Origin of the sequence: Psychrobacter sp. C 20.9, from assembly GCF_001921765.1 — a bacterium.
Classification (GTDB): domain Bacteria; phylum Pseudomonadota; class Gammaproteobacteria; order Pseudomonadales; family Moraxellaceae; genus Psychrobacter; species Psychrobacter piscatorii_B.
Map to the genome: position 1 here is coordinate 1 of NZ_MRYC01000024.1, position 43726 is coordinate 43726.

The following is a 43726-nucleotide window of genomic DNA, read 5'->3' on the forward strand; positions in this document are numbered from 1 at the left end:
CTCTAATTTCATTCGGATTAGGTTTTCCTCCGAAGGGCAGTCCATCTTCGATATTTTAAAAGTTGTTTTATTCATAGTTACATTTATATCCGGGTGGTGGTTCAAAAAGTAGGCTGAAAAAAAACAGGCTGAGAAATTGATAAATAACCCCAGTTCGGGATAAGGGCTCAAAAAAAAGATAAAAAAAGAAGTCCGAAGTTGCTAAAGTGAGTTTACCAAGACAAACTTCACAACAAGGACTTCTTACATGGACAACCTAACCGAACTATACTGCCATATTGACGACTTTTATCAGCAATTCAAACCTGAGTTTGACGCTCATTTAATCGCAACGGGACACCAAAGGTTAAGAGCATGCCAGATAAGTGTAGCAGAGATTATGACTGTCTTGGTACTGTTTCATCAACTGCGGTATCGACAGTTTAAGGCGTTTTACTACCATCACATGCTTGGCATGATGAAACGGGCGTTTCCAAATCTGCCGAGCTACTCGCGATTTATAGAGCTTGTGCCGCGCAGTATCATGCCACTGTGCAGCTACTTGCAAAGCATGATGGGCGACTGTACGGGTATCAGCTATATTGATTCAACCAAGATAGCAGTTTGTCATAACAAGCGTATCTACCGTCACAAAGTCTTTGAGAGTATGGCGCAAAGAGGTAAAGGTAGTATGGGCTGGTTTTACGGCTTTAAGCTGCATGCCATTATCAATCATAAGGGCGAGCTTGTATCTGTTAAAGTCACTGCGGGTAATACGGATGACAGAGTGCCTGTTAAGGATATGGCAACGCCTGTGTTTGGCAAGGTGTTTGGGGATAGAGGCTATATCAGTAAAGCCCTAAACGAGTGGCTCACAAAACACAGTGATACCACGTTGATAACCAAACTTCGGCGTAATATGAAACCCCAATTACTTGAGCCTATGGATGAGGTACTACTCAATCATCGCTCTTTGGTTGAAACGGTGTTTGGGGAGCTTAAAAACTTGTGCCAAATCGAACACTCACGCCATCGTAGTGTCACGGGGTTTATCACAAACTTGCTGTCAGGTTTAATTGCTTATTGCTGGTTTCCCTATAAACCCACCATCAAAAATATGCCTCAGCAGGGACAGGTAGCAACATTGTAAATAGTGTCAATGAGTTACAATGTGGCTTATCCCGAACTGGGGTTAAGTAGTTAAATGAATAGTAATAAATAACGTTAAACCAAGGATTTAGCGTCTATATTAAAAAGGCTATTTAGTAAGATTGAAAAAGACAACGTCCTATTATCAAAGGACGTTGGCTTTTTAATGGGTAGAAATGATGTGGAATTTATCTACATTTAAACGATTAATTTAGCGCGGTTAAGGTTTGCTCAAACGCTGCGCGCCCGATTTCACCCACTTGCTGATTGACCAATTGCCCGTCTTGATAATACAGCAATGCTGGCGGACCAAATAGTTTATAACGCGCTAAGATTGCTTTTGAATCAGCCGTAGTCTCCGTGATATCAAGTCTGACCAATTGCCAATCTTGCATTTGCGCAGGGCGATTATGAAATAAGTTTTTCTCCATAGTCCGGCATGCAATACACCATTCGGCGGTGACATCGACCAGCACTTTAGGATTGGCGGCGACAATGGCATCTAACTCAGCCAGCGTCGTGACCGTCTTATCGGTTGCATTACTGGTGGCTGGTTGACCAGCAGTTGTCTGCAGCACCGGAACCGCAGTTAGGGAGGCAAGCGGATGCAAGCTGTCGTCATTGCCCAATGCGGCGCCGACGATTAAACACGTCGCCCAAATACCAGCGATTAAGCCTAGCGCTTGGGTCAGCATCCGACCTTTGCCTAGCCAGCTCCACGCCCACATCGCCACGACCATAAACCACAGCGCCCAAACCATCAGCATCACAGGCGAGATAAAGACGCGTTCAATTAATAACAATGCCACGGCAAAAAGCAACAAAGCAAAGCCCTGCTTGACCCAGTTCATCCACTCACCCGCTTTTGGCATGATTTTACCTTGGGTCGCGCCGATTAAAATAAGCGGCGCTGATAAACCAAAACCGAGCATAAATAAAGCCGCAAAGCCAAGTAATGGACTTCCAATCGTTGATACAGCAAGCAGCGCCCCAAATAAGGGTGCCGAAACACAAGGCGATACCACGAGCGCCGATAAGAATCCCGCAATTAAACTGCCGCCCGTACTACCAAGCTTGCTATCCCCCGCTTGGCTTAGACCCTGCATTTTACTACTGATAAATCTCGGCAGACGAATGCTAAATACGCCCAACATATAAAGGGCTAATAAGACAAAAACGATGGCAAACCCAATTAAAATAATCGGATTTTGTAGCCAACCGATAATGCCTAACGATTCGCCAAATACCGCAATGACCGCGCCTAAAATACCATAAGCGATGGCAACACCAATAGCGTAGCTGGTCGTTAAAATAACACCGCGTTTTACCGTTGGATTGTCTTCACGCGCGACGATATTGGCAACAATCGGTAGCATCGGTAACACGCATGGCGTCAATGCCAAGACCAACCCTGCCAAGAACAATAACACCAATGCCAACCACGGATGCGAAGCTAAGCCAAAAGGGTCGCTATCAATCGTGTTATCACCAACAACGGTATTGTTTGTTGCAGCAGCATTATTTATGACAGCGTCATTGTTCGCTGCTTCACTTGTGACATTATCGCCTACCACTTCTTCATCGGCTCCAGAGATGGTATTGATTGCACCAAGCTCTGCATCTAACGCTTCGTCATCTAACAATGCATAATCAATCACCTCGTCATCTGGCGTAGTTTGCTCTGTAGCAAGACTATTGGTAACTGTCCCATCTGTAGAGGCTTGCGCAGTTTCTACATTGCTGTTATTGCTCGCAGAAACTGTAGCAGTACTACTTGAACTATTGGCTGCCGATTGTGAAGCAGCAGCGATATTGACTGTGGTTTTTATTTTCTCCGGTGGATAGCATAGACCCGCTTTGGCACAGCCTTGCCAACCTATTGTCACGGCGGCATTATTTATCGCCTTGCCATTACTACTACTCAAAATGGTAGTAGCAACCATATTGGCTTGGTCAAAGACCAATACTTGACCAAAGGTCGGATCATCTATGGAGATAGGCTTTTGGCTAAAGCTAAAAGGTGCAGCGCTCACGCCAGCAGGCAACGTTAGCTTAATTTGGTCTTTATAAACATAGTGCTCAGGCGTAATGTCAAAGTTAATGGCTAAGCGCGTGCCATTATTGACAGGTTTACTACTGCTACTGACCTGAAACGCTTCATCAACAGGCAAAAATTTCGGTTGGGTCGCGCTTTTATCACTGCTAAATAAATCGCCCAATCCTGCCGCTTGCGATGCCACTGGCACGGCCGTCAGCCCAGTCGCTGCTAGCCCTGTCAATAATGAACCCGCGCTGAAAGCGAACGCCAACAGATAAGATTTTTTCGACGATTTATTTTGCGTTAATGACGGAGACTTTTCTGCGCTCTTAAGGGACATGAAGGGCTACCTATTATTTCCAATATTCGAATTGACCAATTCACTGTCTGTATGGACTTGTCTATTTACAACCCCAGTTCGGGATAAGCCACATTGTAACTCATTGACACTATTTACAATGTTGCTACCTGTCCCTGCTGAGGCATATTTTTGATGGTGGGTTTATAGGGAAACCAGCAATAAGCAATTAAACCTGACAGCAAGTTTGTGATAAACCCCGTGACACTACGATGGCGTGAGTGTTCGATTTGGCACAAGTTTTTAAGCTCCCCAAACACCGTTTCAACCAAAGAGCGATGATTGAGTAGTACCTCATCCATAGGCTCAAGTAAGGGGCTGTCCTAGATAAGTAAAATTATTTAGGATAGCACTATGAGAAAGAGTAAACTAAGTTGGTATAAACAAAACAGACTCATCGAGCTATTTGTTGCCGGTTCTACCGCGAGAACAGCAGCAAGCCTAGTCGGTGTTAATAAAACCACAGCCAGTTATTACTTTCATAGACTAAGACTGCTTATTTACGAGAATAGCCAAGACCCTGGTCTATTTGAAGGCGAAATCGAAGTAGACGAATCATACTTTGGTGGCACTCGTAAAGGCAAGCGAGGGCGAGGTGCTGGTAGCAAAGTGCCCGTGTTTGGTCTACTAAAGCGTAATGGCAAGGTCTACGCTTGTATTATACCCAATGCTAAAGCAGATACTTTGATCCCCATCATAAGAGAAAAAGTGAAGCCTGATAGCATTGTTTATACTGACTCATTTAAAAGCTATAACGCATTAGATGTCAGTGAGTTTACTCATTATCGTATCAACCACTCCAAAACCTTTGTTAATGACAAGAATCACATTAATGGTATAGAGAACTTTTGGAACCAAGCTAAACGGCATCTACGTAAGTTTAACGGAGTTCCAAAAGAACATTTTCACCTCTATTTAAAGGAATGTGAGTGGCGTTTTAATCACAGTGACCCAAAGTCGCAATTACTACAATTAAAACAATGGGTTAAACAGGGTTTGAACTAGTTATCTAGGACAGCCCCAAAAATTATTACCGTAAGTTTCATAATACCAGAGCGGTAAGTGGAGCCGTTTATGAAAGTGGCGCGATTAATAATCGTATACCAAAAACATATACGTTTAACATTGTTCATTGTATAAACATAGATAAAGGAAACAACTATGACTGAATCTACCGACAGATTAGATAGTACTAAATTGAATAGCGTTGAATCGGCTAGTACTAATATTGCTGACAAGAAGGTACCTATAGCTGTGAGTAGTACTCATCAATCGATTGACTCTAAAACCATAAATCATACGCCTAAAGCTATGTACGTGACTTCAGGCAACTCAATAACACCTAAAGATAAGTTGGACAAAATGCCAAAAATGGTTGCCAATGGCAGTCGCGCTTTTATCTGGTATTTGTTGGCGATAATGGTATTAATACTTGATCAATGGACTAAGTGGTTGGCCCAAACCACATTAGCGTTCAATGACCCCGTACCGGTCATTGAACCATTTCTCAACTGGACACTCGCTTATAACTATGGGGCAGCATTTAGCTTTTTAGCCAACGCTGGCGGTTGGCAGAAATGGTTTTTCTCAGGCTTAGCTTTTGTAATGGCTATCTTTTTAACGGTTTATTTAATCAAAGCGCCACGTGCAGCCAAGCTATTATCTATGGGGTTGGCCTTAATGCTTGGTGGTGCGATTGGCAACTTAATCGATCGTTTAAGAATTGGTAAAGTGGTTGACTTTATCCATGTGCATTATGCTGATGTCTGGAATTATCCTCTTTTCAATGTTGCAGATATAGGTGTCTGTGTCGGTGTCGCATTGATTATAATTGACATGATATTTTTAGAAAGTAAGCGTAATAAATAAGCACATTGATGCCGATTATCACAAACAAAATGAACTAGCGTCGTATTCACTCTATACGGAAAAATACTTTTTATACTTGAGTATGTTTATAAAATGTGAACTGGAAGGTAATGTATGACTGGTATAGGTACTCACTCATTTTAGGTCTTAAAACTCAATACTTAAAAGCTCTGCGTAGAGCCATTATTATAGAGAAATTGAATAATCCATAAATTCTTTATTGATAATAACAAAAGGAAAATACAGTGTCACAGACTCAGCCAACTATTGAAAAAATTCACAGCCTTAGAAAAAAAACAAGAGACAGCGTTAAAAAGTCTTACCCTTATATAGTCGATACACTCTAAAAATGTCATAGCACTACTGGGATGAATTTTGCGCAGCCTCCTATCGTGCGCTCAAAGAAATTTGAAGCGGACTATAATAATTACCATCGTTTGTCAGGCGAGGGTAAGCGGGATACAGACACATTCAGAAATGAAATGAAGAATTTTATTACTATGTATCCTGAAGATTTTGAGAAAAAACCGCTAGAAAATTATTTGAAATAACAGCTATTAATGGCACTCCATTAACATTTCTGTAAGTACATTACCGTTAAATGATTACCCTGCGCAGCAAGATAGCTCTTTAACGTCTTTGCTAAAGGTTTGAGCGCATAACTTCAATCCTTCAACCATCGTCAAATACGGAAATAGTTGACCTGCCAATTCTTCGACTGTCATTTTATTATGAATAGCAAGAGCCGCACTTTGAATCAGTTCTCCGCCTTCATGGGCTAAAATTTGTGCGCCTATCAGTTTTCCCGTGGATTCTTCAGCTACCAACTTGATAAAACCATCCGTTTCAAAATTTGCTAAAGCTCTTGGTACGTTTTCCATATCAAGTACACGACTTATCGTATTTATTCCTACCGCTGAAGCTTGTACTTCGGTTAGACCTACCGTAGCAACTTGTGGGTCGGTGAATATAACAGCAGGCATGGTAGATAAGTCGAGTTGCGCATTTCCACCTGTCATATTAATTCCAGCCCTACTTCCGGCAGCAGCAGCAACATAAACAAATTGTGGCATATTGGAGCAATCTCCAGCGGCATAAATGTTAGCTGTTGATGTTTCCATCATACTATTAACAACAATGGCACCACTTTTATCTGTTTCAACACCAACATTTTCTAAACCAAGCTTTCCAGTATTTGCATGGCGACCCGTAGAGATAAGCAATTTTTCAGCGATTAATGTTCCTTCGTTAGTTTCCAATGAAAAACCATTGCTATCATAAGAAACATGACTTGCTTGCGTATTATTAAGTACCCTAATACCTTCTTTTTCAAAGCACTCTGCCAGTTTTTCACCTAATAACGGATCTTCAGCATATAAAAGGGTATGTCTGGCTAGAATTGTCACACGGCTACCTAAACGGGCATAAGCTTGCGCAATTTCCAGAGCAACAACGGAGGAGCCGATGACAACTAGACTACTCGGTAACTCTTCTGCAAATAAGGCTTCTGTTGATGTCCAATAAGGTGTATCAACTAAACCCTTAATTGGCGGAATGCTTGGTGTAGAGCCTGTTGCAATTAAAATGCGATCTGCAACCAGCTCTTCTTCACTACCATCAGACTTGTGAACTAGCAAGGTATTTTGATTTTTAAAACGTGCATAACCTTTAAGTAAAGATAGCGCGGGATTACTCTCTAAAATACGTTGATATTTAGCATCGCGTAGTTCTTCGACGCGAGCGTTTTGCTGATGTGCTAATAAGGAGCGGCTAAGTTGTGGCTGAATATTTTCTAAACCATCAAACGGGTTAGTACGTTGCTGATGCGCTAATTGCGCAGCACGGATCAATATTTTTGAAGGAACACAGCCGACATTTACACAGCAACCTCCGATTACATCGGCTCCTTCAATGATAGTAACTCTTGCTCCGCCTTCTGCTGCTTTAATCGCACTGGCAAAGGCCCCTGAACCACTACCAATAATGGCTACATGTAATTGTTCTGGCTGGATGTCATTTGGCGAGCAACAACTATTCGTTGACATATTTTATTCCTCTTAAAAAGTTAAGCGGTACAAGTTTCATCATCACAGCGTTTATTCGCAGGAGAAACCATGTCCCAAATTGATACAGCAACCATTAGTCCTAGCCCCGTATAAGTAACGTATGAACTCCACCCGTACTGGAACCAAGGGTATAAAGAGAGTAAAACCAAAATGGGGCCAATTGAACCGATAAAACTACGGTGCCATTGACGATGGCTAAACCAGCCTAAGATATTCATTGCCAGCGCTAATACTGCAAACAGTGGTAACAACGTATTGATAAATACCCCTTCCCACTGACTAAGAAATCCCATCCCAATTGCCGCACCAAGACTAGCTATCGCGGGAAAACACATGGCGCATCCCATTGCCGAAACAAGTGCACCTATAGAGCCTGCTTTATCTCCGATACGCGTAACTAGTTCTAAGGGGCTAAATATTACTTATTTTCACTTTTTAAATTTGAAGGGTAGCCAGCGTTGGTAGTCGCTGCAATTAATGCATTGATGTTGGTTTTAGTGTCATCAAAAGAAACAACAGCTAGCTTAGGCTTGTAGGTAACTTTCGCATTTTCAACGCCATCAACATTTTCTAATGACTTTTTAACTGTGATTGGACATGTCGCACAGTTCATCGTTGGCACTTCCAGTGTAACTGTTTTTACTTCAGCAAAAGCACCAAAACTAGAAAGTGAAAGCAGTGCGGTTAATAATAATTTTTTCATAATTAGCTCCAAATTTTAAAATGTTATAAATTTCTTGATCTGTATATTAAGCAAACAAAAGTATCCAATAATTACTGGTCACTAAAATTGTCGCAACTATAGCGCTCAGCCAGAAAATGACTTTTCGTTGTTGCTGTTTCTTAGGAATTGCACAGGCCGTTCCCGGCTCACACTCTTCTACAGGACGGTAAATTTTCCAACCTGAGTAACCAAACAACAACACTACAAATGCGATAAATAATGGCCTATAGGGTTCAAATGCAGTTAAATTACCAATCCATGAGCCACTTACCCCAAGTAATAACAGGAGCAAAGGACCTACACAGCATACGCCTGCGCCTAATGCTGCTATGATGCCTCCTATCATTGGAAGGTTTGATTCTTTTTGATTCATATAGATACCTCATTAGATAATGCAAGTGTATTGCATGTACCTAAGTACGGAGTCAAGGGTGATTTATAAAAAATTTATCTTTGATAATCTGCTACGACAGATACGGGGAATAAGCTAACTTGAATTAAGGCGCAGAAGTAAAATTGGATATGCTGTTTTAGTGGGAAATGGTAGTTAAGTGAATCATTTACTTCGGTTGCAACGAATCAATTATTGGGCAGTGGCTATCGTCATCATTATTTTGGCATTGTCCTAAATGTTCTTCCAAAGCGTGTTCTAACAACAACAAGTCAGCCATCTTTTTTTGTACTGCGATCAGTTTTTTATTAGCTAATTCTTGTACTTTACTACATGGACTATCGTTTAACGCAAGTAACCCTTCAATCTCATTTAGCGTAAAACCTAATTCTTGAGAACGCTTGATAAAATGTATTCTATTTACCGTTTCTTTCGGGTAATGTCTATAGCCCTGCATAGGCTTTGGTGGTTGTTTAATTAAGCCTTTGCGTTCATAAAAGCGAATTGTTTCGACATTTACACTCAGTTCTTTAGCCAACATACTTATGGTTCGTTTAGACACGTTATCAATTACCTTACTGACTTTTTGTTTACTTACTTTATATCTAATTAAAGTGACCATCAATGAATACCAGTTTAAACATCGCTAATTGATTTTGTTTTTTCTTCTATTAAATAAGTAAAGTTACCGTTGTTACAACAATATTAAACCACAACAATGTATGGTTTATCCTTTTTCATTATCAAAGTCCAAATTAGTGTTATTACATGCAGTTCTACATGAGTATACCCCAAGGGAACCAGCTATTTCACCACTCAAACGTATTAACAGACCACTTAAAACAGACTGCTATAATGGAACCATTTATATGTGCTAAAAATGAGCTTATAGCATTTGCTCAAAGCATGGGCATAAAGTCGCTGCATTCGATATATAAAATAAATCAGTTGCAACGCTAGTACGTACAAAGTTGATACAGCTGATTACTATCATAGCTAAAAAGGCAAAGTGATACTCAAATACTCAAATACTCAAATACTCAAATACAGGGTTTTTTTGAATCAAGATACATGATTAAAATCTATCAACTTAATGATTATATATTTGATAGCATCGCGTCTATAGAAACGTAAATTAATGTTTAAAATACTTCAGCTATTAACCCTGTTTTAAGACACGATAAACCGTAGCTACCCCAACACCAACCGCCTTAGCGATTTCCTCTTTTGTCATATTATTTTGACTGTCTAATTCTCTAATACGATTGTGTTTTGCTAGATTTGCTTTCTTACCAGTAGGTTTATATCCACTGTTTGCTAATCCCTGCTTGATACGTTCTCTACGCTTATCGTTATCAAGCTTTGCCATCGTTGCTAATAAGTCGATCAGCATATTGTTAATTACCCTAAGGATGTCGCCTGTCATACCCTCGCTAACCGTATGTGTAGTTGGTAGATCAGCCACCACCAATCGCAAACCTTTATCTTTGATGCGCTGCTTTAAGATAGCAAAATCATCCTGAGACAATCTACTCAATCTATCTACACTCTCAACAAGCAATATATCGCCTTGCTCAGCATCATTGAGTAACTTAGTGAGTGCTGGTCTATCTAACTTTGTACCACTGAAATGCTCTACGTACTCAACATGGTTATCATCATAGCTTTGGCTAAAGCTAATCAAGTCAGACAATGCTCTGGTCGCGTCTTGATCCTTAGTGCTGGCTCTCACATAAATACGAACAGTCATAACGCCACCTCTATTATTTAGACTTAATAATTAATGTTCATTGATAATAGCAAGATATTACTATCATTTAATAACATAAAAAAGTCTAATGATAGATAGGTTATCATTTAAAGGTTTTATGTTTTAGGTATAGGCTAATGATAGGAAAAAAGCACAGCAGCCAGTCTTATAATTCAAAAGTCTGTTATAGATGGTTCCATGCTAACAGTCTGCTTTAAGTAGTCTGTTAATATGTTTGAAGGGTGAGATAGCTGGTTCCGCTAAGGTATACCCTAGGATAATAGGAAATCCATCGCGGATGACAAAACCTGTTTAGCTTTTAAACAATACGGGTTTGTCGATAGTATGTAAGATAAGTTCGAAAAGTGACTAGAGTGTTAGATTATTCATACTGGGTCTGAATTAAAATTTTATTGTGATTAATTTCTGCTCAATGTTATTCATTTGTCGCCATGATGAGTGATGGCGGCTTGTGATTTAGTTAGGAAAAATAATCTTGAGTAATAAGGTACGTTTGTAGCATTTGCAGCAGGGCTTGTTCTAGGCTTCTTTACTTACACTTTCCTGTAAATTCTTTTTTAGTAAATGATCGAATATAAACGGGCCAAAAGGTAAGAGTGAGCCGAGTACGCCCGCAGGTATTGCCCAAAGAGGCATTTTCATTTTGATAGCTGAGCCTATAAGTATTATGATATAGGTAATAAACAATATACCGTGTGCCATACCGATGTATTTCACACCTTCTGGAATGTCCAGCATATATTTTAGTGGCATGGCGATACAGAGCAATAATAAGAAAGAGGTGCCTTCTAGGTAGCCTATAATGGTAAGGCTTTTTAATGCGGCACTTTGTTTTTTTCTAAGATTATGTATTTGTTTGATAGTTAGCTGAGCATGTGACACTATATTATCCTTTTGTTATTTCAATAAATAATTTAGGCGGTATTCAATGTCTTTATAATAATGGCCCTGTCCAGAGCTTTGAAGTACTGGTTTTTGTCATCTACCACTTAGCACGTCACGCCTTCGTCTAGCCACTTCAAAATCATCCTGCGTTCACTCGCATACAATTATGCATTGGGTTTTGGGATATAGAATGAGAGAGTATTTGTATTAATCATATATCACCTTCCAGTTCGCATTTTTATAAACACACTTGAGTATAAAAAGTATCTTTCCGTATAGAGCAGCTATGACGCTAGTTCTTTTTATTTGTACTGATCAATATTCACTTGTTTATTCATTACGCTTACTTTCCAAAAATATCATATCAATTATAATCAACGCTACACCGACACAGACACCTATATCTGCAACATTGAAAATAGGATAATTCCAGACATCAGCATAATGCACATGGATAAAGTCAACCACTTTGCCAATTCTTAAACGATCGATTAAGTTGCCAATCGCACCGCCAAGCACTAAGGCCAACCCCATAGACAATAGCTTGGCTGTACGTGGCGCTTTGATTAAATAAATCGTTAAAAAGATAGCCATTACAAAAGCTAAGCCTGAGAAAAACCATTTCTGCCAACCGCCAGCGTCGGCTAAAAAGCTAAATGCTGCCCCATAGTTATAAGCGAGTGTCCAGTTGAGAAATGGTTCAATGACCGGTACGGGGTCATTGAACGCTAATTTGGTTTGGGCCAACCACTTAGTCCATTGATCAAGTATTAACACCATTATCGCCAACAAATACCAGATAAAAGCGCGACTGCCATTGGCAACCATTTTTGGCATTTTATCCAACTTACCTTTAGGTGTTATCGAGTTGCCTGAAGTCACGTACATAGCTTTAGGCGTATGATTCATGGTTTTAGAGTCAATCGATTGATGAGTACTACTCACAGCTATAGGTACTTTATTGTCAGCAATATTAGTACTAGCCGATTCAACGCTATTCAATTTAGTACTATCTAATCTGTCGGTAGATTCAGTCATAGTTGTTTTCTTTATCTGTGTTTATACAATGAACAATGTTAAACGTATATGTTTTTGGTATACGACTATTAATCGCGCCACTTTTATAAACGGCTCCACTTACCGCTCTGGTGTTATGAAACTTACGGTAATAATTTTTTATTAGGGAATCTGTTGATTGATTTCAACATTAACCTGAGTCTGTTCAGCGCTAATCACTATAGGATTACCCGATAAGTCGCCTGACTCTGCTATGGCATTACCGCTATGACTAATACGAGCAACGACTGCTAACTGAGTTTTGTCACTACGAGCTGAATTTAACGTGCGATCTGGCATCATCGCATCAAGATTGCTTAAGCGGATACTAGCCTCACCTTGCTTGATAATACTAATGGGTAAACGTTTGGCGGCAAACGGTGGACCTCCTTTAACGTCACGTATCGCAACAAACAACACATCATCAGCTTTCACTAACGGTAATAAATTAGCGTTAATTTTCACTGTCACGTCAATACCTTCTAGCGCTTGCTTTTCTTGCGTGCTAACGTAGTTGCTTAACTCATCTAAGCTTGCTAAAGCTTTAGTATGATCACCTGGTTTGGCCACAATGCTGCCTTGTAAGCGTTTAATCCAACCTTGCGCTTGGGCAAAGTTACTACTACGAGTCTCACCCATTGCCATGAGCATTTGAGCCCGTTCATGCTGCGGATTCTTAGCTAATATAGCTTGTAATACACGGCGAATATTGGCGTCTAACTGACCTTCATTAACGAAAAAGCTAGTCTGAGCATAAGTGGTGGCGATTTCTTCATTTTCAGGAGCTAAACGATAGGCACGAGATAAGGCTTCCAGCGCAGAATCAGTTGCCTCCATAGATAAGAAAAGCTCGGATAGGCGCATCCAGCGATTAGGATCATCAGCATTACGATGAACATTGGTTTGCATGGCGCTAATCAACTGACGACCATCTTCAAACGCCCATGATGGCGGCTTGTCAATTTTAGCTGTCAATAGGTCGTCAGCCACTTGTCCTACTTTGTCCTCAGCTGTCCACAAATCAAACACGGGCGTACGATTGCCTATTAGTAAATACGCCATTGCAGCCAATATTGGGATCCAAGCTGCGACAATTAAACGGCTTTTGACATCAGGGGTGACCATAGGTGTTATCTGACGCTGCACATCTAATAGCTGACGCTCCAGTTCCAGCTTTTGATTTTGATAATGGCTATTATTAATAGTACCGCTGTCTTTATCTGTTTGTAGCTCAGCTAAACGTTCGCGAAATACTGCAACATTAATATCTAGCAGTTGATTGTCTATTGGTTTGGACTGCAAACGCGGTGCTCGTAGCCATGGCATAATAGCAATCAGCGCAAATATAAGAGCAATCAGCAAGCTTAGAGTTACAAATAAGCCAAAAGTAGAAAATAGAGTCATTTTTTGTCCTCTAGGCTAGTAATGTCGTGGTCGACACTCTCAGCTTGCGATAATAGACGATCAAGCTCAGCCTTTTCCGTAGAGGTCAAGGCAGCAGTACTGTTCACTGTGACGCCGCTTTGACCACGGGCAACAACTTGGCGACGCTTACTTTGCCAAAACCAACCAATAATTAAGACGAGCAATAATAGTGGTGGAAAAAACCATAGGATCCATGTTGATGGTCGCATAGGCGGCTTGTAGCTAATAAAGTCACCGTAGCGCTCTTGCATATAGACGCGTATTTCAGCATCACTACGTCTATCTTTAATTAAATCATAGACTTTTTGCTTTAGATCCTGTGCAATCGGTGCATCAGAGGCTGCAAGGTTTTGATTTTGGCATTTTGGGCAGCGAAACTCTTCTATTAATCCACGATACTGAGCTTCTTGCTGTGGTGAGTCAAAATCGTATACGTCAATAGCTGCGTTTGCCGTCATGTTAAGCAGACACGCTAGTATTAAGCTTGCTAGTTTTAAAACTATATTGGGTTTTAGTTGAGGAGCTCTTATTCGAGTAACGTTCATTTGCACATCTCCTCAACCTGAATGAGATCAGGACTATCGTTGTTCTTATTAGCCTTATTAAGTACTGTCAGGCACGGCTTAACACGCTGTTGCCAATTGGCTTCATTAATCTCACCAACAATATGCTGACGAATGATGCCATCTCCATCCACAACAAAGGTTTCGGGCGCACCAGTTATGCCTAAGTCTAGAGCAAACTGACCCAATGAATCCTGAATAGACATAGAAAATGGATCACCGCCTCGGTTTAAGTAACTGAGCGCATTACCAATCTCATCCTTATAATTCACACCAACGATATCAACGCCGCGCTCTTCTAGTTGCATTAAAAACGGATGCTCAATAACGCAAGTTGGGCACCATGAGCCCCAAACATTAAGTAAAAACGGCTTATCCGGCAAATTATCATTGGTGATAGTACGGGTAGTATCTGCTAATAACGGCAGCTCAAAGGTAGGAACCGGACGCTCAAGAGCGGTATTGGTCACAATGTCTGTTGGTTTACCTAAGCGCATGTACAATATAACTACCAAACCAAAAAAGAGGATAAGCGGAATTAAGAACCATAGCTTCGTCTGCTTTTTTTTCATTGTCTTTGGGTTACGCTGCTTACTGTTTTGGCTATCTTTTTGCTCAGGAGTATTATTCGACATAGTCATTTATTTCTCCTTTAGTGTCGACATCGTCGATACTGAGATTGCCTGCTCAATAGCTACCTCATTGACTCCATAAGTAGCCAAACTACCAGTAACTAGCAACGGAGCTTTAATTTTTTTGATGCGGTATCGTTTATCAAGCATACTAATTAATCCACCTAGAGCCATGATAATTGCCCCTAACCAAATCCAGCGAATTAATGGTTTTACATAAATCCTTAATGCCCATTGGTTACTACCATCGGCAATAGGTTCGCCCAGTGCGACATAAACATCGCGCATAAGACTGGGGTCAATAGCAGCTTCAGTTGTTGGCATCGTGCTGATAATATAAGTACGCTTTTCTGGAGTCAGTTTCGCCACTTCACGACCGTCTTTGGATACCACCACTTGCGCTTGCGTTGCATCAAAGTTACTACCCTTTATTTCAAAAAATTCAGTTACTTCAAAATCGTAACCTTGAACATTGACTGTATCGCCAATACCCATTGCTACGTCACGCTCAATACTCAGGCTACTAGTAAAGGCTATGCCAATGACAGCAACCAATACGCCAATATGAGCAGTCTGTTGACCCCAATAGCTAAGACGCAGCTGACGCAGACCTTTAAAGAAATTAGGGGCGTTCTTGGTTTTGTCTCTAAAGTCAACGATCATCCATAGCAGTACCCAAAAGCTCACCGCTAAAGTCACGCCAATATTGAACATAGCAGATGGACTGGTAAAGTAGGCGATAATAGCAGCCAATACGATACTACTAGCGGCAATGGCGATACCCACCCCTAGTAACGGACGCTTATCTTGTTTCCAGCGAATATTAGAGCCCATACCCATAGCGATTAACAACAGCCATGTCAAAGGCACAAACAGCGCATTGAAGTATGGAGGCCCTACAGATACCTGACCGAGACTAAAGGCATCAGCGATAATAGGATAGAGGGTGCCGAGCAGCACCACTAAGGTTGCAATCAAAATGATGGCGTTATTGATCACTAAAAAGGACTCACGTGAAATCAGCTGATATTGACTTTCAACGGTTAAACGCCAACCGCGAACGGCAAACATTAATAGACCACTACCGATGATAATGCCAAGAATAGCTAAGATGACCAAACCACGCGTCGGATCAGCGGCAAACGAATGCACTGAGGTAAGGACTCCAGAGCGTACCAGGAACGTGCCAAGCAAGCTTAAGGCAAAGGCGAAAATAGCCAGCATGATGGTCCATGCTTTAAACACCCCGCGCTTTTCAGTGACTGCTAATGAATGCAGCAATGCTAAGCCGACAAGCCAAGGCATAAACGAGGCGTTCTCTACCGGATCCCAAAACCACCAACCGCCCCAGCCAAGCTCGTAGTAGGCCCACCACGAGCCCAGTGCAATACCAATGGTCAAAAATCCCCAAGCCGCGAGCGCCCATGGACGTGACCAGCGTGTCCAAGCAGCATCTAAACGCCCTTCCCACAATGTCGCCATACAAAATGCAAAAGGCACTACCATACCCACATAGCCCATATATAACATGGGCGGATGAATAATCAGACCGAAATCTTGTAGGACAGGATTTAAATCAGCGCCATCGACCGCTAGATTGGGTAAGGTACGCTCAAACGGTGACGAGGTAAATATCAGCATTGTTAGCATCATTAACTGTACACCGGCCAAAATAACTAATACCCGCGCACGCATTGATAACGGCAAGCCGCGACTAAAGTATGATACCAGTGCACACCATGTGGCCATGATGGTCATCCATAGCAGCAAAGAGCCCTCGTGTCCGCCCCATGTCGCCGATAACTTATAGTACCAAGGCAACAGCGTATTGGAATGCTGCGCGACGTAACTGAGGCTAAAATCATTATAATAAAAACCTGCTATCAAAGCGCCAAATGACGTTATCATGGCGGCAAACTGTGCCCAAGCTAAGCTAGGGGCTAGTCGTTGCCAAGCAACTTGGTTACGAATAACACCAATAGTTGGCAGAATTACCTGCAATAACGCCAATACAAAAGCGGTAAGCAAGGCAAAATAGCCCAATTCTGTAATCAACATACGGTCTAACCTTATTTACTCTAATGCGGTTGCAGTTTACTGTAGCGGTGGAATTTTTATTATTAGAACCCACCCCCGAAATCTGCTGCTATCTCTAGTTTTTAATTGATTTCGAAGGGTTTTATTTAACTACTTTAGGCGGAGTTACCAGTGGAGGCGCGCCTTTAAAGCGCAGTAAACGTAACGCATTGAGAGTAACGAGCACTGTTGCTCCAGCATCAGCTAGAACCGCAATCCATAGTCCAGTAATGCCGAATACGGTCGTGATCAGAAAGACGCCTTTGAGACCCAAAGCGAAAATGACGTTCTGATGAATGTTGCGCATGGTGGCACGTGAAAGTGCGATGAGATGAGCCATATCCGTAACACGACTTTTTAATAATGCGATATCGGCCGTCTCAATGGCCACATCGGTACCACCACCCATCGCGATGCCAACATCGGCAGTTGCTAGCGCTGGCGCATCGTTAATACCATCACCAACCATCGCTATTTTGCGGTTGTTCTTCATCTCGTTAAGCAGGCGCAGTTTGTCCTCAGGCAACAGCTCAGCTTCCCATTCCACGTCTAAATTACTGGCAAGTGCTTGAGCGGTTAAGCGGTTGTCGCCTGTTAGCATGACGGAGCGCACACCCATCGCTTTGAGCTGAGCCACACCTTCATGAGCGTCGTCTCGTAATTCGTCTCTTAGCGCGATTAATCCAAGCACTTCACGGTTTTGCTCATCGAAAAGAACAGAGACGGTCTTACCCTCATTTTGCAGCGCCTCAATTTGCGCCTGTTGTGTGGATGAAATCAATGCCTCATCGGCTGCGTAAACAGGCGAACCGATAGCTAGCGCGCGCTCCGCGACAGTTGCGTGTACCGCTTTACCCGCAGTAGCAGAAGCTTTGGAAGCCACAGGTATAACAACTTTAGCGGCTTCAGCATGGCTGACAATGGCTTCAGCAAGTGGGTGACTAGAACCAGTCTCCACACTGGCAAAAAGTGCCAATATCTCATCTTGACCTTGAGAATTCTGACCTTGAATACTTGAGTCCTCTTGTGTAAAGGCAACAACATCGGTCACGCGTGGTTTGCCTTCAGTTAAAGTGCCTGTCTTGTCAAAAGCGACCGTCTTCACTTGGCCGATAGTTTCTAAAGCACTACCGCCTTTGATCAGCAAGCCACGGCGCGCACCAACAGCAAGACCAGAGGCGATGGCAGCGGGTGTTGATAGTACAAGAGCACAGGGACAGGCAATCAGCAACAGTGCTAGACCGCGATACAACCAAGTCGACCAATCTCCACCCATGGCTAACGGTGGAATGATAATAATTAGTGCGGCAATAGCCATCACTGCCGGTGTGTAATAGCGACTGAATTTCTCAATAAAACGGGCAGTGGGTGCTTTGGAGGCTTGGGCTTGCTCTACCAGCTCAATAATGCGCGAAATGGTGTTATCGGCGGCTGTCTTTTCTACGCGCACTTGGAGCACACCATCGATGTTAATTGACCCTGCAAATACATTGTCACCCATCGTCTTGGCAACAGGAACAGACTCTCCCGTCACGGGCGAATCATCAAGGCTGGACGCACCTTGAACAATGGAACCATCAGCAGATACCCTATCTCCAGGACGCACCAGCACAAGGTCATTCACTTGTAATGAAGTCGCTGGAACGTTACGCTGCCCACCTTGAGCATCAAGTAAAATTGCACTTTTCGGAACCAGCGATGATAAGGCTCTGATGCCAGCGCGAGCGCGATCAGCAGCGATACTCTCAAACAGTTCACCGATTGAGAACAAAAAGACAACTGCTGCGGCCTCTTCAGCTTCACCAATGATAAGTGCGCCAAGCACGGCGACGGACATCAGCGTTTCAATTGAAAAGAATGAACCTGTTTTAGCCAGTGCTAAGGCTTTGCGCGCAAATGGAAAAACGCCTACAATCACAGCGATGGCAAACACCCATATCCCATAAGCGGGCAACAGTAGTGACAGTGCATAAGCGCTGCCCATCAAAATACCGAGGCCAACAACCTGTTTGCCTTTTTGAGTTTGCCACCATTGCTTATCCTGCGGAGCCATCTGATTGTCGCTGTCAATATCAATAGCCGATACAGTTTGTTGACCAGTATTGGCAGAGATGCCGAACCCTAGGCTTTTGATTGTTTTTTCGATATCACTAGCCTGAGTCGGCGCACCAGGGGCTAAATTTAGCTCTAGCGTTTCTGTAGCGAAATTCAGCTGAACATCAGAAACCCCAGGCATACGTTTCAAAGCTGTTTCAATCTTGCCGATGCAACTGGCACAGTCCATACCTTCAATATGATATTTCATAATAATTTACCCTTTGAATAATGATATTATGAACCCTATAGTGGCTTTAGAGTCAAGGTTATTTATCTACAGTTTCGTAATTTTAATTTCTCTAGCGCTAGTCTTTACAGCCACTTTAATTATTTAAATCATAGAGGTTGTTATGACAATCAAAATTGGTGAGCTCGCTAAACGCACAGGTGCCACAGTAGAAACCATTCGCTATTATGAAAAAGAGCGTTTATTACCCGAGCCTTTTCGTAGCGAAGGGAATTATCGTTTATATAATGAAGAGCACATTGAGCGTCTACAATTTATCCTACATTGCCGTACGCTCGATATGGCTTTAGATGATGTGCGAATCTTACTTGAATACTGGGAGTCGCCTGACAAGGACTGCGGCGATGTGAATAACTTGCTAGATGAGCACATTCATGCTGTGGAAATACGAATGGAAGAACTGATGCACTTAAAGCATCACTTGACCGTTTTGCGCCAGAAATGTGCAAGTAGTGCACCAGCGTCATCATGTGGCATTTTAAACGCGCTTGTCGATAACTCCTGTCATGAGTAATGATATCAGTAGTGTTCATTTCTGACGGATCAAATCATGAAAGGTTAAATACGCCCTGATGTTAAGCACAAAAAAACCCAGCAATGATATTAAGATCACTACTGGGTTGGAGGAAATAACAACTATGTTGTGCTGACTTAGAAAGTCTTATTTATCATTCATAGCAAGGTAGATATTACGATCTGATGCGGATGCGTCATCCACGTATTTTGAATCGCGCCATGTCGTATAAGCATAGACACCACTGTATGGGCTGATGCTGTTCTGACGGAAATCAGAAATCCAATTTTCGCCATCAAATATTTGGATATGGCCATGCGGGCGCTTTGATGAGCGATCATAGACAATAACATCACCTACTTGGGTTGGCATATCATTACTGATTTTGCTAAAACCTGCTTTATCAAGCGTGCCACGAGTGGCGTACTGATAGGCTGAAGGATTGGGTGTAAATTCATAACCAGCTGATTGTAGTGCTTTACGTACGTAACGGGCACAATATCCAGAGCTGCCAGATAAAGCCACTTTTGAGGCGCGAGCAGCAGCGATAGCGGGGGCTGAATTGCTGTCAGGAACCTTATTGACTTGCTGCTGTTGTTTTTCAGCGTATAAGCGGCTGTTTAATGATGAAAGCTGATTCTCTTTTTGCTTGGCCTGCGCACTTAGGTTGCTAATTGCTTGACTAATTTCATCATTATTAGAAACATAAGCACCACTTTTGGTGCTATAGATGTTTTTTGATGAACCGTAGTTTGATGCCACAGAAGTATTGGTGATGGTATTATTTGTTTGAGAGATTGTGATAGCAGCACCACTCGTTTGTGCTATGCCCATACCCAGTACTGACAAAATCAATAAAGCCTGTTTCATAAATCTAATACCTACGGTTAATTCAAAATCGTCTGTTATCAACAACAGCGCAGTCAATTAAATCTCAACAACACAAGTATATATACGTCATAGTGACTGATACTTCTGCTGCATATTATTCATATAAAAAATAATTATTGGCGATCACAGCTCATTGAAGTCTTACGAAGCTGTTACAAATCAAGCTGCTGACCAAAACACAAAGCCGACTTTAGCATAGGCTGTTTAGCCTGTCATCACCCTTAAAAACCCCAAAAATACTTTTTTGATGTTGAAAAAATTGCTAATATCCCACATTTTACAATGTAAGTTTGTGTAACATGTACAGAATATAGCTGACTAGATTGACCACAATTTCTACTGTTTTATAAGCAAAAAAACGTCTGAGGGTTAAATCTATAATTTAGATTTAACCCTCAGACGTTTTTCTATTGGATGAAGTAATTACCCTATATAGGGTCTAACTAATTATTAAGATAATATAATAATTTATAATATTAATATAGATGCTAATTCCCTACTAGCTTATGTAATATTACGTAATTGTTTCGATACATCCTGTATATTCTTGTATTAACCCTTAGTCATTTATCTATTTTAAGGGTTAATAACCGATAAATTCGCTTACATTGTCATCAAAAGTTACAAATTCAAAGTTATTTTTAATTTTAAAGTCGCAATAGCTAATGAATTTTTTGATGAAGAATCATTTTATAAGCAATAGAACAGTCTTATACCTACCTCATTTACTTTTAACGCTAACACTATAATCAAAGTATTCTTAACTGCTAACACACTATAATTGCTGCTCTACCGATTCAATATCAGCATAAACTTGGGTTGTCCCGTCTTTATTGAGCTGCATAACCTGATAGGGCATGAATTTATTTTGATACTCCATACCTGGGCTACCAATAGGCATGCCAGGTACGGCAAGACCCATAGCTTGTACTGGCGGATTTTCTAAAAACTGCGCCATATATTTAGCGGGTACATGACCTTCAAAGACGTAACCATCCGTAGTGACTACAGTATGGCAAGAACGCATTTCATTTGGAACGCTGTAGCGCTCTTTAAATACGGCTAAGTCCGCAACATCTTGCGCGGTTGCACTTAGACCATTATCTTCTGCATGACTTATCCATTCTTTACAGCAGCCGCAATTGGCATCTTTATAGACAGTGGCTGATACGTTTTTTAGTAAGTCTGGTTTACTTACTGATGTCATCATAGAATTATTTATAACGTTTGGTTCAGCTGTCTTTGGAACAGCCAAAACATCTTCAGTTGATGCCGATGTTGTGCTTGCATCAGATACGCCACTACTCGGTTGGCTACAAGCAAATAGTGATGAGGCGGCAAGTAATACTAACGTACTACGCAACCCCTTAGACAGATAACGATTGAATATAAGACTGGATTTTATTTTTAAGGGGGTCATAGTGCTCTCTCATGTACTGTAGATATTGTGAGCTATAGAAGGTCAAGTAACACTTCATATCGTTTGGTAATGTAGCATAATAACCCATCAAACGGAGTACGTAAATTTATCCATTGAGCAGTGCGGACTGGTATCATAAGCAGTTTTCATTTTGAAATGCTGCCTGTAGTATTAACAGGTCTATCCGAGTTTTGGATTTTGACTAAAAATTCAAAACTCATAATTTTGGATAATTTGCGATGCGCCTGTCTACTATTAATCTACAAAAGCGTTTGAGTACTCACTCAAATCAATTACCGCTATGGTTTACGCTAGTAGCAGCATGGCTTGCAGGGGCTATTTTTTTATTTGCGCTAGCGCCTCATGGGTTCTGGCCGCTAGCAATAGTGTCACCAGCGATTTTATATGCGCTGTTGGTACCAAATATGAGTGGTCGTCGCGCTTTTATTATCGGTGAAGCTTACGGTATGGGGCTATGGTGCGTCGGCGGCTTTTGGCTCTATACTGCCATCCATGATTATAGCGATACTCCAACGTGGCTCGCATTGATTATGATTGGATTGATGGGTCTCGGTATGGGACTGTTTCATGGATTTTTAGCACTAGTCTTTAACCGTATGGTAGGCAAACAACCCTTTTCATTTGCTGCTCTTTGGGTGCTACAAGAATGGTTAAAAACTTGGTTATTCACAGGCTTTCCGTGGCTATTTGTTGGTTATGCATTTACTGAAGAGTATTGGTTATCGTCCTTAGCACCCGTTGCTGGTGTTTTTGCCGTCTCTTTTGTTGCCATACTATTGGCTGCAAGTTTAGTAGAGCTACTGCTTCGACGCAGTAGTTATGCCGTCGTTTCTGTACTGTTATTAGCCATTAGCACATCATTATGGCTGGTCAATCCGCAATGGACAAAACCTAAGGGCACACCTGATCTGTCAGTGTCATTGATTCAAGGTAATATTTCACAAGATATAAAGTGGCTGACGCAATATCAAGTAGAAACGCTAAAGATTTATGCGAAGTTAACGCGCACTGAGTGGGGACGTGATGTGGTGGTGTGGCCTGAATCATCTATTCCGATGTTTCAGGATGAGGCTGCGGGCTTTATTAGTGAAATGATAGAAATGGCCAATGCGACCAATACGACATGGATAACTGGTATCCCTTATAAGGATAAAGCGGCATTCAATGCCAGTACGGATAAGTATCCCCCATTTTACAATAGCGTGATTGCTCGAGGTGTAGAAGCGGAAGGCCTATACAAGAAGCAGCGTCTAGTGCCTTTTGGAGAGTATATTCCATTTGAAGGCGTGCTCGATATTTTCCCAAGTTTGGCCGGTAGTCAGGATATTAAGAGCTATAGTCGTGGTAGTGATCAGCAGTCACCGCTAAAGGTGCGTGAACACAATATAGGGACGGCTATCTGTTATGAGGTAGCTTATCCAGATACCACGCGTAAAAATGCCATCGATACTGACTTTTTGTTGACCGTCTCTAACGATGCCTGGTTTGGCACTTCAGCAGGACCATTGCAACATTTGCAAATGGTACAAATGCGCGCGCTTGAGAACGGGCGCTGGTTTATTCGAGCGACCAATACTGGTGTTACCGCTATCATTAACCATAAAGGTCGTATTGTAAAACGCGCACCGCAGTTTGAGCGTACTGTACTACGTGGTGAGATACAGGCACGGGTTGGTAACACGCCCTTTATGCTTATGGGAAATTATCCTATCTTGATAATAATAACCCTGTTATTACTAATAAGCTATTTTGGCAAAGGTCTAACCACACTTAGAAGACGAGGGTAATAGTAAACTTAATCATAATAATTTAATCAGCGTAAGTTTTTTATTTTTTCTAGGTAACGTCCTAACGCACGTAAATATAAAAGTTTTAAACTATTGATCACATAAGAACTGATTGAAAAAATTATGTTGACATAAGGCACGCGCCTCATACTTAAAAAGAGATAGCTATATACGGTCTATCATCTTTTAGTTGATACTTTCATTTAATGCACGCGATTTTTGATTGTCATCTGCCTTAGTACCAAATTCAATAGTTGCATGTTGTATATTCTGATGCGCCAAATCTTCCTTGATGTTTTCTTTCATAGTAATAGTCTCTTCAAACGTTATATCGGTCTTCGGTACAATATGAACTGTAAGAGCATTCTCAGTGGTACTCAAAGCCCAGATATGTAAATGATGAAAGTTTTGAATAAAATTATAGCTCTCTAAGATAGCAGTGATTTTACTGAGATCAACATTTTGAGGTACTCCGTCGATAGCAAGCTTGATACTCTCTTTTAGTAGACCCCAAGTCGATAACAGTATAACGACTGAAATAATCAAGCTAACTAGAGGATCAACGATATTCCAACTTGTATAGTAAATAATAATGCCCGAGATAACGACACCTACAGAGACCAATGCATCTACCATTAGATGCAAGAAAGCACCTTTGATATTAATATCGTCTTTTTGACCTTTGTAGAATGCAAAAGCAGAAACAGTATTTATAAATACACCTATTAGAGCTGTAATAATAATAACTTTTCCTGCAACTTCCGGTATCGTATCAAATCGACCCAAGGCCTCATACGCAATACCTATAACGATTGTAACTAACAATATGGCGTTAATAAGAGACGCCATTATAGAAGCTTTTTTGTAGCCATAGGTATAAAGCGTAGTAGATGCTTTCTGTGCTAATTTCATTCCAATTAACGAGATTATTAAACTGGCAACATCACTTAAGTTGTGGCTAGCGTCTGCGATTAAAGCTAATGAATTAGTTGAATAGCCCACTATAAACTCGATGAGCGTAAATGCAGAATTTAGACCAATCCCAATATAAAAAGCTTTATTCATATTTTTAGGGTCTGGAGCTTGATGACTGTGGTTATCTGAATTACTCATAATTTACCCTTGTTTAGGTTGCTGCATTTTATTAAAGGTAGAAAATAAGTTTATTGCATATTTTCTATATTGCACAGTCAATATTGCTCTAATACCGTAGACCCACTTATTTTTATCAATAAACTGAGCCACAACTTGATTGTGTGTCCTATCTCTCCTTGGGCGAAAAAAGCGGATTTTACTGTAATCTAACTGGCTTACGTAAGCTTCTTGTTCTCATGTTCAAGCTCTTTAGTATGTGTAGCTTAGTCTTGAATGTTGGTTAGTATAGTTTCATTAGTGTGCTTTTTATGACATGACCACATAAAGGTGTAATCGTTTAATGCTTCAATCAGCATACGAACGGCGCGTTCTTTAATCTCAGGAGTGTAGGTTTGTCTTTTCATTATCGTATTCTCTCAGAAAGATGATTTACCGCTTCTTAACAGCGCGTGTAAAACCTTGCATCTGACGACTAAGCCGGTCTTCATAGTAAACTATCCCAGTATTGTCAGAAACTTAACGTCTTGTGAGGATGTACTAAGTGCTAACTTCAAAATGGTTGAAATACCTACGCTAAATGACGACAAAAAAAGCCTAAGCAATCTAATGAAAAAGTAGATAATAAAAACCCAATCTACATGACAAACAAAAAAATGCCTCTAGGAGTTGACTCCTAGAGGCATTTAGTTTTAAATATAGCTAACGGTTACAGCGTGTTGACGCACACTGTAACGAACAAATAAGCACACAGACTGCGTTATTTGAACAGCATCAAATGCCCGTTTAGGGTCATTTTATCCAAAATCTGCTTTCATATCAACCTTATTCACTATACATTTTAAAAACTGCTTGTTCGCTCGTTACATCCTCGTGCTGCTCTCTCTGTACCCGTTACCCGTCAAATGGGTGGCAGGCCTCGGCGACGACTGCGTTTGGCACAAGGGTGAGCTCCCTACAGGGGTTACTAGACAAAGGATCAGAGCAACGCAATGAGTGGTTACTCATGCATATCGTAGCGGTATATTGGGTTTAGGCCCTTGCTAGCGTATGACAGCATAGTAGCGGTTAAGAGCGTGTCTAGGCGGTGCTATCAGCCGTAATCTTAACAGCCGTAGCTTGATACAGTGATACGGCCTTGATGATGCGATGGGCGATGAAGTCGGCATGACTAATCACATCAAATCTAAGGAATGCACTAAAGGGTTCATGAGTATGACAAAAATACTCATAAATGCTTTAGGGTGAGTGTTCCTTGAAATCTGCTCAAGGCTTCAAAATCAGCATAAATTTACTTAGGCTAACTTAAGTAGTATATAGCCCACTAGGCTATATACTATAGGACCCTGGAAAAATTTAGAATAATTATTATATGAAAGTTACTTATTCAGTGAGTCAATATTGTCATGGCTGATTCATGAGTTTAGTGTGAATAGAATGAGATCTATGCTTGGGTAAAGTCTCTCCTAAAATCATAACTGTTCTTCATCGTGAAGCCTTGAATACTTTTATCTAATCAGCATCCAAAGCATTATCTTTATTTTGAATAAGTATCAGATCATCTTGAGCTTTCTTGAGTTTATTCTGTAACACAGTCACTTGTTCTTGTTCTGATAGGTAATTGGTTGATAGCTCACTATATTGCTTACCCAATACGCTATGCTCGGCTTCAAGCTTAGCCTGTATTTGAGTCAGCTGCTCATAAAGTCCTGATAGCTTATCACGTTCAGAGGTTACCGCCTTTAGCTCTCCTTTGATCTCTGCGGTAGCAGTTTGTATCTCATTGCGTTCAGCTGTGACCGTCTTTAGCTCTGACTTAGTGGCTTTAAGTTCCGCCTTTAAACGTGCAATCTCTGCTTTATCGCTATCAGCTGTAGCTTTAAGCGTGGCTACCTCACCAAGACTACTAGTAAGCTCTACAGATTGCTTATCTAATGCGCTACGTGTCTCTACAAGCTGTGATTGTGCTGTTTCTGCTTTAGTTCGTTCAAGCTCTAATTGATGCTTAGTATCTGATAGCGTCTGTTTGGTAGCATCATGGTCAGCTGTGGCTTGCTGAGCCGCTTTAGTTGCTGTCTCCGCAGTAGTGGCCACTTCGTCCAGCTGCTGTAGTAGATCTGCTTGTTCACCCTCTAAGGTTTTAACTGCTTCTTGCGCTTCGTCCGTCTCTGCTTGTGCCTTAACCTTAACCACCTCTAGAGCTTCACGCTCCTTAGACAGCCTATCGTTCGCCATATCAATAGCTGTCTGCCACATATCAGCGCCAAGCGTGTGCAAGCGTTCAGTGATACCGCTAGGTAAATCCACTTGTTGCAGCTCTTGCTCTTCCTGCTGTTCTCGCTTCCAACTCTGCATCGCATCACTAATGGTAGTGAATGAGCCACCGCCTAGCGCCTTACGCACCTCTGCCAGTGTCGGCTTTATCCCTTGCTCCTGTAATCGGTCAGCTGCTGCATGAATATCTTGTGTGGTGAGTGCCATGATTTTGTATTCCTTGATAGTGCATTGTAGTATGTTGTATATAGTATAATACAATATACAACATACTACAATGCAAGGTGTAAAAAAACCCCAAGTCGTCTTGAGGTTATAACTTGTTGGCTAAGACTTAATGATCAGTTAGGTATTCTTCTAGGGCATCATTGATCATGTCCTGATAGTTACCGCCTGTCTGCTTGGCTCTGTCCTTAAACTTAGCAAGAATGCTTGGGCTGATAACACTGGCTTCTGTAGTAAGCGTTTGTGGTTTGATACTGCCACGGATCGCGCCTGACCAGTCGGTGATTTCTGGAATGTCCGATAGATCAATGTCGTCATCGCTAAGCGTTGCTAAGTACTCTAAGTCCGCTTGCTGCTTAGCCGTTAATGGCGGCAACTTATCTATGTGATAACTAACCTTGTTCATATTGTCTCCTTTCAATCTTTGTGGCACGCCTGGCAGAGATAATGCGTATAACCTCAGGCCATAGATTTCAAACACTGCAAAAGCATTGGCCTTTGACTCTTAAGTAAGCCATATATCATAATTGGTAGTAAACATAGTAATTACTTACCTTGACTGACTTTTGGTAAGTAGCTCTCAAGCGCTTTGTTTGGCTTGTTAAAGCTTTCAGGCTCCCGCTGTATGATGTTAATCATTTCACGCTTAAAACTATCAGTACTCATTTTACCGTCATAGCTTAAACCTGGGTGATCGTTATAGTCGTTCATAAACTGCACATTATCAACAATTGATTTGATCTTATCTTCTGACAATTTACCGTCTTTACCAGCAATTTTATCTAATAACTTTTTGTGAAATTTGAGCTTTAAGCCTTTATAGCCCTTCCCTCTTGCTTTTTTTTGATACTCTACACTGACTTTATAATTCGTATTTTCATTTATATCGTTGATAGCTGTTTCAATAACATATCTTCGCAACTCACTAAATTGCTTATACTTATCTTTAACACACATTACGTGTTTAAACTCTTCTATCGTAAACTCTTTGCTGTACTGGTATTGATTAACCCACATTACCACCAATTCATACATTTTTATTGAATGAATACTCGATAACTCACCTATTTCTAATAGCTTGTATTTAGTGAAATTAGCTTTAAGTTGCGTCAAATATGGCAGTATTTTATTTGCGAATGATAATACGACTTCTCCGTTATCCGGATCATAAACAATACTACTAACAAGCCTTGTTTGAAGCGTTTTATTCTCGGGCAAGCTCATAACAATATCGACGTCATATAAACGTTTGCTTGCGTTCTCTATGTCACGATAAACATTCTGTTCGTTCTTAGACTTCTTACCAAAAAACAATGATTTAATATCATCAACTGTTACTTTATATTCTGTGTCTTGCGTGACATTTGGTGCATCAGGCCTACTGTCAATTTGACTGATACAAGCAAGCATGAGCTCTTTATCCGTCTTTTGCATTGTGTACGTTGCTAGGATTAAATCATTTGACTGAACAACTAAGTTATTTTCCATTTCAACTCTGCGCCCATAGTTACATTTAACAAGATCTTATCATAAAATAGAGTTATAAAAAGAGTGTTTTTTATTTATCTCTGTTTTCTGCTCATTTACTCTGTTTTCTGCTCATTTACTCTGTTTTCTGCTCATTTACTCTGTTTTCTGCTCATTTACTCTTTTTCTTTCTTGTAAGGTATTGATTTTAACAGGGAAAAATAGCTCTCAAACAGGAATAAACAGGAGTAAACAGGATCAAATAAAAACCCTCAAAGAAACGGGTGATAAATTTTTTTGTGGATAAGTGAAAAATCATCACTTAAACCACGCAGCTTGCCTAAGCAATTTAACCCTGTGTAATGTTTTTTTAAGGATTAGATTAAAGGCTAAATCCTCGACTGGGTGCATTAGTTCTACTCACTTGATGCTGATAGGACTCTAAACCGTCCTGTAGTGCTCTGTGTTGGCTTTCAGAAAGCTTTCCGTCGTATTGCTCGGTAAACGTCTCTAAAGCGGCTTTAAGAGTCTCTGAGTAAGCTTTACGCTGGGTAGTTGGTAATGAGCTCATATCACGAAACGCAAATTTAAACTGCTGACACGTTTTATCTAAGGTATCTGCAAGATGTTCTTTAGCACATTTCCTCGCCTCAGCTGGGTGATTATCATTATCAATATAATCAGTTAACCATTCTGTATAGTTGAATGAGGAGACAACGTCTCGAGTCAGTCTACCAACGTCTCCTGCGCTACCGCCTAGCTTATTGATGATACTAGTTTTAAATGTCGCACGCTTTTGATCAATATCGTCCCTAAAGTCCTCAAAATGCTTAATAAGCGCCAGATACCGCTCTCGTTCAGCTTTAGGATCACGCAAAAGCTTGATAATGGATTTGTTATTTTCAACTAGCGTGTAATCAAAACGTTTGCCCACTTGCTGTAAGTGATCTCTAAACCCTAGCGCTTTATCTTTATCTTCAATACCAAGGCGCTTTGCAAACTCGCTAAGTATCGCAACTTGACGCTTATCAAATTTATCAGGGGCATCCTCTATCGTTTCTCCTTGTGCCCAGCTGATTGCCATTGAATTGTGATGGCGTTGAATTAAACGCATGGCTAAGTGCAGCTTCATACGTTCAGCATACTCAAAGATTCTCTCATCTTTGTGACGGTTTGCTCGAGTGTCTCGATCAACTTGTCTTTGCTGTCGATCAAGTCGAGCAGCTCTTGCTCGTCGTGCTGCGTCATCGAAGGGGTTGGGGGCTGGTCTTGCACTTCGCTCAGTTGCTTTGTTAATTTCAATATTTGACTTTCCGATAGCTTCAGTGATTCCCTCAATTGCTTGTTTTGTGTCGTCAATTCTTTGTGTGAGCTTGTTATTTGCTTGTGCTGTGCCATTAATTCTTTGTTTTGTGTCATCACATCGCTTTGGTAGGTTTTCGCATCGTTTAGCTGCCCAAGCAATGCCTGATTTTGCCTCTTCAACGCATCGTTTTGTGTCGTCAACTCGAATTGCCGTTCTATTATTTTGTTCTGTGCAGTACGTAATGTGAGGTTCTGAGCTTCCAGAGAGGTGTTTTGCAAAATCAGCTCGCTGTTTTGTGCCTCCAATGCTGCCAGGTAGTCTTGCATTTTTCTCAGTTGCCCAAGCAAGTCCTTTTCTAAGTGCGCTAATTCGTCGCTCATTGTCTGCTTCCTGTTTGATATGGTTGTCAGCCACCAATTTATTACGTGCTTTGATGGCGCGGTTGGTGTCTCCTTTTTCGGTCGTGATGCCTCGGCGCTCCATTGCCGTCGCCTCAACGCCCATTTTAATGGTGGGCTGCTGATCAAGCCCCTGATCCTTATAACTGCGCGCATCCATCAATGGCAGATGATGCTGCGCCAACACTTTATTGGCGGTATCTACCCACATCTCCCGAACACGCTTAATCTCTTGCATCGATGACGGCAGATCATGCGCCTTACGTTTTTTGTTGGACCACTCAAACGGGGTCTTAAGCTTTGGATCAAACGCCAAGGTTTTATTCGGTCCAATGGTAGGCGCTCGAGTAGTGACTAAAATATGCGCGTGAAAATTACGGGGATCAGGGTTCTCCTCACCCTCACGCAAATACTTAGAGCTTGGCGGTACATTAGGATCAAAAGGCAATTTCATCACCGGACGATGGATACACACATCAGCAATCACATCCATATCGTCGCAAAGCTTTTGGGCAAAGTTGATGGCCAGCTGATGCCGATCATATTCGTCTAACTCATACGGCAAATTAATCAGCCACTCACGCGCCACCCGACTGTCCGAACGTGTCTCTGCCGCTTCAGCGGTATTCCAAAGCGTCTCTCGATCCACACTCACACCCAGCGCCTTTAGCGAAAATGGTAAAACAATATCGCTACTCATAACCCCAGACTTTTTACTATAGTCATGCGTCTTGCCATATTTGGCATCATCAAGCACATCCCCAGCACGATAGGCCGCCGACGCCACAGCTGACTGCCCTGATTTTCGAGAAATCGCCTTTGTCGCAATATGTACCATCGTCATAAAGAGCCACCTGCTATTGTTGCTTTTTTCACACCACCGCTTTTTGTGGTGTGCGGGGTTTGGGGTTTCCCCAACGAAGAAGGATTCAAAATTAAGATAGTAACGAAGTGGATAGATTAAATTTTGAGTCGTTACTTCGCCCTTAGTCAGGGAGACGCCACCATCAAATACTAAAATAATATATCTAAGATGTCTGATGCGGTTGTGTTAAAGCTTACCACAAGCGATTGAATGATAGTGAGGTGCTTGCTATGCTGAGTAAAATTTAATCGATAAGGGTAAATCTGATGTCAGTATCTAATAATAAAGCACCTATGTCTATTTTTGATAGTCAAGACTCTAATGAGCTAAAAGAGCGTCAACGGTTAGAAGAGTTAAAACGCCAAGCTAAGGTTCAGCAGGTGAAGCTGGATAAACGATTAAACAAGCAGAAGATTCTAATGGGGGCATTTTTGGGTCAAGTATTGGCAACTGAAGGTGAAACTGAGCAAATGATTCGAGATTACTTCGCCATTCACTTTCCAGATTTTTTAACAAGGAAATCAGATAAGTTTTTATTCAAAAGTATGATCGAGAGTTTAGGTGGTGATATAGGATTGGGTGAGGAAGAGGATCCATTTTTAGCCAACGTAAAAGAAAATAATAAAGAAGCTACTGATCAAAATACAGGCGTTGAAGGCAGAAATACTGATAGCAATAACCAAACGCAATCTGACTCTCTGGCTAATTATAGAGAACAGGATTCGCTACTAGATGACAATAGTCATGCTACTGGTGGAAGTAATCCAAACTATCATGGGTAATAGGTTATGTTTATTGAAAGCCACAAAGCTGCGCTATCAAGCTTTGATGCAAATATAGAGCCGTATATGGTCGATGGTGTAGTGGCAGATAGTGAAGGCGCTTTATCTGTGATGCTGCCACTTGCAAGAAATACGATAGCCATTAAATTTGCAGAAGATGATCATAGCGTTGCGGAAATGGTAGCTCGTGCATTTACTTTGTTTGAAAACTTCTGCACAAGCGATCAAGCATACGCTTTTTACAATGAGATGATGGAAAATCCAAAATTATATGATCGTGTGATGCAGTTCGTTACTCTGATGCTAATAGCTGATAAGCCATTAGGAACCCTTACCATAAGTAAGGCAGTGGATAAAAAACATGCAAAGCTTTTGAGTGATGTTCGGCTGATTAGTGGAATTTTTGGGTTTTATGATAAAGAGACTAAGGTTTATACAGATGATATCACTTGCATAACTCATCTCAATGGAACAACTAAAGAGCTGACTCTGCCCCCTGAGAAGGTTTTGATGCTGATGAGCTATTACATAAATGGCCAACGTGTATTGACCATGATGCCCTGGTGATGGGTTTAGGTTAAAGTGCAGTTGCACAGGATCATGGATAGTCTTTTACATATCAGCATAAAACTTCTGGATAAAGTCACGAGTCTTGCTCATGAGTCGCTCGTGAAGGGGTTTGCGCTCAAATAGCTTAACTTTATAGTTAGGTAGCGCTTTCACTTCGTTACGGTCAGGTAGCCGCTTGCTAGTCTTATACTTTCTGAGGATCTCTTGCATGACATCGGCTTTCAGATTGTTATCTTTACATAGCTCTTGGTACGCAGCCTCCTTCTCTACGTCCCAAAAGTGTGCAAAAGCCTCCTCTACTGTCTGACCATCTGGCATTTTAGGCATCTGCTCCTTGATGAACTTTTGGATAAGCTCTTGCTTGTCGCGGAAGGTCGGCTCATTCATGATTAAATCGTTCACCTGGGCTTGGTACTGGGCTGCCTTCTCTTCGTTGCCATCGTCTTGCTGCTTATTGGCTTGCTTGAGTAGCTCTAGTATGTAGCCGACATTGATACGATCGCTATGTAGCATTTCAATCTGAAAGTTGATGTCATCGAGTATTGAGGTTTTATCCTGGCTATTCTTGTTCTGGGTGCGAATGTTGCGGTATAGGTCTATATATTTACTGGCAAAATTGGCGAAGTCTTCTTTATTCAGATCTGTATCAGCCTGGTCGTAGTCTACGAAGGTACCTAACTGCTCGTTATAGCGCATCACTTCACGAAAGGCTTTGATAAATGCTAACTGCTCATCTTCAGTCTCTAGTGTATCAACGGCCTTATAATCAGCGCAGATGTCTAAAAGGGTCTTAGCGGCTTGATCGTAGTGCTTTCGTAGCTCATGCATTTCAGGAATGACGGCGATATCTTTCGCTTGCTTGTTGGCAAACAGGGCTAGAGCGTCGTCGGTGTTTTGCTTTAGGTTACGAAAGCAGACGATATTACCAAAGGGCTTTTTATCGTTATAGATACGGTTGGTGCGTGAGAAGGCTTGTACCAGACCATGGTACTTTAGGTTCTTATCCACGTATAGCGTATTTAAGGTTTTGGCGTCGAATCCTGTCAGAAACATGTTCACGACGATCAGAATATCGATCTTGCGCTGTTTTACTTTGGTGGCGATATCACGATAGTAAGGATAGTAGTTCTTGCCTGAATCAAAGTTTGTAGCGAATGTATGATTGTATTGGCCAATGTAGCGATCTAACTTGTCGCGGCTGCTCTCATCAATTTGGGCAGGGGTTTCAAAGCTGGACTCTGCAATGAGCCCATTGTCTTCGAAACTGGCATCGGTCGCTTCGTTGGCCGCATAAGAAAATATCGTAGCAATGGTGAGTGGCTTGAATGTAGGGTCATCGGCTTGCTTTTGCGCTTGAATACGCTCAAAAGCGTCGTAGTACTGCGTGAGTATATCAACGGAGCTGACGCAAAATATGGCGTTAAACTCGCGGCGTTTGGTCTTGGTGTCATGCTTTTCGATGATATAGCGAGCGATATCATCAATGCGTTTAGGGTCGTTATAGACCTCTTGAGTGTCAATGGCGGTGACTTTTTCATCGGCAGCACTGTCGTTTTTGGTGAATTTACCCACATAGTCAATCTGAAAGGGCAGCACGTTTCTGTCACGAATGGCATCCACGATGGTGTAGCGGTGCAAGCACTCATCAAATAGGTAGGCGGTAGTGAGCTTAAGCCCAGCTTTGTTGTGAGCGTTGTCAATCAATATGGGTGTGCCTGTAAAACCGAACATCTGCGATTGTTGAAAAAAGCGTTTGATGTTTCGGTGCGTTTCACCAAATTGGCTGCGGTGACATTCATCAAAGATAAAGACGACTTTTTTGTCTTGTAAGTAGCGGATTTTTTCTTGATGGCGCTCTGATTTGATAGCGCGGTTGAGCTTTTGAATGGTGGTGACGATCAGCTTGTCGTGGGTCTCGCCGAGCTGCTTGACTAAGTTTTTGGTGTTGGTGGTACTGTCTACGCTGCCGTCTTTAAAGGCGTTGAACTCATTGGCGGTTTGGGTGTCCAAATCATTTCTATCGACAACAAACACCACCTTTTCGACATCGGGTAGCCCCATGATGATTTGACTGGCTTTAAATGAGGTCAGCGTTTTGCCTGATCCTGTGGTATGCCAAATATAACCGTTTTTGTCTGAGGCGGTGGCGCGCTCAATTAAGCGCTTGGTGGCATGGACTTGATAGGGTCTGAGCACCATCATGGTCTTGGAGTACTCATAGAGCACGACAAACTGAGCGATCATCTCGGTTAAATGCGTAGGGGTTAAAAACACCTCAGCAAAATCAACGATTTCATTGATCGGTTTGTTGTCGCTGTCCGCCCAGGGAAAGGTAAAATTAAAGTGCTGAGTGCCTTTGGCATAGTAGCGCGTGTTTGCGCCATTACTGATGACGAACAGCTGAACGAACTCAAATAAGCCATGTCCTGCCTTGTAGGCGGCTTTTGAGTAACGCATGGTCTGATGGAATGCCTCGGCAATCTCGATGCCGCCACGGCGCTTAAGCTCGATTTGCACTAGGGGCAAGCCGTTAACCAAGATGGTGACGTCAAAGCGACTGGTGCGCCCGTTTTGGCTGCTGTGGTCAACCATAATCTGATTGCTCAGCTGCCAAATGTTGTCATCAGCGTTTGGCCAAAAAAACTGAATATGGCGTGAGCTGCCATCATCGAATTTGACGTTGAACTTATCGCGCAGCTTTTTGGCACGCTCAAAGGCGCTGCCACTGCCAAGATGACTGATAACTTGCTTCCACTCATCATCAGATAATGGCTGATCCAGCTGATTGGCGCGGACGATTTGCGTCTTTAGGTTGGCAAGGAGTGCCGCCTCGGTGGTAATGGTAACGCGCTCATAACCCAAATCCTGCATTTGCGTCATTAGGCTGTCTTCGAGTTGGTACTCACTTTGCTCAGTCATGTTATACCTTATACAAACATCTGCTGTAATAAGCCTTTTTTCCACGTTTTGGCGTGGTCGATTTGCTCGGCAACGTTATCAATTTTTTGGTCAATAGTGGTTAAAAAGTCAGCGATTTTGGTTTGTTCTTCTTTAGTAGGAATAGAAACAGAGAGGTTGATTAAATCATCCCTAACAAAGCCTTTAATTGATGTTCCTTGATTAAACTCTAGCAACCTTGATGCTTTACTTTTCAGCAAATAAGCTAAAAATACAGGATTATCTTCAAAGGGAGTAAGACTAGTAAAGTCTTGACTTGTACATAGTTGCGAGCTATTAACTGCAACTTTCCCCACACCAACCCTAGAAACAATTAACACGCTGTTTTTAGGAATAATCTTAGTGGCGCTATTATCTATTGCTTCACGAGTAATATAACGCGTTGTCATTACCTCAAATATACTATCTTCCGTTAAGTCGGAACTAGATATCCATGGAATATCACCCTTCCAGTAGGCACTATTTTTTTTCGATGGCGTACCACCACTATTAAAAGTACCTAAACTACCAACTTTTATATCATTCCAACTTGCACTAAACCCTTTAAAGCGCAGTTTTTGGCTAAAAAGCTGCTGCATCATGCCTTTTTTATATTCGCTGAGTAGCTCATGCTTTTGCGTCAGCTCGTCGATTTTGGTATCAACAGCGGATAGGAATGTGGCGATTTTGGTTTGTTCTGCTATATTAGGAAAGTTGAAAGGAAATGCTAAGACATCGCCCTTAGTAATGTTGGGGTCTTTGCGGCTACTAGCTGCAAAACTTTTCCATAACTTCACATTATGATTTAAATAATCTAAAAGAAATCGCGAATCTATATTCTCGTTAGGATATATTGCCGATAATGCTTGGTTGCATGTAGCTTCATTTGCCAACAATCCTGTGCGACCAATTTGATTAAAGCCCCCATACATAGCAACAAAAACAGTTCCTTTAGGAAGCATTTTTACGGAAGTGCTTTTCAAAGCAACCTTAGAAATCTGTTCTTCCGTATGTGTAATGACAGCATTGTTCAGGTCTGTCGTTTTGACCCAAGGAATATTTGCATTTTTGAAAAATTCCTTATTACTTCTTAAAGGTGTAGCACCTGAAGTAACTTCAAAAACCTCACCTATTTTTGAGGCTAACCAACTTCCCTCAAACTCTTTAAACCGCAATTTTGGCGTTGCCATCACATTACATCCTTATCTTGTATCACCAGTAGATTCATCACCAGACGGATGAGCACCTCTTTTTGAGTGGGGTCTGATTCGGCGATCAGCAGTGTGAGCGCTGCAAGCCCCGTATCATTGATGATGGCAGTACCCTCATCATTGAATAAGCGGTTATTACGGTATAAAAAATCAACAAATAAGAACGCTGCACTGCGCTTGTTACCATCAGCAAAAGGATGGTTTTTGACGACAAAATATAACAGATGCGCCGCCTTGGATTCGATACTGGGGTAAACTTCCTCACCAAACGCCGTTTGTTGAATATTACCCAATATGGCAGCCAGTCCATCACCGCGAGGCTTAGCAAATAGCTCTGTGGCCTCTTTTTTATCCATCAGGGTTGATTTGAGCTGATTCAGTGCCTGCATGGCACTTGGTGCGTCTAAAACCTCGCCGCCTGGTTGCCCCACAGGCTCATGCAACAAACCCTCATCGTAGCGCTGCAACCATAAAAAAGTTTGGGTGTAGCGGCTGATGATCTCGACCAAACCTAGTGCGCTGTCTTTGCTATGCTGCTCAGATTGAGCCGTTTTTTTGATTAAGGCGATGGCTTGCTCAAGCTCAGCGGTGTTTTGCTGCAAACGCTGTTGATTAATGCTAAAGCCTTGGATGAGATGCTCTTTTAAGATGCGCGTTGCCCATTTGCGAAACATCACGCCTTGCTTGGATTTGATGCGATAACCCACGCTGATAATGACGTCCAAATCATATAAGGTCACGGGTTTGTCAGAAAAAGCAATTTGCACTTTTTGCAAATTGCTTTTTAGATCCACCTCTTCATCACCAATCGCGTTATTGATATGGCGTGAAATCACTGAAACATCACGGCCAAACAGATCACTCATTTGGGCTTGGCTTAGCCATACCGTGTCTTGCTCAACATTCACTTCAAGGCTGACTTGGTTGTCTACTTGATATAGCTGGATTTGACTGTCTACGGTGCTCATGACCCTACCTTAAAGGGCGAATCAATGCCCAGCTCTTCACAAAAACCGTTGATGGTAGCGTCCGTTTCTTGGCTCTTTTTTTCTAAATCTTGCAGCGCTTTGGCAACGGCTGCGAGATCCACGTCAGGCTCAGCCTCAAACGTGTCTACGTAGCGCGGAATATTGAGATTATAGTCATTATCATGAATGTCCTTTAAAGACGCGACATGGGCAAATTTATCGACGTTTTCACGGGCTTGATAGGTCTTGATGATGGTATCGATATGCTCCGGCAGTAGCATATTTTGATTTTTTTGTTTATCAAAGCAGTCACTGGCATCGATAAAGAAGACGTCTTTATCATGCTTACGGTTCTTTTTAAATACTAAAATAGAGGTTGGAATACTGGTGCCGTAGAATATATTGGCAGGCAGTCCAATCACTGCGTCTAAGGCGTTGAGGTTTTTGATGATGTATTCACGAATATCGCCCTCACTTGAACCGCGAAACAGGACGCCATGCGGCAATACCACTGCCATTGTGCCATTATCATCTAAGTGATGTAGCATATGCTGGACAAAGGCCATGTCGGCTTTGGTCTTGGGCGCAAGTTTGCCATAGTCTGAAAAACGCTCATCTTGAAGCAACAAGGGATCAGCTGACCACTTCGCAGAGAAAGGCGGATTGGCCACAATGGCATCAAAGCGCATTCCGACGTGCTGCGGACGCTTGAGCGTGTCTTCTTGCTTGATATCAAACTTGGTGAAGTTCACGTCATGCAAAATCATGTTCATGCGTGCTAGGTTATAGGTGGTGCGGTTCATTTCTTGACCGTAGATTCTATCTACGTCATTCGCCTCACGCTTGACGCGCAGCAGCAAAGAACCCGAGCCACACGTTGGGTCATAGACTGAGCTTATGGTGTCCTTGCCACTGGTGACGATCTTGGCAAGTAACGTGGATACCATCTGCGGCGTGTAAAACTCTCCCGCTTTTTTGCCTGCGCCACTGGCAAACTCACCGATCAGATACTCATAAGCATCACCTAGCACATCGCTTTCGGTGTTACTCAGATCAAAATCAATGGCATCTAGGTGGCTTAGCACTTTGACGATCAGCTCATTGCGGTCATCAGGGCTGTTTCCAAGCTTGGTTGAGGTAAGATCTATGTCTTCAAATAGGTTAGCAAAATCTTCTTCTGAGTCTGTGCCTAATGTGCCCTGCTCGATGGCCTTTAGCGTATCAGCCAAATCATCAAGGATGAATGCCTGGTCTTGTTTGCCGCGTTTGGCCAGTTGATGAAACAGCTGATTGGGTGCAAGCGCGTAGCCAATCTCATCAATGGCGTTTTCTTTGACTTCCTCGATATATTCAAGATGCTCAGGATTACTGGTGTCAAAATTTGCAAAGTTATCGAAGCCTTCGCCTTCTTCAGCCAAGATATTATTGGCAAAGCGGATGAATTTATCAGATAAGTATTTATAAAAAATAAACCCTAATATGTAGTCCCGAAACTCATCTGCACCCATCTTACCGCGTAGGTCGTTGGCAATATTCCAAAGCTGCTTTTTTAGCTGTTGAAGCTGTTGTGATTGACTCATGATTATCCTAAATTAACATCGTTAGGTGTATAGGTGTATAGGTGTATAGGTGTATAGGTGTATAGGTGTATAGGTGTATAGGTGTATAGGTGTATAGGTGTATATACACCCACAATAAATTCTTAAAAATCAATGCTATGGATGGGCATCAACGCTCATTCAGCCGTGACTCAATCATCTCAGTGAGTAGCTTAGTGACGGTTGTGCGATTATCAAGGACGTATTGTTTAAGCTCAAAGTAGGTATCTTCATCAAGATTGAAATTGACTCGTGTGCTCTTTTTAGGCTTATCAGTGACGTCAGACAACTCAAGCGCGTCTTTTTTATCTTTACTTGGGCGGCCAGCTTTCATAACTCTACTTCCTCATCAAAAAACGTTTTAACCTCGTTGACCAGTTGCGTGATCTCAGTCACGGCACTGCTCTTAGCAGATTCTGTCTCAAATACCGTTTTACCCACCGAAGCGCTATTTGGATAGCTAACGCGCTGCACAATTCTGGCATCAAGAACGGGCAGATTATAATCTTGTAGCACTGCGGCAACTTCTTTGCCGATGTTAGTGTTTTGGATCGCACGAGAGACCACAAAAGCGGCTTTGAGCTTACCATCGGTCATCTCGATGCGCTGCTGCACCAAATCAACCAAATCACTGGTCGCCCACACATCATAGGGGCTTGGCTGTACGGGTATCAACACAAAGTCAGCGGCTTTTATGGCAGATAGTGCCAAATTGGTCGCTTGCGGTGAGCCATCAATTACGACGAACTCTTTATCAGAAACATTTTTTAAATCCTTATCAAGCGTTGGCCTATCAAGGCCGATAACAGGAACAGGATTGTCTTCATCAACGGCTCTCCAATCGCGAGCACTGCCTTGCTGATCACTATCAACGAGTAGCACACTATGACCCTGAAGTTGTAGCCCACGTGCCAAATGCGTGGCTATCGTGGTCTTGCCGCTGCCGCCTTTTTGGTTCAGTACTGCGATTACTTTCATGGTAAAGGCCTTATAATGATTATATATTCATAAACTCAAATGAGTAAGTACTCATATAAGTATATTATCGCAAAGGGCTAGTAAGCACAACTGAAAGTATTGAGCTTATTAGTATTGGACAGGTCTTGCTATTAAACCGATATGACACGTAGTAAAATGCACTGCTTAATAGCACTATGCGTGTCTAGCGAATAATTTGTATGCTAGTAGCACTATATTTGAAATAGGAGACGATCATGATTAAGTGTCATTTATCAACAATAATGGGTGAAAAGCGCCTTAAAATTGCAGATGTTGCAAGAGAAACTTCTATCAACAGAGGCACAATCACGCGTATGTATCATGAAGAAGCCACTCGAGTAGATTTAGAAGTGATTGAAAAGCTATGCCGCTATTTTGAAATTGAGGTAGGCGACCTATATGAGCTTGTTGACAATCCAGAAATATAACTTCTAAAAATACAAAATAATCTACAGTAGGTTATTTTATCTTGCAATGAGTCAAAATGCGTGTATAATTTTACCTGTAGCAGGACATTTAGTTAATTAAAAAATCTAATTAACCTACAGGAGGTTATTATGTATACGTCAGCGCAGCAACCAACAACGTCATCTTGGTTTGATCACAATGTGAAGGTTTTAACCAAGCAACTTATTGAAAACTTACAAATACAGCAAGGTTCACAGCTGGCCAAAATATTGGGCGTGAATCCGATTTTCTATAATGATGAGGCGCTTCATGTATGGGTACAGCGCCAGATAGATGAGGGGTTAATCGTTGATGATGAGGCGATTGGTGTGCTTGAGGCGGCGTTTATTGATTTAATGAATGCTAAAGAAGCTGTATAAATACTTGATTAAAAGAACGAGCAAAGTTTAGCTGATCAAACTAGTAGCTAAACTTTACTCATGTTTTTACACATTATTTTAAAACTTGAAATAAATGAAAAGGCTTTGTGCTTTCAGCAAGTTGAAATAGCAATGGAGTTATATCAGCTTTTCTAAGATTAATTTTTTTAGCAATATCGTCTAGGCTCATTCCTTCTGAAGTTAACTCACTAGTTATTGTATTGAGTACTTGGGAAGTCTCTCTATCCATTGGATAAGGCTCTGACTTACGATAATTATATTTTGCTATTTCTGGGCAGAGCACTCTTGTATAAACCCACTCACTTATGAACCCTAGCTTATGCATTCTATATGCCAGTGCTACTAAAGATACGCCGAACACTTTTTTCAGCTCAATAAGATTGTTGATGGTAGGATTTACATGTCTATATTCCATTAATGCAACTTCGGGCATCAAGAACGCAGATGCAAACTCATCTGCACATCTTTCGACTACTTTTGAATCCAAGTCTTCATCAAGTGATTTACTAAAACTTTCAGACATTTTCATACTGTATATGTCTCTAACTAAATGACCTAGTTCGTGACATGCATCAAAACGACTTCTCTCCATAGTTTTTTGGTTATTAAGAAAGATAAAAGGTGTGTCATCATACCAAACGCTAAAAGCATCAATATATTCCGATTTTACAAAAATAGAAAAAATACGTATACCTTTTGACTCTAATAGAGCAATTAAGTTCCCAATAGGTTTATCACCCAGGCCCCAGTCGTAACGGAGCGAATTAGCCGCTTCTTCAGGAGATAGATGAGATAAATCAGGAAGTTCTGATTGAACAAGTTCAAACTCCTCTTCAAACCAATCATTAAGCATAAAGCCAGTAATGCCATAAGTTAAAGCTTCGGCTTTGACTTTCTTAGTCATTCTAGAACGAGATCTAAAACTAACACTATGTTCATCAATGATTGGTAAGTCACTACCTTTAAAAAAATCGATAGGGAAGCTTAGCACCCTTGAAATATCAACTAAATTAGGCTCAGTATTTCCTTTTAGATAATTTGTTAATGTTCTAGGAGTAATATCTAGCTTTTCTGCTAATTCAGCTTTGCTCACAGCTCGCCTATCGATTGCAAACTGTAATCGATTTGGATTAAACATATATTAGCCTTGAATTGATTAAGCTTTTTTCTTACGCTTGACAGGAACTACTCCTACCTCAACTTTTTCTTTCATACGCGGTGTTGTAGGAATGTTGAACTTAACATCAGGGATTTTGATCCGCGTACCCCAGTCATTGATCTTACCTTTTGCAAATGATTTTGGCTGCGAAAGCTCTAATCTCATTAACTCACCAAATCGGTAATGAAGTAAAGTCCAAATGGTCGTTCCTTTATCAGAGTTTAATAGCGGATAAATATCATCTTTAAGGGTATTTCCCTTAATTGATCTATTGCTTACGTTTCCATCTCGTAAACCTACATACTTGTTACCTGCAAAAACACGAATTGCATGCTCCTTACACGGCGATATTACATATGCAACCCCACCTTTACCATCAACTTTAGTCCAACCAAGAGCACATAGTTTTTCTCTAAGAAAACCTGTAATGTGAAATTGCCACATTGCTAACGGAGCATTAGCTGGAAAAGAGCTTCCAACATGTTGAGTTTTTTCATTAGCGGCCAGAATCACCTCGTAAACTAGTTGAGTTGTAAGACTGGGGTGAATGGCAGCAAGAGCGCTAACGACCTCAGAATTTTCATCAATAAATTTGTCTGAAATAGCATCAAACGATGGTTGTAAAGAGAACATGGCATTTCCGATATATTATCATCAATTTGATGTATAATAATCGGAAATTCCATGTAAGTAAATAGCTAAGCGTCAATAAGATAAATAGAGCGAATTAAGTTCAGTTGCGTTGAGTATTTAGCATAGTTATTCTTATAGCCATAAGGATGGCACCCTAGTGAGGACTTGAATCTTTGGCTGTGAGCTAATGGTATTAAGGTTTCAACTTGCTGAGATAGCCACAGTGTACTTCATGATGTACTTACCATAGATATTCTATCTATGATCGGTGCGCTAGTGAGGACTTGAAGAGACCATCCCAGATTCTGTGTAACTGACGTTTAGATTAAATACTTACACAAAATTTAGGAAGGTCTCCCAGATTCTTATCAAAGACTTCATCATCTATTATTCGCCAAACGGCAACTTGCTGATGGTCTTTGGTGGTGACTAGAT

Annotated in this window: 38 protein-coding genes and 1 pseudogene; 9 read left to right on the forward strand and 30 right to left on the reverse strand. The window is 41.5% G+C overall.

Annotation, left to right across the window (positions count from 1 at the left end):
* Positions 1 to 247: 247 nt before the first annotated feature.
* Positions 248 to 1129 (forward strand): IS982 family transposase, encoded by an 882-nt coding sequence (locus BTW00_RS12745; protein ID WP_075107728.1) that lies wholly within the window; start codon positions 248 to 250, stop codon positions 1127 to 1129.
* A 205-nt stretch (positions 1130 to 1334) separates the two neighbouring features.
* Here the strand turns inward: BTW00_RS12745 and BTW00_RS12750 are convergent, their stop codons facing one another.
* Together BTW00_RS12750 and BTW00_RS12755 are read right to left on the reverse strand one after the other, a co-directional pair.
* The gene (locus BTW00_RS12750) at positions 1335 to 3506 is read right to left on the reverse strand and encodes a protein-disulfide reductase DsbD domain-containing protein (protein WP_075107729.1); all 2172 of its coding nucleotides are present in this window, start codon (positions 3504 to 3506) and stop codon (positions 1335 to 1337) included.
* A gap of 113 nt (positions 3507 to 3619) precedes the next feature.
* Positions 3620 to 3823 (reverse strand): annotated as a pseudogene (locus tag BTW00_RS12755) (transposase); the annotation flags it as partial.
* A gap of 55 nt (positions 3824 to 3878) precedes the next feature.
* On the opposite strand from BTW00_RS12755, the gene BTW00_RS12760 reads away from it, so the two are divergent.
* Together BTW00_RS12760 and lspA (BTW00_RS12765) are read left to right on the forward strand one after the other, a co-directional pair.
* Positions 3879 to 4529 carry an IS1595-like element ISPssp3 family transposase gene (locus BTW00_RS12760; RefSeq protein ID WP_075107730.1) on the forward strand — a complete coding sequence of 217 codons (651 nt, stop codon included), beginning with the start codon at positions 3879 to 3881 and terminating at the stop codon, positions 4527 to 4529.
* A gap of 156 nt (positions 4530 to 4685) precedes the next feature.
* Complete coding sequence (gene lspA / locus BTW00_RS12765) at positions 4686 to 5393, forward strand: signal peptidase II (RefSeq protein WP_075107731.1); 708 nt, start codon at positions 4686 to 4688, stop codon at positions 5391 to 5393.
* A gap of 605 nt (positions 5394 to 5998) precedes the next feature.
* Here the strand turns inward: lspA (BTW00_RS12765) and merA are convergent.
* The 13 genes from merA to BTW00_RS12835 form a co-directional block, all read right to left on the reverse strand.
* The gene (gene merA, locus BTW00_RS12775) at positions 5999 to 7438 is read right to left on the reverse strand and encodes a mercury(II) reductase (protein ID WP_025643785.1); all 1440 of its coding nucleotides are present in this window, start codon (positions 7436 to 7438) and stop codon (positions 5999 to 6001) included.
* Between the two features lie 20 nt (positions 7439 to 7458).
* On the reverse strand, positions 7459 to 7878 hold the full coding sequence (merC, locus tag BTW00_RS12780) for an organomercurial transporter MerC (protein ID WP_008467331.1): 420 nt from the start codon (positions 7876 to 7878) through the stop codon (positions 7459 to 7461).
* On the reverse strand, positions 7878 to 8162 hold the full coding sequence (gene merP / locus BTW00_RS12785) for a mercury resistance system periplasmic binding protein MerP (protein ID WP_008110847.1): 285 nt from the start codon (positions 8160 to 8162) through the stop codon (positions 7878 to 7880). The genes merC and merP overlap by 1 nt, the downstream gene beginning before the upstream one ends.
* 46 nt (positions 8163 to 8208) lie before the next feature.
* A complete protein-coding gene (locus tag BTW00_RS12790; RefSeq protein WP_016899520.1) occupies positions 8209 to 8556 on the reverse strand; it encodes a mercuric transporter MerT family protein in 348 nt (115 codons plus the stop codon).
* A 187-nt stretch (positions 8557 to 8743) separates the two neighbouring features.
* Entirely contained in the window at positions 8744 to 9115 is a 372-nt protein-coding gene (gene merR, locus BTW00_RS12795) for an Hg(II)-responsive transcriptional regulator (RefSeq protein ID WP_033011277.1), read from the reverse strand.
* A 618-nt stretch (positions 9116 to 9733) separates the two neighbouring features.
* The gene (locus tag BTW00_RS12800) at positions 9734 to 10324 is read right to left on the reverse strand and encodes a recombinase family protein (RefSeq protein ID WP_025643766.1); all 591 of its coding nucleotides are present in this window, start codon (positions 10322 to 10324) and stop codon (positions 9734 to 9736) included.
* 540 nt (positions 10325 to 10864) lie between these two features.
* Positions 10865 to 11227, reverse strand: coding sequence for a DUF3817 domain-containing protein (locus tag BTW00_RS12805; RefSeq protein WP_058023733.1), 363 nt, complete (start codon positions 11225 to 11227; stop codon positions 10865 to 10867).
* 333 nt (positions 11228 to 11560) lie between these two features.
* Positions 11561 to 12268, reverse strand: coding sequence for a signal peptidase II (gene lspA / locus BTW00_RS12810; RefSeq protein ID WP_037026031.1), 708 nt, complete (start codon positions 12266 to 12268; stop codon positions 11561 to 11563).
* Positions 12269 to 12409: 141 nt separating this feature from the next.
* Positions 12410 to 13690, reverse strand: a complete 1281-nt coding sequence (gene ccmI, locus BTW00_RS12815; protein WP_025643930.1) for a c-type cytochrome biogenesis protein CcmI — start codon at positions 13688 to 13690, stop codon at positions 12410 to 12412.
* A complete protein-coding gene (locus BTW00_RS12820) occupies positions 13687 to 14169 on the reverse strand; it encodes a cytochrome c-type biogenesis protein (protein ID WP_020443538.1) in 483 nt (160 codons plus the stop codon). The genes ccmI and BTW00_RS12820 overlap by 4 nt, the downstream gene beginning before the upstream one ends.
* Before the next feature lie 83 nt (positions 14170 to 14252).
* Positions 14253 to 14915, reverse strand: coding sequence for a DsbE family thiol:disulfide interchange protein (locus tag BTW00_RS12825; RefSeq protein ID WP_011513682.1), 663 nt, complete (start codon positions 14913 to 14915; stop codon positions 14253 to 14255).
* Positions 14916 to 16964, reverse strand: coding sequence for a heme lyase CcmF/NrfE family subunit (locus tag BTW00_RS12830; protein WP_075107732.1), 2049 nt, complete (start codon positions 16962 to 16964; stop codon positions 14916 to 14918).
* 121 nt (positions 16965 to 17085) lie between these two features.
* Positions 17086 to 19287, reverse strand: a complete 2202-nt coding sequence (locus tag BTW00_RS12835) for a heavy metal translocating P-type ATPase (protein WP_075107733.1) — start codon at positions 19285 to 19287, stop codon at positions 17086 to 17088.
* A gap of 142 nt (positions 19288 to 19429) precedes the next feature.
* Between BTW00_RS12835 and cadR the strand changes: the two genes are divergently transcribed.
* Positions 19430 to 19840, forward strand: coding sequence for a Cd(II)/Pb(II)-responsive transcriptional regulator (gene cadR, locus BTW00_RS12840; protein WP_007394845.1), 411 nt, complete (start codon positions 19430 to 19432; stop codon positions 19838 to 19840).
* Between the two features lie 147 nt (positions 19841 to 19987).
* Here cadR and BTW00_RS12845 read toward each other — a convergent pair whose 3' ends face one another.
* Entirely contained in the window at positions 19988 to 20710 is a 723-nt protein-coding gene (locus BTW00_RS12845) for a CHAP domain-containing protein (RefSeq protein WP_057758750.1), read from the reverse strand.
* 796 nt (positions 20711 to 21506) lie between these two features.
* Positions 21507 to 22151, reverse strand: coding sequence for a DUF411 domain-containing protein (locus BTW00_RS12850; RefSeq protein WP_082894290.1), 645 nt, complete (start codon positions 22149 to 22151; stop codon positions 21507 to 21509).
* 239 nt (positions 22152 to 22390) lie between these two features.
* On the opposite strand from BTW00_RS12850, the gene lnt reads away from it, so the two are divergent.
* On the forward strand, positions 22391 to 23959 hold the full coding sequence (gene lnt, locus BTW00_RS12855; protein WP_068039556.1) for an apolipoprotein N-acyltransferase: 1569 nt from the start codon (positions 22391 to 22393) through the stop codon (positions 23957 to 23959).
* 186 nt (positions 23960 to 24145) lie between these two features.
* Here lnt and BTW00_RS12860 read toward each other — a convergent pair whose 3' ends face one another.
* The 5 genes from BTW00_RS12860 to BTW00_RS13870 form a co-directional block, all read right to left on the reverse strand.
* Positions 24146 to 25072 (reverse strand): cation diffusion facilitator family transporter, encoded by a 927-nt coding sequence (locus BTW00_RS12860; RefSeq protein ID WP_058025953.1) that lies wholly within the window; start codon positions 25070 to 25072, stop codon positions 24146 to 24148.
* Positions 25073 to 26563: 1491 nt separating this feature from the next.
* Positions 26564 to 27532 carry a DNA-binding protein gene (locus tag BTW00_RS12865; protein WP_075107734.1) on the reverse strand — a complete coding sequence of 323 codons (969 nt, stop codon included), beginning with the start codon at positions 27530 to 27532 and terminating at the stop codon, positions 26564 to 26566.
* Positions 27533 to 27659: 127 nt separating this feature from the next.
* The gene (locus BTW00_RS12870) at positions 27660 to 27956 is read right to left on the reverse strand and encodes a hypothetical protein (RefSeq protein WP_025643904.1); all 297 of its coding nucleotides are present in this window, start codon (positions 27954 to 27956) and stop codon (positions 27660 to 27662) included.
* A gap of 140 nt (positions 27957 to 28096) precedes the next feature.
* A complete protein-coding gene (locus tag BTW00_RS12875; RefSeq protein ID WP_058025554.1) occupies positions 28097 to 29038 on the reverse strand; it encodes a replication initiation protein in 942 nt (313 codons plus the stop codon).
* 361 nt (positions 29039 to 29399) lie between these two features.
* On the reverse strand, positions 29400 to 31565 hold the full coding sequence (locus tag BTW00_RS13870; protein WP_083603659.1) for a MobA/MobL family protein: 2166 nt from the start codon (positions 31563 to 31565) through the stop codon (positions 29400 to 29402).
* A 287-nt stretch (positions 31566 to 31852) separates the two neighbouring features.
* Between BTW00_RS13870 and BTW00_RS12890 the strand changes: the two genes are divergently transcribed.
* Both BTW00_RS12890 and BTW00_RS12895 read left to right on the forward strand, forming a co-directional pair.
* The gene (locus BTW00_RS12890; protein WP_025643898.1) at positions 31853 to 32368 is read left to right on the forward strand and encodes a hypothetical protein; all 516 of its coding nucleotides are present in this window, start codon (positions 31853 to 31855) and stop codon (positions 32366 to 32368) included.
* A gap of 6 nt (positions 32369 to 32374) precedes the next feature.
* On the forward strand, positions 32375 to 32935 hold the full coding sequence (locus BTW00_RS12895; protein ID WP_075107735.1) for a hypothetical protein: 561 nt from the start codon (positions 32375 to 32377) through the stop codon (positions 32933 to 32935).
* Positions 32936 to 32980: 45 nt separating this feature from the next.
* On the opposite strand, the gene BTW00_RS12900 is transcribed toward BTW00_RS12895, so the two are convergent.
* From BTW00_RS12900 to parA, 6 genes are all read right to left on the reverse strand, one after another.
* Positions 32981 to 35857, reverse strand: a complete 2877-nt coding sequence (locus tag BTW00_RS12900; RefSeq protein ID WP_025643893.1) for a type I restriction endonuclease subunit R — start codon at positions 35855 to 35857, stop codon at positions 32981 to 32983.
* Between the two features lie 8 nt (positions 35858 to 35865).
* Entirely contained in the window at positions 35866 to 37065 is a 1200-nt protein-coding gene (locus BTW00_RS12905; RefSeq protein WP_075107736.1) for a restriction endonuclease subunit S, read from the reverse strand.
* Positions 37065 to 38054, reverse strand: a complete 990-nt coding sequence (gene rhuM, locus BTW00_RS12910; RefSeq protein WP_075107737.1) for a Fic family protein — start codon at positions 38052 to 38054, stop codon at positions 37065 to 37067. Before rhuM ends, BTW00_RS12905 begins: the two co-directional genes overlap by 1 nt.
* Positions 38051 to 39634 carry a type I restriction-modification system subunit M gene (locus BTW00_RS12915; RefSeq protein WP_075107738.1) on the reverse strand — a complete coding sequence of 528 codons (1584 nt, stop codon included), beginning with the start codon at positions 39632 to 39634 and terminating at the stop codon, positions 38051 to 38053. Before BTW00_RS12915 ends, rhuM begins: the two co-directional genes overlap by 4 nt.
* Positions 39635 to 39782: 148 nt before the next feature.
* Positions 39783 to 39986, reverse strand: a complete 204-nt coding sequence (locus BTW00_RS12920; protein ID WP_025643755.1) for a hypothetical protein — start codon at positions 39984 to 39986, stop codon at positions 39783 to 39785.
* On the reverse strand, positions 39983 to 40630 hold the full coding sequence (gene parA / locus BTW00_RS12925) for a ParA family partition ATPase (RefSeq protein ID WP_075107739.1): 648 nt from the start codon (positions 40628 to 40630) through the stop codon (positions 39983 to 39985). The genes BTW00_RS12920 and parA overlap by 4 nt, the downstream gene beginning before the upstream one ends.
* Before the next feature lie 236 nt (positions 40631 to 40866).
* On the opposite strand from parA, the gene BTW00_RS12930 reads away from it, so the two are divergent.
* Together BTW00_RS12930 and BTW00_RS12935 are read left to right on the forward strand one after the other, a co-directional pair.
* Positions 40867 to 41079, forward strand: a complete 213-nt coding sequence (locus BTW00_RS12930; RefSeq protein WP_025643759.1) for a helix-turn-helix transcriptional regulator — start codon at positions 40867 to 40869, stop codon at positions 41077 to 41079.
* A gap of 129 nt (positions 41080 to 41208) precedes the next feature.
* Positions 41209 to 41478 carry a hypothetical protein gene (locus BTW00_RS12935; RefSeq protein WP_025643761.1) on the forward strand — a complete coding sequence of 90 codons (270 nt, stop codon included), beginning with the start codon at positions 41209 to 41211 and terminating at the stop codon, positions 41476 to 41478.
* Between the two features lie 73 nt (positions 41479 to 41551).
* Here BTW00_RS12935 and BTW00_RS12940 read toward each other — a convergent pair whose 3' ends face one another.
* Positions 41552 to 42637 carry an ImmA/IrrE family metallo-endopeptidase gene (locus tag BTW00_RS12940; protein WP_075107740.1) on the reverse strand — a complete coding sequence of 362 codons (1086 nt, stop codon included), beginning with the start codon at positions 42635 to 42637 and terminating at the stop codon, positions 41552 to 41554.
* Positions 42638 to 42655: 18 nt separating this feature from the next.
* On the reverse strand, positions 42656 to 43291 hold the full coding sequence (locus BTW00_RS12945) for a hypothetical protein (protein ID WP_025643763.1): 636 nt from the start codon (positions 43289 to 43291) through the stop codon (positions 42656 to 42658).
* Positions 43292 to 43726 lie beyond the last annotated feature (435 nt).

Excerpts from the sequence above, each read along its gene's own strand:
- rhuM (WP_075107737.1), bottom strand. The coding sequence starts at position 38,054 with ATGAGCACCGTAGACAGTCAAATCCAGCTATATCAAGTAGACAACCAA.
- BTW00_RS12865 (WP_075107734.1), bottom strand. The coding sequence starts at position 27,532 with ATGGCACTCACCACACAAGATATTCATGCAGCAGCTGACCGATTACAG.
- BTW00_RS12920 (WP_025643755.1), bottom strand. The coding sequence starts at position 39,986 with ATGAAAGCTGGCCGCCCAAGTAAAGATAAAAAAGACGCGCTTGAGTTG.
- lspA (WP_075107731.1), top strand. The coding sequence starts at position 4,686 with ATGACTGAATCTACCGACAGATTAGATAGTACTAAATTGAATAGCGTT.
- lnt (WP_068039556.1), top strand. The coding sequence starts at position 22,391 with ATGCGCCTGTCTACTATTAATCTACAAAAGCGTTTGAGTACTCACTCA.
- BTW00_RS12895 (WP_075107735.1), top strand. The coding sequence starts at position 32,375 with ATGTTTATTGAAAGCCACAAAGCTGCGCTATCAAGCTTTGATGCAAAT.
- BTW00_RS12930 (WP_025643759.1), top strand. The coding sequence starts at position 40,867 with ATGATTAAGTGTCATTTATCAACAATAATGGGTGAAAAGCGCCTTAAA.
- BTW00_RS12800 (WP_025643766.1), bottom strand. The coding sequence starts at position 10,324 with ATGACTGTTCGTATTTATGTGAGAGCCAGCACTAAGGATCAAGACGCG.
- BTW00_RS12860 (WP_058025953.1), bottom strand. The coding sequence starts at position 25,072 with ATGAGTAATTCAGATAACCACAGTCATCAAGCTCCAGACCCTAAAAAT.
- cadR (WP_007394845.1), top strand. The coding sequence starts at position 19,430 with ATGACAATCAAAATTGGTGAGCTCGCTAAACGCACAGGTGCCACAGTA.
- BTW00_RS12905 (WP_075107736.1), bottom strand. The coding sequence starts at position 37,065 with ATGGCAACGCCAAAATTGCGGTTTAAAGAGTTTGAGGGAAGTTGGTTA.
- ccmI (WP_025643930.1), bottom strand. The coding sequence starts at position 13,690 with ATGACTCTATTTTCTACTTTTGGCTTATTTGTAACTCTAAGCTTGCTG.
- BTW00_RS12945 (WP_025643763.1), bottom strand. The coding sequence starts at position 43,291 with ATGTTCTCTTTACAACCATCGTTTGATGCTATTTCAGACAAATTTATT.
- BTW00_RS12745 (WP_075107728.1), top strand. The coding sequence starts at position 248 with ATGGACAACCTAACCGAACTATACTGCCATATTGACGACTTTTATCAG.
- BTW00_RS12870 (WP_025643904.1), bottom strand. The coding sequence starts at position 27,956 with ATGAACAAGGTTAGTTATCACATAGATAAGTTGCCGCCATTAACGGCT.
- BTW00_RS12900 (WP_025643893.1), bottom strand. The coding sequence starts at position 35,857 with ATGACTGAGCAAAGTGAGTACCAACTCGAAGACAGCCTAATGACGCAA.
- BTW00_RS12830 (WP_075107732.1), bottom strand. The coding sequence starts at position 16,964 with ATGTTGATTACAGAATTGGGCTATTTTGCCTTGCTTACCGCTTTTGTA.
- BTW00_RS12835 (WP_075107733.1), bottom strand. The coding sequence starts at position 19,287 with ATGAAATATCATATTGAAGGTATGGACTGTGCCAGTTGCATCGGCAAG.
- BTW00_RS12825 (WP_011513682.1), bottom strand. The coding sequence starts at position 14,915 with ATGACTATGTCGAATAATACTCCTGAGCAAAAAGATAGCCAAAACAGT.
- merP (WP_008110847.1), bottom strand. The coding sequence starts at position 8,162 with ATGAAAAAATTATTATTAACCGCACTGCTTTCACTTTCTAGTTTTGGT.
- BTW00_RS12750 (WP_075107729.1), bottom strand. The coding sequence starts at position 3,506 with ATGTCCCTTAAGAGCGCAGAAAAGTCTCCGTCATTAACGCAAAATAAA.
- BTW00_RS13870 (WP_083603659.1), bottom strand. The coding sequence starts at position 31,565 with ATGACGATGGTACATATTGCGACAAAGGCGATTTCTCGAAAATCAGGG.
- BTW00_RS12820 (WP_020443538.1), bottom strand. The coding sequence starts at position 14,169 with ATGACGGCAAACGCAGCTATTGACGTATACGATTTTGACTCACCACAG.
- BTW00_RS12935 (WP_025643761.1), top strand. The coding sequence starts at position 41,209 with ATGTATACGTCAGCGCAGCAACCAACAACGTCATCTTGGTTTGATCAC.
- merR (WP_033011277.1), bottom strand. The coding sequence starts at position 9,115 with ATGTTGGCTAAAGAACTGAGTGTAAATGTCGAAACAATTCGCTTTTAT.
- BTW00_RS12890 (WP_025643898.1), top strand. The coding sequence starts at position 31,853 with ATGTCAGTATCTAATAATAAAGCACCTATGTCTATTTTTGATAGTCAA.
- BTW00_RS12760 (WP_075107730.1), top strand. The coding sequence starts at position 3,879 with ATGAGAAAGAGTAAACTAAGTTGGTATAAACAAAACAGACTCATCGAG.
- parA (WP_075107739.1), bottom strand. The coding sequence starts at position 40,630 with ATGAAAGTAATCGCAGTACTGAACCAAAAAGGCGGCAGCGGCAAGACC.
- lspA (WP_037026031.1), bottom strand. The coding sequence starts at position 12,268 with ATGACTGAATCTACCGACAGATTAGATAGTACTAAATTGAATAGCGTT.
- BTW00_RS12845 (WP_057758750.1), bottom strand. The coding sequence starts at position 20,710 with ATGAAACAGGCTTTATTGATTTTGTCAGTACTGGGTATGGGCATAGCA.
- BTW00_RS12915 (WP_075107738.1), bottom strand. The coding sequence starts at position 39,634 with ATGAGTCAATCACAACAGCTTCAACAGCTAAAAAAGCAGCTTTGGAAT.
- BTW00_RS12940 (WP_075107740.1), bottom strand. The coding sequence starts at position 42,637 with ATGTTTAATCCAAATCGATTACAGTTTGCAATCGATAGGCGAGCTGTG.
- BTW00_RS12875 (WP_058025554.1), bottom strand. The coding sequence starts at position 29,038 with ATGGAAAATAACTTAGTTGTTCAGTCAAATGATTTAATCCTAGCAACG.
- merA (WP_025643785.1), bottom strand. The coding sequence starts at position 7,438 with ATGTCAACGAATAGTTGTTGCTCGCCAAATGACATCCAGCCAGAACAA.
- BTW00_RS12850 (WP_082894290.1), bottom strand. The coding sequence starts at position 22,151 with ATGACCCCCTTAAAAATAAAATCCAGTCTTATATTCAATCGTTATCTG.
- BTW00_RS12790 (WP_016899520.1), bottom strand. The coding sequence starts at position 8,556 with ATGAATCAAAAAGAATCAAACCTTCCAATGATAGGAGGCATCATAGCA.